Raw genomic sequence first — 55,943 nt, 5'->3', positions numbered from 1 at the left:
CTCCGTCCGCCCGCGCTCCGTCCGCCCGTCCTCCGTCCGCCCGTCCTCCGTCCGCCCGTGCTCCGTCATCCGGCACCTCCCGGTCCCACCGTATGTCCCGCCACCGGTCCCATATTCACCCCGGACTTTCGTCCTAAGCCCTAGGGGGCACTCGCGAAATCACGCTTCTCACCGAGTAATGTCGCACCTGAGAAGACGATCACGAGGAAGGACAGCTCCATGCTTTCCCGCCTGTTTGCCCCGAAGGTGAAGGTCAGCGCCCACTGCGACCTCCCCTGCGGTGTGTACGACCCCGCCCAGGCCCGCATCGAGGCCGAGTCGGTCAAGGCCGTCCAGGAAAAGATGCAGGGCAACGACGACGCCCACTTCCAGGCGCGCGCGACGGTCATCAAGGAGCAGCGCGCCGAGCTCGCCAAGCACCATGTCTCGGTGCTCTGGAGCGACTACTTCAAGCCCCCGCACTTCGAGAAGTACCCCCAGCTCCACCAGCTCGTCAACGACACCCTCAAGGCGCTCTCCGCCGCGAAGGCGTCGACCGACCCGAAGACGGGCGAGAAGGCGCTGGAGCTCATCGCCGAAATCGACCGCATCTTCTGGGAGACGAAGAAGGCTTGATCTTTTGATCAGCCCTTCCGACCTGTGGTTACCACCCCCACAGCGTCCACCCGACCGCACCCGGCGCCCCCAACGGCCCGGGTGCGGTCACCTTTCCGGGCCCGCGGCCTCACCTTGGGTCTCTCAGCGGTGACAGATGAGAATGCCGCCGAGACAGGTGATCTCGAACGCCCCGTGCCGGGTGATGTGGTCGACAAGGATGGAGCGGGCCCGGTCGATGGTCGCGTCGAAGGGCACGTCGTGCTGGTCCGCCCACGCCCGGTAGGAGGCCAAGTGCGCGATGGCCGGCTCGGGGTCGCGGACGGTGACGGTGCCGGGCAGTTCGATCGTCTCCACGCGGCTGAACTCCTCGCCGAGGAAGGCCGGTGCCTTCTCCAGGGTGAAGCGCGCGCCGAGCGAGATGCGGGCCGGGCCGCGTCCGGTGCCGAGGACATCGCCTGCGGCCCGTTGCCACAGGTCGTCGAGTTCGGCCTTGTCCCGTTCTCTGTTGGTGGAGGCGACCACCAGCCCGTCACGGGCGACGACGCGGGACAGCTCCCGCACTGCCTGGGGGATGTCGGGGACGTGGTAGAGCATGTGCAGCGCCAGGGCGGCGTCGACGCTCGCCGTGGCCAACGGCAGGCGAGTGGCGTCCGCCACTGCGACGGGGCCAGGCACGCTGGCGAGGATGCCGGGAGCAATGTCCAAGCCGAGCAGGGCCAGATCGGGCCGGTCCTCGCGAAGCCGCTGGATGAACTTGCCGTTGCCGCAGCCGACATCGACCACGCGCCCGTCCCCGCGCACGCCGCTCAGCTTCTCGGCGACGATGCCTGGCAGGTCGTAACGGGGCGTCTGCCACTGGTAGAGCGACTGTCGGGCGGCCAGGTCCCGGTCGCTGCTGTAGGCGCTCCCGGCGAGGCGACGCCGGTCGGTGACGGCGGCGTCGTGTGCGGCGGAGAGGTTGGTCACGTCGGCGGCTCCGGAGGACGGGCGGCGGGTGAGGCCGCGAGTACACATTTGACCGCGCTGGTTCCGGCGCGCAGGTTCTTCAGTTCGTCCATCGCCTGGGCGGCTTCCTTCGTCGCGCCGATTCGGCTGGCCAGTGCGAAGGCCGCCTCCAGGTGCTCCGCGGCGGAACCGAGGTCACCGAGACGGTGCTCGGCCGTGCCCAGGCCTCTTTGGGCTTGGGCCTCTTCATGTGCCGCGCCGATGCTTCTGGCCAGGTCGAGAGCTCGTCGGTGGTGTGCCGCCGCTTCGACGGTTCTGTCGGCCGTGTGATAGGCGACGCCCATCCGGTAGAGAGTGATGGAGGCGTTGCGTCGGTCTCCGAGACGCTGAAACGTGAGCAGGGCCTCGCCGTACAGTTCCAGCGCCGCATTCGTCTCGTCGGCCGTGTCCATGGTGTTGGCCAGATTGACCTGTGCGATTGCGTGCGCCGATGGCATTCCTGCGGTGGCGATGAGTTCGAGGGATTCTCCCAGGATGCGACGGGCGGAATCCCTGTCCCCTGTTTCTATCCGCAGGTCCGCGAGATTGTTCAGAACATGAGACTCTCTGCGGGTGTCTCCGGCTTCCCGGAATCCGGCAAGGGCCGCTCGGAAGGATTTCTCCGACTCCGAGTAATTTCCCAGGAAAAGATGGGTGATGCCCAAATTGTTGTGTGAGCGTGCGATCAACCAGGCGTCGCCGGAGTGTCTTCGCAGTGCCAGTGCGGCGTTCTGGAAGGAAAGAGCCTCCTCCAGCCGGCCGCGGTTCCAGCTCAGCAGGCCCAGAAGATGAACAGCCTCGGCCTTCGCCATGGCATCGCCCAGGGCGCTCGCCACGTCCAAGGCGCGCTGCGCCGAGGCGAGTGCCTGCTCGTAGTGGCCCGAGTGCGACAGGGCATCTCCCAGGTCGACCAGGGCGTACACCTCCGCCAGGCGGTTGCCCGTCTCGCGCCAGTAATCGGCGGCAGGTCCGTGCATCTGCCGGGCCACGCCCCAGTAGCCGTCGTCATCGAGGAATCCTCCCAGAGCGTGTGCGAGCAGCGCGGCCTGCCAAGGTCTGCCATGAGCGCGGGCATGGCTTTCGGCGGCGATGAGGCCCATGCGTTCCTGGGTGAGCCACTGCTTCGCGGCCTGGGCATCGCTCCATATGGGCAGCTGCGAAGGGAGGGAGTCGTGCGGAAGGTCGAGCCGGAGGCGCCGGGAATGGGTCAGTTGCGCCGCCGCGCGGGATGCCTGCACATAGAAATCTATGACTCGTCGAATCGCCGGATTGCGGTCCTCCGTCAGATCTTCGGTGGCGGTGAGTGTGCGGGCGTACTCCCCGACAAGATCGTGGAAGCGATACCGGTCCGGCGCCGGCTCCTGTAGCAGGTGCGCATCGAGGAGTGCGTCAAGAATTCTCTCCGCGGAATCCATGTGATAACCCATCAGGGCCGCTGCGGCGTGCGGTCCGAAATCAGGACCGAGATGAAGACTCAGCAGGCGGAATGCCGCCTGCTGATCTTCTGTGAGGGTGTAGTAGGACATGGCGAATGCTCGTGCGATTTCCCGGTAGCCATCCCTTATCTCGCCGATTCGTCCGGGCTCCCGGGACAGCTTCTGAATCAGATGGGACATTGTCCATGAAGGGCGTGAAGCCATGCGTCCGGCGGCCAGTTCAATGGCGAGAGGAAGGTGTCCGCACAAGCGGACGATCTCGAAGACCTCGGTTTGATCTTCAGTGCGTTCCTCGCCCACGAGCCGGCGGAACAGGGCGACGGCGTCCTCTGCGGGAAGGACGTCCAGAAAGAGCAGACGCACACCGGGCAGTCCGGTCAGCCGGCGCCGGCTGGTGATGATGATCAGAGACGGAGAGGCGCCGGGGAGAAGCGGGCGGAGCTGCTCGGCGTCGACCGCGTCGTCGAGGATAACGACCGCGCGACGGTTACCGAGCAGAGTGCGCCACAGCGCGCTCAGTTCACCTGGATCGTCGGGTATCGCTGATGCGGAGACACCGAAGATACGGAGCAGAGTGGAAAGGGCGGCCTGAGGGCTCAGTGGCTGCCGACGCGCAGAATGCGCGCCCAGATCCAAATGGACCAGCCCATCGGGAAAGAGTGGAGCCAGGCGCCGTGCGAGATGCAGGGCGAGAAGAGACTTTCCGACGCCGGCCATACCCGTGATCGTCTGCAATGCGATGACCGCACCGTCTGCCGGAGGCTTTTGGAGGATGCGCATCTCCCGCTGCCTGCCGATCAGATCACCGTGGCTCGGCAGAGTGTTCGGGACGCCCTTGGCCGGTGCCCGCCGACCGAGCAGATCTGTCACGGGAGCCTGATTCAGAATGAGCCCGTGCAGCCGGGAGAGGGACTGACCGGGACTGGCGCCGAGTTCCTCTCTCAGCCGTCGCCGTACGGCGTCGTACGTACGAAGGGCATCCGCCTGACGGCCATAGGCATAATTGGCGATCACGAGTTTACTCGCGATGTGTTCATCGGTGGGATGCTGTTCCAGCAGTGTGGTCAAGTCCGGTATCAGATCGGCGAAATGACCCATGCGCAATTCGATGTCGATCCGGGTCAGAGTCGCGGCAAGGCGCTTGTCCGCGAGATTGGTACGGACGCTCTCGGCCCATAGGCCCGGCAGGCCGGAGAGCGGATCACCGCGCCACAGTCCGTCCGCCTGCCTGAGGAGATCGAGCGCCTGAACGTCCTCACCACTGTCGGACAGCGAACGGGCAAGAGTGACCAGACGCTGGAAGCGATGTGCGTCCACCTTCTCAGGATGTACGTTCAGGGTGTAGGCATGCGCCTGTTGGGCCAGATAATCCTGGCCGGAGCCAATACGCAGTGTCCGTCTGATCCTCGCGGCGTACGCGTGAAGGCTCGCGCGCGGTTTGCCCGGCGGATTGTCGTCCCAGACCCGCTGGATCAACGTGTCAAGAGTGACCGGCCGACCCGCGTCAATCGCCAGCGCTGCAAGAACCAACCTCCCCTTGGCCGATCCGAGCAGATCACTGCGCCCGTCCACATGCAGTTCGACGGGCCCCAGGACGAGAATCTTGAAGGTCACCAGCGCCCCAATCGCCGGCCCACATTCGCTGGCCCGGTACTCAGGATGGCACGATGCCAACTTCGTGCAAAGGATGGCATCACCGGAGTGCTCAGCTTGGCTCAAATACTCTCTTCGCTGAACTCTTCGGCCTGTAGTGGCGTCGACGTGGGTAAATCTCAAGCCATCAGAGCAGTCGCGGCTCATCCCGCCTGGGGGCAACGGGGGAAGGTGGCGGAAATGGAACCGGTCACGGCTGCGGAACTGGCGAGTGTGCTGACCGCGGCAACGGGAAATCCGGAACTTTGGCGGGTACTCGCCGAGGCGGTGCGCAAGGCCATGGGTCCGATGTCGGAGAGGCTTCTCCAGGAATGGGCCGAGGCCGATGCAGAGCCGGGCACGGCGGATCGATTCCGGGCACTGGCCGAGGCGCTGGCCGGCCAGGCGGCCACCTCGCCGCAGCTCACACAGGATCTGCGGTGGTGGATCACGTCGGTCACCATGTCCATGAACGTGGACAACGCTGTCACGGAGGGCACGACGGTCAGCGGTTCCGTTGTCCAGGCCGGGCAGATTCTCGGAGGAGTGCACTTCCACGCCTCACCAGGACCGGAGGCAGCCATTCGGCCCGCTGTGGTGCCGCATCAACTTCTTCCGGTTTCACGGCATTTCATGGGCCGGACGACGGAACTCGCGGCCTTGGACGAACTCATGGGACGGTCCGGGAACAGTCCGGTATTGGCGGTGATAAGCGGACCGGCCGATGTCGGCAAGACGGCACTGGCATCTCGCTGGCTGGGCAGCCGGGCCGGAGAGTTTCCGGACGGGCAGTTGTTACGCGGACCTGCGCGGCTTCGCCGACATCGGCCGACCAGGGCTGGGACACCACCGTGTGGCAGCTCGCGGACGCGCTCTGGCCCTTGTTCCTCAGGCTGCGTCCCTACGCGTTGTGGATCGAGGCGTACGAGACCGGACTGGCCGCCGCGGAGCGGCTCGGGGACCGGCAGGCCGTGAGCCGGATGCTCACCTCCGGTGGTGCTGGTCTGCGTAACGCCGGGCGCTACGACGATGCCGCCCGGTGGTTCGCCCAGGCCAGGGACGGTGCCCGGCGGGACGGCGATACGGGTACCGAGGCTCAGGCCCTGCACGGTCTCGGCCAGACACACCGGCTCGCCGAACGGCTCACGGAGGCCGCGGACTTCTTCGGTCAGGCACTCGAACTGCGCGAAACGATCGGCCATCGGCGCGGTGCGGCACTGACCAGACTCTGCCTCGGTGATGTCGCTCTGGCCGCGGACCGTCCCGAGCGGGCCCTCACCTTCCTCGTCCGGGCACGCGCCGATCTGCTGGCCGAGGACGATGCCTACGATGCGGCACGGGCCCTGGCTTTCCTCGGTCGCGCCCGCGCCGGAAGTGGTGACCACGAACTGGCGGAGCGTCAGTTGATCCAGGCACGCGACGAGTTCGCGGCAGCCGGTTCGGTGCACTGGCAGGCGCGGGTGCTGGAGATGCTCGGAGAGAGTGCCGAGGAGCGCCGGGACACGGCGAGAGCCAGGGACTGGTACGAACAGTCCCTGGCCCGTTACACGCCGGTCAGCACGGCCGACGCGGCTCGTGTGGAGACCCGGCTGCGTCGGCTCGGCCGTCGGTCAGGGCCCTGATCACCTCCCGATGGAGAAGAGAGGCGAGTCGCGCACAACAGTGGTGGGGAGACGTGGCACGGATCGGGAGCGTCACTGCCCGGTCCCCGTCACGGATGGCGGCCCGGTAGTCCCCGTCGGTGCACCGTACGACGATCAGGAGACAGCCTGGGTAGTCCCTCAGCGTCCGAACGGCCAGCCGTTCCGCGTCGGCGGGCGGGCGCGGAAGACTGCCGTACAGCACGTCGGCGCACTGCCGCCACACTTCCGCCGCGCCGCCGTCCAGGTCGATGGTCAGATGCCCGTCGGCGAACACGCTCCCGCAGCCTCCTTCCGTACGCTCATGCTTCCGTACGCTCATGCCGATATCTCCGTCGCTCCGGCACCGGACTCAAGGCCCGATGGCATCGGCAGATGCTGGGTCACCGGCTGGAACGCGGGCTCGCCCAGTCCCAGAAGCCGGTAGATCAGCCGCCGCATCCGCCGGTTGAACCGTCCCGGCTCCGAGGAGATCCGCGCCGCGATCCGCGCGTACTCCTCGGCCGGACGCTCGGCCGCCGCGTACGCGAGCTGTTCCGGCAGCGGATGGGACGGCGAGAGCGAGGGAGCGATCCGCGCCAGTTCGGCTCCCGGGGAAGCCGTGTTGACATCCCGCTCCGGAAAGCGGGCCAGCAGGATGGCCGCCTCGGTCAGCGTGGCGTACAGGGTGACGGACCCGTGGTCGCCGATGACCCAGTCCGCCGCGATCAGCGGGGCGCGCCAGTCGGCTTCCGGAGGGATGACCGCCACACCGCGCCGCCGGAAGGCGGAGAGCCAGGCGCGTACCTGCCAGTCGCCGTGGCCGGCGGCGACATTGGGGTGCACCAGCACGGCGATACGGTAGCCCTTGCGCGGAAGCTCCGTCAGCAGCCTGGGCAGCAGGGTGTCCAGCCGGTTGAAGGACGAGCCGAGGCCCCAGGTGCAGGACACCAGGATCAGCTTCTGCCCGGGACGCACGCCCAGTGCCCTGCGGTACCGCTGACGCAGCGGCAGGCTCACCGCGATGCGGTCGTGGCAGGCATCACCGACCACCTCGGCCACGGGCAGGGCCTCCGGGCACCAGCGTTCCAGGGTGGTCAGATCGTCGCGGTGGGCCAGGGCGAGTGCCTTCGGTACTACCTTCCCGTCCCACATCAGGTACTGGCGCCCCATGCCACTGACGGTCCGTGACGCCTCCAGCGTTCGGTCGTCGGCCACCCGCGACAGCTTCATATGGCCGACTCCGTGCGGCATACGGATCAGTGGAGCACGGATCTGCTCCACTCCCTGGGATCCGGCGGCCAGTGCGAGATCGAACTCGGTCCTTACTGCCTCCTCCCAGGGCAGCAGGGTGTTCCCCATTTCACGCAGAGTCCGCGCGGCGCCCCCGTTGAACGCGTGCGGTGCGATGGTGAAGAACACCTGGATCCGCAGATCGGATTCCAGCAGCGGCAGCAGTTCCCGCAGCCGCTGCGCGTACACCTCGGTGTGCGCGACGATCAGCACTTTTCTGCATCCGGCCAGTGTCAGCCACTGGCTGGGCTCCGGCTGTGCGGGACCTATGGGTCCCTTCACATCAATCATTGCTTCCCCCGACGTTCCTTCTCGGACCTTTCGAGGCCGGGATGCCCGCCGAACCGGGTGGAAGTCTTGCCGGGCGCTTGCAGAATCCTTGCAGGGCCGGAGCGTGTCGGTCCGCTAATGTCGGTGTCTTCGAGAGGTCGCCTCTTGGGCGGACGGGCCTCTTGGGCGGACGGCGGGAGAGAGCCGGTGGGCTTTACGGACGAGGTCTGGCGCGTGGTGGCGCGCGAGGACGGGCGAACGGTCGGACACATCACCATCGAGGTGGCCGACTTCCCTTGGCTCAGCGGCCGGTTCACGCCCGGCCCGGCCTTCGAGTCGGTACGGCCGCTCTTCGACCACGAACTGGCGCTGCTCGACCGCATCGACGAGAACCAGGCCGCGTGGGAGGCGTCGTACGACGCCGTCGAGCGCGCGGTCTCCCTCCACTCGCCGACGGGCCCCGTCGCGGAGTTCCTCCTCCACATCAAGGGCGACCGAGCCTGGTTCCGCTGGAGCGACACCCCGTTCCCGGAGGACTGAGCCCGTGGACAGCGAAATCGCCGCGGGGTAGGACGGCAAACGAGGCTCCTGGTTGGAGCATCAGGTCTTGGTCGACAGCTCACGAGGCCATGAGTGCACGTCGGCGTCTTCGCGTATGCGTGCCTTGCGGAACACGGTCGGAGGTCGCCCCGCGCGATCGAGGGGCTTCCTTCGGGGAGCCGAAGGGCAGGGCCCATCCATCGTGTCGTTGCGCCCGCCCACCGTGGTCACCTGTCACACGTAGCGAGGACCGGGCGGCGACAACAGTCGCGATAGCACTGAGCGACGAATCCGCATGATCACGGAGCGTGAGCGGCAAGGTCAGCCGTCACCCGTGACCTTGCCCGACCAGCCCTGACCTGGCCTTTGGGGGCGCACAACGAGCGCGTGCGCCCCCTGTCTCAACCCGTTTGAGGGCGCGTGACGGCGCCGGGCGGTGATCTAGGGCTGGATCCTCCCCTAGACTGCAAACCCCGCCAAGTGTTTGTCCCAGACATGTGTGCGGCAGGCCACTCCTGCGGGGCATTCGGCGCACTGATTCACGTTCACGACAGCTAGGACACAACGGAAATATGCGGACTCCGGTCAAGAAGGTCACGAAGGTCACACTCGTGGTGCTCATTTGCATTCCTACGTTTGCCACCTTGGGGCTGAAGATCGCGGACAATCTCGCTGAAGGTCGGCACAGCTCGACGTATATAGCGTCCGGTCTTCGATAAGCGTCTGGGCGCATCCGAATGGCTGCCGCGCACACCCTCGCGAGGTGCAGCCGCTTCCGTAGCGTCTGAATCGAAATCGCATGGCATGGCCCACACCCTCATGGATCCAGCCATGTACAACGACGGTCCGGCATCAACGGACCGTCGTTGTCGTTGTCCTTGTCGTTGTCGTTGTCCAAATCTCCTTCCTGTTGACTGTTGAGGGCGTGCTCAAAGCGCCGGGGCGTGCAGTAGTGGGCTTTTGTTGCGGGTGAGCCAGAGGCGGTAGTCGGTCGCTCCGAGGGCAGCTTCGCGGTAGGCCTCTTCCAGGTCCGGGTAGACCTGGGCGCCTATGGAGGTCTCCTCGGTCGTGGGGCCCGGGCGGGAGAAGAGCAGTAGGCGTACTGCCAGCGGGTCGTCTCTCAGTGGTCTGATCGCCATGTCCTCGCGTGGGCGTGAGGTGGGCTGGCAGGGTGCTACCGCCTCGCCGACCGCGATGAGTGACGCGGCCGTCAGGTAATCGCCGTGCAGTACGGGCGGGTTGAGGCCGGCCGCGCCTAGTACGCGGCGTAGGGCGTCCCATTCGCCGTCCACCGTGGGATCGACCATCCAGCGGTCGTCGGCGAGATCGGCGAGTTCCACCACCGGGCTGGCCGCCGCCGGGTGGTCGCGGGCCATGGAGATGAACTGCGGTTCCCGCTCGACCAGTACCCGCATCTCCAGTCCCTCCGGGACATGGAGCGGGCAGCCCTCCACCTCGTGCACGAAGGCCACATCGAGCTGGCCCGCCGCGACCGTCCGCAGCAGCGCGTTGGCCGAGACATCCATCTGGAGCGAGATGTCCGTGCCCGGCAGCCGCTGCCGGAGCCGACGCAGCCAGCCCACCAGCGCGCGGCTCGCGGTGGAGCCGATCCGCAGCCGCGGGCCGCCGGCCGCACCGGCCGCCGCCCGCGCCTCGGCGACCAGCGCGGCCAGCCCGGAGACCAGTGGCCGGGCCCGGCTCACCACGGAGCGGCCCAGCGGAGTGGGCCGGCAGCCGGTGCGTTCACGCGAGAACAGCTCGGCGCCCAGGGAGTTCTCGATACGCCGTAGCTGGGTCGTCAAGGACGGCTGGCTCACGCCCAATTGTCGTGCTGCCTTGTGCAGACTGCCGGTATCGGCGATGGCGCACAGGGCTCGCAAGTGCCTCACCTCCAGCTCCATGCCCCGAGAGTAGAGCCGCCTCATGAGCCGCACCAGGTGCCCAAATCGCAGTAATTAGCGGCGCATTCACTGAAAGTCGGCCAGGGTGATGCGCTGGTGCTATCGGGAATTGACATCATCCGCCGGGCGCCCGGCTCACCGAGACTCTCCCGTACCGAACCCGTTCACCGGTTCCGTTCACCGGACGAGTAGGGAGCCCCCCACATGAAGCACCCCAAGACGGCGATTTCCGCGATCTGCGGAATTGGTCTGGCATTCGCGACCGCGTTCAGTGTCGCACCCACGGCCACCGCCGCCGACACCGCCACCACCGCATCCGCGGGCGCCGGTTCGTACGCCGCCTACGCGGGCTCGAAGGCGGAGGCCGCCGCCAACAAGGCGTTCTTCGACGCCGTCCTCAAGTCGGTGGCCGAAAAGCGCGCCGCGAATCCGGGCGTGCAGGCCGTCACCGTGGTCTACAACGCGTCGAACGCGCCCAGCTTCGCCGGTCAGATAGCCAGCAGCACATCGATCTGGAACAGCGCGGTCACCAATGTGAAGCTCCAGGCCGGCAGCAATGCCGACTTCGCGTACTACGAGGGAAATGACTCGCGGGGCTCGTACGCGAGCACCGACGGTCATGGCCGGGGTTATATCTTCCTGGACTACCGGCAGAACCAGCAGTACAACTCCACCCGCGTCACCGCGCACGAGACCGGGCACGTGCTCGGCCTCCCGGATCACTACTCCGGTCCGTGCAGCGAGCTGATGTCGGGCGGCGGCCCCGGTACGTCCTGCCAGAACGCCCAGCCGAACGCGGCCGAGCGCTCCCGGGTGAACCAGCTCTGGGTGAACGGCCTCGCCGCCGCGATGGCGAAGGTGTCCTGACCTCACGCTCGACACCTCATGCTCGACAGGGGCGCCCCGAACCGCACCAAGGGGCGCCCCTTCCCTCGTTCCCCTTGGTAACGTCTCTCGGTGGACTTCAGTACGGACACCGGCGCGTCGCCGAACGAGTCGCCGAACGACGAGTTCGGCCGGGCCATCGAGGGCGATTTCGAAACGCATGTGACGGTACGGGCCGACCGGCCGGACACGATCGCGTCGCTCGGCGCATGGGCGGCGGCCCACGGCCTCAAACTCACCCATATCGTTCTGGACCGCGGTCGCACGCCCTCCCAGCCGATGCTCACCCTGCACGGCACGGGCAGCCTGGACGAGCAGCGCCGCGCGGCCGAGGAGTGCACGGAGCGCCTGGCGCGGGCCGGATTCACCGTCGTACGGACGAAGATAGAGGCGGCGCCCTGGAACGCGGGCGTACCGCAGACCGACGCCGAGGCCGCGACGCTCCCGGCGCACTGCCACTTCGAGCACCACATCAAGTTACGGCTGCCGATCCCGTACGACACCAAGCGGTTGACCGCGGTGGTCGAAGGGCACTCCGCGCATGTCTCGCGCAACGCCCGGCGTGTGCTGTCGGGCGGCGTCCAGGAACGCTTCGTCACCCAGCGCGCCCGCGGTGTCGGCCGCCCGACGGCACGCGCCCGGCTGGACGCGCTGCTCGACGGGCTCATCGCGGCCGGTTTTCAGCCGGTCGACATCGAGGAGGAGTTCGTCCTCCACGACGACAACCCGGCGGTGGACGGTGGCTGGATCGAGGAGTCGGCCACCTCGCCGAACGGCTGAGGCAGGCGGTGGCTCGGGCGTACGGGCTCGAAGGCCAGAGGGCCCGGACCGTCCGGGGCCAGGATCTCGGCTCCGGGCTCAGGCCCGGAGCATCGGGCGCCGCCTGGAGACGGTAGCGCTACGGGGCGGGCGAACCGGGTGTCCGGGCCGCGCCACGTGGCCGGTTCGCCCGGCCGGTTCGCCTGCGCTTCGGGCGTCATGACCTCACGCCATCAGGCCGCACCTACCAGCGACTTGCCGCCCAGCTCCATGCCGGGCGGAAGCTGGCGCCGGATACGGTCCAGGGCCTCCTCGAATCCGCCGCCGGCAATGCCCGACGCATAGGCCGCTCCGCCGAAGTGGAGCGTGAGGCTCAGCTCCGGTCCCCGGCCGCCCGAGGCCTCGGCGCCGCGCTCGCCGAGCGCCAGCAGACAGCTCAGCGTGGCCTGCTGGACCGTGCCTTCCGAGGCGACGGGCAGCGGGATGTCCCACTCCATGACGCACGACGACAGAGCCTCGCCCGCCCCTACCGCTTCCAGCGCGGCGAAATCCGCTCCTTCGTACTCAACTCCTCTTATTCGGGTGCGCACTTGCCGCCCACCCGCGGTGAGGGTGATCGCTTCCGCCCCCTGGCGGTCCCGGTACCAACCCGCCCATGTGTCCGTCGACTCCGCTGTCATGGCGCGGACTGTAGCGCTAGCGGATCTTCCCTCGCAGCACGGGTCACCGCTTCCTGTCGTACTTCCGGACAAGTACACCGTTCCCGAAACTCCGCGCCCTCCCCGACATGAGGGCATCGACGGCGAGAACCGGCCACCGGGCGCACCCCGGCACGCAGCGCGCGGCGCTCAGCCGTCCCGCGGCTCACGCCACATCGGCCACATGTGCGGCCCGTCCGGCAGATCGACCGTGGTGCCCATGAAGGCGAAGCCCAGCCGCTCGTACAGCCCTCGGCTGCGCTCGCTGCTCGCCTCCAGATAGGCCGCGACGCCGTCCCGGTCACAGCGCTCCAGCACCGGCTCGATCAGCGCCCGGCCCAGGCCGCGGCCCTGGTGCTCCGGGGACACCGCGATCATCATCAGATACTCGTGCGCCCGGTCGTGCGGATGGATCGCACCCGTCAACCGGCCGACCAGCTCGGTCCGTTCATTGTCCGGATCGGCCGTCTCCCGCATCAGGGCCGGAGTGTCGTCCTCGCCCTCGGGCGCGCCCGCCGGCACATGGAGCCAGAGGGCCATGGCCGTCTCGTCCTCCATGATGTCGACCCACCCGTGCGCGAGCGCGATATCGGCGAACACACCGAGGAAGAGGCCGTGCACCTTGTGCCGATGGGCCGCGTCGGGAAAGACCCAGCAGCTCACCGGATCGTCGTCAAAGGCCTCTTCGAGCAGCCGTACCAAGGTCGCCCGGTCGCTCAGCCCCGCCCGTCGGATCCGCGTACTCCCGTTGCTCCCGTTGCTCCTGGTGTTCCCGCTACTCCGGCTGCTCCCGTTACTCTCCGTGCTCCCTGCTCTCCCTACGCTCCCCGCGCCCATCACTCGGCCCTCCTCATGGATCGCCACCCAGGCCCTGTCCGGACCTCGCCGACCGTCAATCCGACGCTGCGATCTTAGAGTTGGGCCGCCCGGCGCAAGCTCAGCGGGTACGCCGCGTGACGAACTCCGCCAGGGCCAGCAGATCGCCCGCCGCCGTCAGATCAGGGACCGCCCGGGAGAGCTGGTGGACCGCCCGGGACATCCGGTCCGCTGCCTGGTGCTGTGCCCAGTCGCGCCCGCCCGCCCGCTCGACGGCGGACGTCGCGCGCCGGACCGCGTCGGCATCCATCGGCGCCCGGTACAGCTCGGCCAGTTCCTCGGCCGCCGGAGTGCCCGAGGACAGGGCCGCGACCACCGGCAGGGACTTCTTGTGGGCCACCAGATCGGCACCGGCCGGTTTGCCCGTACGGTCCGGATCGCCCCAGATCCCGATCAGATCGTCGATGAGCTGGAAGGCGAGGCCCGCCTCCCGGCCGAAGGTGTCGAGCGCGGCGACCTGCTCCTCCCCCGCGCCCGCGTACAGCGCACCCAGGGCACACGAAGTGCCCAGCAGGGCGCCCGTCTTGGCGGTCGCCATGGCGACACACTCGTCCAGCGAGACATCGTGCGGATCGCGCTGCTCGAAGGCGCAGTCCGCCTGCTGGCCCGCGCACAGCTCGATGACACAGGCCGCGAGCCGGGCCGCGGCGGCGCCCGACGCCGGGTGCGGGTCCTCGGCGACCAGCCGCAAGGCGAGGGCCATCATGGCGTCGCCCGCGACGATGGCGTCCGGTGTGCCGAAGACCTTCCAGGCGGTGGCGCGATGCCGTCTGGTCGGGTCCTCATCGATCACATCGTCGTGGAGCAAGGTGAAATTATGGGCCAGCTCCACGGCGACGGCCGCCCGTACGGCCTGCTCCGGATCGCCGCCCAGCGACCGGGCGGCGGCCAGGACGAGCGCCGGCCTGATCGACTTGCCGGCCCGCCCGGAGGCCGGTGTGCCGTCGGCGTGCTCCCAGCCGAAGTGGTACATCGCGATCCGGCGCAGGGAGACGGGCAACGACTCGACGGTGGAACGCAGTTCGGGATGGACGGCGGTGCGGGTGCGCTCCAGGAGGGCGACGGCCTCCTGGCCCTCGGCCGCGGCGTCGGCGCCGCTCTCGACGGCGGCATCCGTGGTGGTCATGGTCACTTCCTCTGCGGCATCTGTGGGACCGGGGCATGGGCAGAAGTGGGGCAATGCGGGCCTGAGGGATTGCCGGTCTGCCGGTCCGACGCATTACGGGACCGACGCATTACGGGACCGGGGCAATGTGGCGCCGGACCCGGGTGGGCCGGCCGTACGGCTCCGTACGCTCCCGTACGGTCCGTACCGCCGCCGACCCACCCGAAGCCCCGGAGCGGTCACCTCACCGCCGGCGCCTCACTTCCAGCGGCCCACTTCCACGTTCTCCAGCACTCCCAGGGCGTCCGGCACCAGAATCGCCGCTGAGTAGTACGCCGTGACCAGGTACGAGATGATCGCCTGCTCGTCGATACCCATGAAGCGGACCGACAGACTGGGCTCGATCTCGTCCGGGATACCGCTCTGCTGGAGCCCGACGACTCCCTGCTCGGCCTCGCCCGTACGCATACAGATGATCGAGGTCGTCCGGGCGTCGGAGATCGGGATCTTGTTCGACGGGAAGATCGGCACACCGCGCCACGCGGGCACATGGTGGCCCGCGACCTCCACACTGTCCGGATAGATCCCGCGCCTGTTGCACTCGCGCCCGAAGGCGGCGATGGCGCGCGGATGCGCCAGGAAGAGCTTCGAGCCCCGGCGGCGCGAGAGCAGCTCGTCCATGTCGTCCGGGCTCGGACCGCCGTCGTGCGGCTGGAGCCGCTGTCCGTAGTCGCAGTTGTTCAGCAGACCGAACTCGCGGTTGTTGATCAGCTCGTGCTCCTGGCGCTCGCGCAGCGCCTCGACCGTGAGCCGCAACTGCTGCTCGGTCTGGTTCATCGGCTGGTTGTAGAGATCGGCGACCCGGCTGTGGACCTTCAGCACCGTCTGCGCGACGCTCAGTTCGTACTCGCGCGGCGACGCGTCGTAGTCGACGAACGTATGCGGTACGACCGCCTCGCCGACATGGCCGGCGGACAGATCGATCTCGGCCTCGCCGTACTTGTTCGTCCGCTGGTGCGGTACGAAGGCCAGCGACGCCAGATGGCCGCTCAGGGACTCCGCGCGCTCCGCGAGGTTCAGTACATCGCTCCTGCTCAGCACCAGTACGGTGCACGCGGTCGCCGCGCGCGCCGTGTATCCCCAGGTGGCCTCCCCGTCCACCAGGGCCTGGTCGCCCAAGTACGCGCCGTCGGCGAGCACTTCGAGGACCGCCTCGTCCCCGTACGGGCCCGTGCCCACCTTCTCGACCCGGCCGTGCGCCAGGAGATAGACCCGGTCCGCCGGGTCGCCGGCGGCGGCCAGGACCTCGCCCGCCGCGAACTCCCGCTGCTCGCACCGGCGTGCCAGCTCCGTGAGCACCTCTTCGTCGCCGTACTCGCGCAGCGCCGGCAACTCCCCCAGCTCGGCGGGAATGACCGTCACCCGGTCTCCGGTCTGCACGAAGGTCACTCGCCCGTCACCGACGGCATAGCTGAGCCGGCGGTTGACCCGATAGGTGCCGCCCTGCACCTGGACCCACGGCAGCATCCGCAACAGCCACCGCGAGGTGATCTCCTGCATCTGCGGTACCGATTTGGTGGTGGTCGCCAGGTTCCGGGCGGCGGCCGTTCCCAGACTCTGCTGGGGCGGCGACTGCACTGCGCGGACCTCGTCACCAACCGACATGAAGTCTCCCTCTCGATCATGTGCTGACCTGCAAGCAGAAAGCTTCCAGCACAGGGAGTGCGTGCGCCATTACACAAACGAGTGGGACTGGATCACGCTGTACGGGGCAGAACACACCGAATTTCATCCTGTCGGCCCAATCCGCCGGGCCGTCAGCCCGACCCGCCGGGCCCTCGGCTCCCGCCATGTCCGGATCGGCTCGCACACCGTCCGAACGGCTCGTGACACCGTGCGCCTCCGGGTAGCAAGCCGCGGTACGAGACATTCCGCCGCCGGCCGGAAGCTCGCCCACCCGAAGGGAGTCGGCCATGGCCCGACCCATGTCCGCGGGACGTTTTCTCGACGCGCTCACGAGCGAGGGCCTCACGGTCGTCGAAGTCGGCGACTGGCGTACCCACAACCGGGACCACAAGGGCCCTTGGGGCCCGGTCCACGGTGTGATGATCCATCACACCGTCACGCGCGGCACCGACGCCACCGTACGGCTGTGCAAGAACGGCCACTCCGCCCTGCCGGGACCGCTCTGCCACGGTGTGATCGCGAAGGACGGCTCGGTCCATCTCGTCGGCTACGGCCGCGTCAATCACGCCGGACTCGGCGATGTCGAGGTGCTGCGGGCCGTGATCGCGGAGAAGCGGCTGCCGCCCGACAACGAGGCCAACACCGACGGCAACCGCTACTTCTACGGCTTCGAGTGCGAGAACCTCGGTGACGGCGAGGATCCGTGGCCCGACGCGCAGTTGGAGGCCGTCGAGAGGGCCGCGGCGGCCGTCTGCCGGCACCACGGCTGGACCGCCGCGTCGGTGATCGGGCATCTGGAGTGGCAGCCCGGGAAGGTCGATCCCCGGGGCTTCACGATGGCGTCCCTGCGCGCCCGCGTCCAGGACCGCCTCAAGTGAGGCCCGCGTCTCATGTGTGCGCCGCGTCTCACATACGGACCGCGTCTCACGTACGGCCCGCACCTCACATACGGCCCGATCCGACGGCGGGCCCGACAATGGCGAGGTGACCTCCTACGAAGCGCTCGATCCCGGAGCCCTGCGGCCACGGCTCCCGTCGCCGCTGCGGCCGGCCGAGGACGAGCGCTTCGCCCGGCACGGCGTACGGCTGCTCCTCAAGCGCGACGATCTGATCCATCCCGAGCTGATCGGCAACAAGTGGCGCAAGCTGATGCCGAATCTGCGGGCCGCCGCCGCGGCCGGCCGGCGGACTCTCGTCACCTTCGGCGGCGCGTACTCCAACCATCTGCGCGCGACGGCGGCGGCCGGACGGCTGCTGGGCTTCGGCACCGTGGGGATCGTACGCGGCGAGGAACTGGCCGGCCGGCCACTGAACCCGTCACTCGCCCGGTGCGCGGCCGACGGGATGCGGCTGTGCTTCCTGGACCGCGCGGCCTACCGCCGCAAGGCCGAGCCTCCGGTCGTCGGCGCCCTTCTCGCGCGCGAGGGCCTCGATCCCGGCGCGGTGTACGTCGTGCCCGAGGGCGGCAGCAACGAGCTCGCCGTACGCGGATGTGCGGAACTCGGCCGGGAGCTGCGCGGTACGGCCGAGACCGTCGCCGTCGCCTGCGGTACGGGCGGAACGCTGGCCGGACTCGCGGCCGGGCTCGGTGCCGGACAGCGGGCGCTGGGCTTTCCGGTCCTCAGAGGCGGCTTTCTGGACCGGGAGATACGGGACCTCCAGCGCGCCGCGTTCGGCGGCCCGGCCGGAGAGTGGAGTCTGGACGACCGCTTCCACTTCGGCGGCTTCGCCCGTGTCCCCGGAGAGCTCGACGCATTCGCCGAGGACTTCGAGGAGCGGCACGGGCTCGCGGTGGAACGTCTCTATGTCGCCAAAATGCTGTATGGACTTACGGTCCTGGCGGAGGAGGGCCTCTTCACACCCGGCACGACGGTGGCCGCCGTCATCACCGGCGGCCCGGAGCCACACGAGCCGCCGGAACGCTAGCGCGCGGAAGCGGAAGCGGAAGCAGACGCGGGCGCGGGCGCGGACGCCGGAGCGCCGAAGCGCAGGCCGTCGATGATCAGATCGAGCAGCCGCGCGGCGCGCGCCTCGCCCTCCTCGCCAGGGCTGATCCGCCAGAGGAAGCCCAGCACCAGCAGCACATCGTCCGGATCGGTGTCCGGCCTGATGGCGCCGACGTCCTCGCAGGCGCGCAGCAGCAGCGTGAGGGCCCCGGTGACCAGTTCGTAGGTCTCACCGGCGAGGGCCTCGTCGGTGAGGGCGTGCAGAACGTCCGACAGGCCGTGCTTGACGCGCCCGTAGTGCGCCAGCCGGTCGAGCCACAGCCGCAGGGACTCCATCGGCGTGTGCTCCGCCAGCAGTTCGGGAGCGTACGCGCCGAGCCGCTCCACCTCGTGGCGGTAGACCGCCATGATCAGCGCCTCGCGCGTGGGGAAATGGCGGTAGAGCGTTCCCGGGCCCACGCCCGCCTGCTTGGCGATGGAGTTCAGCGACGCGTCGTTCGAGGCGGCGAACGCGTCCCGCGCGACCTCGATGATGCGGGCGCGGTTCTGCCGCGCGTCCGACCGCACGGGCTCGTTCCGCTGCTCGGTCATGCCGTCCTTCCGCCCTCTCATCAGGGACCGTACCGGTCCGTCCGTCTACCGGAGACCTCTCCGGTCAAGCTTAGAGCACACCCCACACACGCATGGGATGCGCGGATCCGGCAGGCAGTCCACCGGCCCGGACAGGTCGGCACGGGCCGGCACAGGCCGACGCAGGCCGTCCCGGCAGGCGCCAAACCGCCCCAGCCGCACCGGAGTTCCGGACCGCCACCGGCCCCCGCCACCGGCCCGCGCCCGCTCACGGCGCACCGTCCTCCCGGTACGCCGCCGCCTCCTCCAAGTCCAGTCTGCGCAGCAGCGTCCGCATCATCTCGTCGTCGATCCGCCGCCTGTCCCGCAGCTCCACGAAGACCGCGCGCTCCGCCTCGATCATCTCGCCCGACAGCCGCCTGTAGGTCTCGTCCGCCGACTCGCCCGTCACCTCGTTGACCGCCCCGAGCCGTTCCCACACCGCGTTACGGCGGCGCGCCAGGACCGCGCGCAGCCGCTCGGCCAGCGGCTCGGGCAGCGCGTTGCGCTCGTCGGCCAGCAGTTCGTCCAGCCGCCGCTCCGCCGCCGCGGACGCCTCGCTCTGCGCCTGCGCCTCGGCCAGCGTCTCGGCCTGGCGGTCGCGGCCCGGCAGCTTCAGCATCCGGATCAGCATCGGCAGCGTGAGCCCTTGTACGACCAGGGTGCCGATCACCGTCGTAAACGTGAGGAACAGCACCAGATTGCGCCCGGGAAACGGCCGGTGGTCCTCCAGTGTCAGCGGAATGGAGAACGCGATCGCCAGCGACACCACTCCGCGCATACCCGCCCAGCCGACGATCAACGGCGCGGTCCAGGTGGTCTCCGGCTCGCGCTCCCTGATCCGCCGGAACATCGCGCGCGGCAGGAAGGTCGCCGGATAGACCCAGACGAACCGGACCACCACCACCGCCACGAACACACCGACGGCATAGAGCAGCGACTCGCCGACGCCGTACTCCCCGAGCCCTTCCAGCACCACCGGCAACTGGAGCCCGATCAGGGCGAAGACCGCCGACTCCAGGATGAACGCGACCATCTTCCACACCGCGTGCTCCTGGAGCCTGGTCGCGAAGTCCACCTGCCAGGAGCGGTGTCCCAGATAGAGCGCGACCACCACGACGGCGAGCACGCCCGACGCGCCCACCTGCTCGGCCAGCGCGTAGGCGACGAACGGGATCAGCAGCGAGAGGGTGTTCTGGAGCAGGGCCTCCTTGAGATGCGTACGCAGCCAGTGCAGCGGCACCATCAGCAGCAGACCGACACCGATGCCGCCGAGCGACGCCAGCGCGAACTCCCGCAGTCCGCCCGCCCAGGTCGCGCCCGCGCCGACCGCCGCGGCCAGCGCCACCTTGAACGCGGTGATCGCGGTGGCGTCGTTCACCAGCGACTCGCCCTGGAGGATGGTGGTGATCCGGCTCGGCAGCCGGAGTCTGCGGGCGATGGCCGTGGCCGCCACGGCGTCCGGCGGCGCGATGACCGCGCCCAGCACCAGGGCCGCGGTCAGCGGCAGATCGGGCACCAGCAGATAGGCAAGCCAGCCCACCACGACCGTGGCGAAGAGGACATAGCCGACCGAGAGCAGGGCGACGGGCCGGATGTTCGCCCGCAGATCGAGATACGAACTGTCCACCGCGGCCGTGTACAGCAAGGGCGGCAGCAGCAGTGGCAGCACGATGTGCGGATCGAGTGTGTAGGTGGGCACGCCCGGCACGTACGAGGCGATCAGTCCCGCCGCCACCAGCAGCAGCGGTGCCGCCACGGGTGTCCTGCGCGCGGCACCGGCGATCGCCGCGCTCGCCGCCACCAGCGCCACCAGGGGCAATACGTCCATCCCACCGTCCTCACACGCGTCGTAACCTGGTCATCATGAGTGAGTGCCCCCATGTTGCGGAACTTCCGCGTCCCGAGCCCGCCCCACGGGGTGAGACCTGCGTGGAGTGTCTCGCGGTCGGCGGCCACCCGGTCCAGCTGCGGCTCTGTCTCGTCTGCGGACAGGTCGGATGCTGTGACTCCTCCCCGTACCAGCACGCCACAGCACACTTCAAGGAAACGGGCCACGCGGTGATGCGGAGCTTCGAACCCGGCGAGAGCTGGCGTTGGTGCTATGCCGACGGTTCGATCGTCTGAGCCGAGGGTTCGATGACGATTCGATCGTGTCCGGGCCGACGGTTCGATCGTTCGAGGGCTGGGTACGTCAACCCTCCCCCGGTTGCTCGTAATTGAGCATCGCAGACCTCTAGCCACTTTCTGTGTTCATGTGCTTACCATGAGTGACAGTCGTCGGACGGGGGTCCCCGGCGACACGGCACCACGGAATCGCGATAGCGTCGCCAGTCCAGACCGGCTACGTACCGACTACGTACCGCGAGGCTTCGGGACATCCCCCGTCCCGGAGCCCTGAAGAGCTTGTGCCACCTTGGAGGTGAGGGTGTCCCAGATCGCAGGCGAGCCCGGGACCCAGGACTTCGTGGAAGTCCGGCTGCCCGCTGCGGGTGCCTACCTGTCCGTGCTGCGTACGGCCACGGCCGGCCTCGCGGCGCGCTTGGACTTCACCCTCGACGAGATCGAGGACCTGCGTATCGCGGTGGACGAGGCCTGCGCGATCCTGCTTCAGCAGGCCGTACCGGGCTCCGTTCTGAGCTGTGTCTTCCGCCTTGTGGAGGACGCGCTCGAAGTGACCGTCTCGGCTCCCACCACGGACGGGCGCGCGCCGGAGCGCGACACCTTCGCCTGGACGGTGCTCTCGGCGCTGGCCGGCAAGGTCGACTCGACGGTGGCGGAGGACCGTACGGTCACCATCAGCCTCTACAAACAGCGCGGCGCGGGACCCGGGCCGGCGTGACGAACGAGGAACGGGGACGGTCCGGTGCGTGACGAGGGGCGCATCCCACGGGAACCGCGGGGAGGGCACGAAGCTCCCGAGGAGCTGGTGCTCGCCCCCGCGGGCATCCCGGAGCAGCAGGCCCGTCCCCACCCGGAGGACGGACTTGACGGCCACACGGCCGCGGCGGAGCAGGCGCAGGCAGAGCGGGCGGCCTTTATGAGCGAGCAGCACAACGAGAAGCACCACGATCCACATGACCGCAGCGGTGCGCGGGCGATGTTCGTCGAGCTGCGCAAGCTGCCCGACGGCTCGCCCGAGCGGGCCGCCCTCAGAAACCAGCTGGTGCGGATGCATCTGCCGCTGGTCGAGCATCTGGCGAGACGGTTCCGCAACCGCGGCGAGCCGCTGGACGATCTGACACAGGTCGCGACGATCGGCCTGATCAAGTCGGTGGACCGGTTCGATCCGGAGCGCGGTGTCGAGTTCTCGACATACGCGACACCGACGGTGGTCGGCGAGATCAAGCGGCACTTCCGGGACAAGGGCTGGGCGGTGCGGGTGCCGCGCCGGCTCCAGGAGCTCCGGCTCTCCCTGACGACGGCCACGGCCGAACTCTCCCAGCAGCACGGCCGTTCGCCCACGGTCCATGAGCTGGCGGAGCGGCTCGGTATCTCGGAGGAAGAGGTCCTGGAAGGTCTGGAGTCCGCCAACGCGTACTCCACACTGTCGCTGGACGTCCCGGACACGGACGACGAGTCACCGGCGGTGGCGGACACACTGGGCGCGGAGGACGAGGCGCTGGAAGGTGTCGAGTACCGCGAGTCGCTCAAGCCGCTGCTGGAGGATCTGCCGCCGAGAGAGAAGCGGATTCTGCTGCTCCGCTTCTTCGGCAATATGACCCAGTCGCAGATCGCGCAGGAGGTCGGTATCTCGCAGATGCATGTCTCGCGTCTGCTGGCCCGCACTCTGGCGCAGCTCCGTGAGCGGCTGCTGGTGGAGGAGTAGGAAGGGCGTTACGGAGCGCAGAGAAGCGTTACGTCACCGGGGTTACGTCAAGGGCCCGGCCGTACGGGACGTGCTTGCTCAGACGTCGCGGGCCGGGCTGCGGATCAGGCGTCGGTTACGCATCAGGCGTCGCGGGCCGGGCCACGGATGCCGAGGGCTTCCGTGGTCGTCGGGTTGACGATCAGCACCAGACCGGTCACCGCGACCACCGCGAGCGCGATCCCGGCCGGGATCAGTCCGCCCGAGGCGCGCAGCAGCGTCCAGGCGACGGGCAGCGCCATGATCTGGGTGATCAGCGCCGGGCCGCGGCTCCAGCCACGGCGCAGCAGCAGTCCCCGGGCGGCGAGCAGCGGGATGACACCGAGCACGATCAGCGTGATGCCGCCCATCTCCGCCTGCTGAGGGCTGTCGGGCCGCCCGAGCACACCCATCACCAGCAGATACACACCGCCGACGACCAGCGCCAGGGCTTCGAGCCCGCAGACGGCGGCGGCTGCGGTCAGTCGCGCGGGACGCGACGAGGGCGCGGGGACGGTGGTCTCTTCACTGCTGCTCACCCTTGCAGGGTAACCACAGCCCGTAGGCGAGACTCCTGGCAGGCCTGTACGCGAGGCCCTCCGCCAGGCCCGTACGGCACCCTCGGCAGGCCCGGCCCGTACCGCGATGGGCCCCGCCGTCCCGGAGACGACCCTTCCGCGCCCGGCCGGTAATCTGCTGGGCATGCGCGCACTCCTTGTGGTCAATCCGGCAGCAACCACCACCAGTGCACGCACCCGCGACGTCCTCATGCACGCGCTCGCCAGCGAGATGAAGCTGGAAGCGGTGACCACGGAATACCGTGGGCACGCCCGTGACCTGGGCAGACGCGCCGCGGACTCGGACGATATCGAGCTGGTCGTCGCGCTCGGCGGCGACGGCACCGTCAACGAGGTCGTCAACGGTCTGCTCCACAACGGCCCGGATCCGGACCGGCTGCCACGGCTCGCGGTGGTGCCCGGCGGCTCGACCAATGTCTTCGCCCGCGCGCTCGGGCTGCCCAATGACGCGGTGGAGGCGACGGGCGCGATCCTGGACGCGCTGGCCTTGCGGAGCGAACGTACGGTCGGTCTGGGACTGGCGGCCGGTACGCCCGGGACCGAGGACGAGGCGGTGCCGTCCCGCTGGTTCACCTTCTGCGCCGGCTTCGGTTTTGACGCCGGTGTGATCGGCCGGGTCGAACAGCAGCGGGAGCGCGGAAAGCGTTCCACACACGCTCTTTATGTGCGGCAGGTCGTACGGCAGTTCCTGGAGGAGCCGCACCGCAGACAGGGCCTCATCACACTGGAGCGTCCCGGCGCGGATCCGGTCGAGGATCTTGTGCTGTCCATAGTCTGCAACACCGCGCCCTGGACCTACCTGGGCAATCGTCCGCTGTACGCCTCTCCCGAGGCGTCCTTCGACGCGGCCCTGGACATCCTCGGGCTGACCAGATTGTCGACAACCGCGGTGGCCAGATATGCCACGCAACTGCTCACATCGAGCCCCGAGCGGGGCCCTCATGGACGGCACGCGGTGTCTCTTCATGATCTGACCGACTTCACCTTGCATTCCAAGGCACCCCTCCCTCTACAGATGGACGGAGACCACCTCGGACTGCGTACGAGCGTGACGTTCACAGGCGTACGCCGTGCACTGCGTGTGATTGTGTGAGTGGAAGGGGCCAAAGTCCTTTCACTCGAACGTTTAGGCTGGGATCCACCCCATGGAAGTACGGCTGTGACCTAGTCGACACCGAGGAATCAAAAAAAACTTTTCAGAAGGGGTTGTATCCGCCGCCGAGGTTTGCGAATCTCTACTTGGCGATCGGGACGGCCCGCAACATCGGCCTCCCTGAGAACCGGAACCCCTCCTCATTCCAAGGACCACACCAGTCCATCTGGCGGTCGGCCCTTCCCTTGTCGAGGGATTCGTGAAAGCGTTCACATTCACAAGCAATCTGCACGTAATACCAAGAGAGGTAGCAGCCATGGACTGGCGTCACAACGCCGTTTGCCGCGAGGAAGACCCCGAGCTGTTCTTCCCCATCGGCAACACCGGTCCTGCGCTGCTGCAGATCGAGGAAGCCAAGGCCGTCTGCCGTCGCTGCCCCGTCATGGAGCAGTGTCTGCAGTGGGCGCTCGAGTCCGGCCAGGACTCGGGTGTCTGGGGTGGCCTCAGCGAGGACGAGCGCCGCGCTATGAAGCGCCGCGCCGCTCGCAACCGGGCGCGTAACGCGACCGCCTGAAGCACCCTGCACGAGCCTCAGCCCGGCGGAGCGTACAGCGTGTACGCATAGCCCCGCCCCCGAACCGCAGCGCGCAGTACCCCCCGATGCGCATCGCCCAGTGAGCTTCGAGCCGAGCCCCGGACCGTCACCACGGCCCGGGGCTCGCTGCTGTTCGCTGTTCCTGCCGGGCGCCCGACCGACCGGCTGCCTGTCTGTGTCAACTCGCCGCCGCGTACACCATCCGTACGGCTACTTCTCTTACGGCTGCTTCCCGTACGGCTATTTCTGCGGCTCCACCGGAATGTCCAGTACGACGCGCGTACCGCGCACCGGCGCCGGCACCATGTCGAAGCCGCCGCCCAACTCGCCCTCCACCAGCGTCCGTACGATCTGGAGCCCCAGATTGCCGGCCCGCCGCGGATCGAATCCCTCGGGCAGACCGCGTCCGTCGTCCTGGACGGTGATCAGCAGCCGGCCGTCCGAACGAGGGCCGTCGCCACGCTTCTTGGCCAGTTCACCGCCGCGGGCGCCGCTGCGGACCACCGAGACATCGACCCGGCCCTGCTCGCCCGGCGCGAAGGCATGTTCCAGGGCGTTCTGGAGAATCTCGGTGAGCACCATCGAGAGCGGAGTGGCGACTTCGGCGTCGAGGATGCCGAACCGGCCAGTGCGGCGGCAGACGACCGTGCCCGGTGAGATCTCGGCGACCATCGCCAGCACCCGGTCGGCGATCTCGTCGAACTCCACCCGCTCGTCCAGATTCTGGGACAGCGTCTCATGCACGATCGCGATCGAACCGACGCGCCGTACAGCCTCGTCCAGGGCCTCCCGGCCCTGTGGTGAATCCATTCGCCGGGCCTGGAGACGGAGCAGCGCTGCGACGGTCTGGAGATTGTTCTTCACCCGGTGATGGATCTCCCGGATGGTGGCGTCCTTGGTGATCAACTCACGCTCGCGGCGCCGGAGTTCCGTGACGTCCCGGAGCAGCACCAGCGAGCCGATCCGGGTGCCCTTGGGCTTGAGCGGGATCGCGCGGAGCTGGATGACACCGCCGCTGCCCTCGACCTCGGTCTCCCTGGGCGCGTAGCCGCTGGCGAGTTTGACGATCGCCTCGTCCACCGGGCCACGGGCCGGGGCCAGTTCATCGGTGGTCCTGCCGAGGTGATGGCCGACCAGATCGGAGGCGAGTCCCAGCCGGTGGTACGCGGAGAGGGCATTGGGGCTCGCGTACTGGACGACTCCCTCGGCGTCGAGCCGGATCAGTCCGTCGCCCACGCGCGGTGAGGCGTCCATGTCGACCTGCTGGCCCGGGAAGGGAAAGGATCCTGCGGCGATCATCTGGGCCAGATCGGAGGCGGACTGGAGATAGGTCAGCTCCAGCCGGCTGGGCGTGCGGACGGTGAGCAGATTCGTATTGCGCGCGATGACTCCGAGGACGCGGCCCTCACGCCGTACGGGAATGGACTCGACCCGTACCGGCACCTCCTCGCGCCACTCGGGATCGCCCTCCCTGACGATGCGTCCCTCGTCCAGCGCCGCGTCCAGCAGCGGTCTGCGGCCCCTGGGCACGAGATGGCCGACCATGTCGTCCTGGTAGGAGGTGGGACCGGTGTTGGGACGCATCTGGGCGACGGACACATAGCGGGTGCCGTCCCGGGTGGGCACCCAGAGGACGAGATCGGCGAAGGAGAGATCGGAGAGGAGCTGCCACTCCGAGACCAGCAGATGCAGCCACTCGAGGTCAGACTCACTGAGGGCTGTGTGCTGTCGTACGAGGTCGTTCATGGAGGGCACACAGGCGAGCGTACCCGCGCGGCAACAACCGGCACGAACTGTGGTCTGTCGCGAACGGCCGCGGGGAAATAGGCTCGGCACACGCATGGACAGCGAAGAATGGTCTAGTCCACAATGACGCTATAGAGCCTCCACTCTCCCCGCACAGGAGGGTGGACCGAGGTGCCGGCGCTCTCTGCCCTGACTGCGGCGGAACCTCTCCCACGGCCGAACGGGACCGCACACCCGTCGGCCGAGCAACTCCGGGCTGCGGTGCCGGACGGGTTGAGGGTCCCGTCGCGGCGCCGCGGCCCGCGGGTGAGCAGCCCGCCGATGCCGTCCGTACCGTCGGCGCCATCAGTGCCGTCAGCGCTGTCAGTGTCTTCAACGGGTCTCCGTGACCTTCGCGAGGGCCCTGGGAGCGTCCGGGTCCTGGCCTCTGGCGATGGTCACCTCGTACGCCAGAAGCTGGAGCGGCAGAATCTCCAGGACCGGCTGGAGCTCCTCGGGAACGCCGTCCGTAGGGAGCGCGAAGCCCGCCGACGCCGTCTCCACCTCCGCCGCCGGGCCGACCACGAACAGATCGGCGCCCCGGCCGCGCAGCCGTTCCAGCACCGGCCGCAGGGCCTCGCCGCCCTTGCCGTCGGGGACGACGGCGATCACCGGCGAGATGTTGTCGACCATCGCCAGCGGGCCGTGCAGCAGATCCGCGCCGGAGTACGCGAGCGCCGGGATATAGCTGGTCTCCATCAGCTTCAGGGCCGCCTCCTTGGCCGTCGGATAGCCGTAGCCACGGGAGGTGATGACCATCCGTTCGGCGAAGCGGTAGCGGGAGGCGAGCGTCCGTACCTCGTCCCGGCGCGCGAGGATCCGCTCGGCGAGATCCGGCAGGACACCGGCCGCCGCGCCGTCACCGCCGCCGAGTCCCTCGACAAAGAGATAAAGCGCGAGCAGCGAGGCCGTGTACGTCTTGGTGGCGGGAAGCGCACGCTCCGGGCCCGCCAGGATGTCGACATGGAACTCGGACACGGCGGCCAGCGGTGAGTCCGGGCTGTTGGTGACCGCGAGCGTGACCGCGCCGGCGTCCCGGGCCGCCCGGGTGGAGGCCACCAGATCCGGCGAGCCGCCCGACTGGCTGACGGTGACGACCAGCACATCGGTGAGGTCCGGCTTGGCGCCGTACGCCGTCGTGGTGGACATGGAGGCCAGACCGCAGGGCAGGCCGAGCCGGATCTCCAGCAGATACTTCGCGTAGAGCGCCGCGTTGTCCGACGTACCGCGGGCGGTGAGCAGTACGAAACGCGGGCTCCGCGCCGCGATCGCCGCCGCCACCTCGCGGATCCGGGGCGCGCCGTCGCGCAGGACGCGCCGGAGCACCGCGGGCTGCTCCGCGATCTCGCCGGACATGATCCGGCCCGGCGGCTCGCCCTCGTCCGGCTCCTGAGGCTCCTGAGGCGAAAACACGGCCGACATGGTGGTTTCTCCCCTTCTCCTCGAAGGCTTCCGCCAGCCCAGTCGACCACGGAGGTCCGAGGCCACGCCAGCCGACATGAACGGCCAGGACCTGTTCCGGAGGCTCTTCGTCCGGCAGGGCGCCTCTGCTAGATTGGTCTATACCACATCGGACACACCATCAGATCGGCAGGCCCAGCGTGGAAGTTGTCATCGTCCAGGACGCGACGGCAGGCGGCGAACTCATCGCGGAGAGCATCGCCGCCCTGCTGCGCCGCAAGCGCGACGCCCTGCTGGGCGTGGCCACCGGTTCGAGCCCGCTGCCCATCTATCAGGCCCTGACGGCCAAGGTCCGCTCCGGCGCCGTGGACGCCTCGGCCGCGCGGATCGCCCAGCTCGACGAGTACGTGGGACTGCCCGCCGGCCATCCCGAGTCGTACCGCTCGGTCGTGCTGCGCGAGGTGGTGGAGCCGCTGGGCCTGCCGGAGAGCGCCTTCATGGGCCCGGACGGCAGCGCCGAGGACGTCCAGGCGGCGTGCGAGGCGTACGACCGCGCGCTCGCCGAGGCCGGCGGCGTGGATCTCCAGCTCCTCGGTATCGGCACGGACGGGCACATAGGCTTCAACGAGCCCTGCTCCTCGCTCGTCTCGCGCACCCGGATCAAGACGCTCACGCGCCAGACGAGGGCGGACAACGCGCGCTTCTTCGACAGTCCCGAGGAGGTGCCGCACCATGTCATCACCCAGGGCATCGGCACGATCCTGGAGGCCCGCCATCTGGTGCTGCTCGCCACCGGCGAGGGCAAGGCCGAGGCGGTGGCGCAGGCCGTCGAGGGCCCGCTCGCCGCGGTGGTACCGGCCTCGGCGCTCCAGCTCCATCCGCACGCGACGGTCGTCGTGGACGAGGCCGCCGCGTCGAAGCTGAAGCTGGCCGACTACTTCCGTGACACCTTCGCCGCGAAGCCGAGCTGGCAGGGCATCTGACCTCGCGGTGTCCTCAGGCGCCGGACGGGCTGATTCGCAGCCCGTCCGGCGTCTGAGGACAGAACACAGCGCCCGTCCGGCGCCTGAGGCACAGCACCAGGACCGAGTACAGCGCTAGCGTCCCGCGATGACCTCCGCGGCGGCCTGTCCGCACACCCGCGCGGCCCCGTAGGTCGCGATATGCAGGGCTCCTCTGGGCTCCGCCTCGTTCAGGCCCATCTCCACCACGACCGTCTCGGGACGGGCGGCGAGCAGGGCGTCCAGGGCGTCCGCCATCCAGGCGTGCCGGTGGACATCGCGTACGACGGCGACGACCGTACGGTCACCCGCCGCCGCGAGCACCCGTGCGACCAGCGCGTCCGTGCCCGTGCCCGCGATACCGGCGCCGCTGTACGAGACCGTCTCCGTACCGGGAAGCAGCCGTCCCAGCTCCGCCGCGACACCCCACGGCGTCTCGTCCCCGACGGCGATGTTCGCGACGGGAGTGAAGGCCGCGACGAACGGCGCGGTGTCGAGCGGCTTCGCCGTCCCGGTCACCCGCAGCGCGCGCCGGGCCGCCACCAGACCGATCGCGGTGCCGGGCGCGGTCCCCTCCTGTGAATCCGCGCCCGGCTCCGAAGCCCCCCGAGCCCCCCTGGCCCGCAGTGTCCAGTCGGCGAGACCGCGCACACGCGCGGCAGCGTCGGCCAGTCGCTCCTCGGGCAGATCACCGCTCCGTACCGCCGCGACCAGGGCGTCGCGCAGCCGCAGTACGGTGTCCTCGTCCGCCAGGCCGCCGCCGACACAGATGGCGTCGGCGCCCGCGGCGATCGCGAGGACAGAGCCGCGCTCGATTCCGTACGTCGCGGCGATGGCCTGCATCTCCATGCCGTCGGTGACGATCAGGCCCTCGAAGCCCAGCTCCTCGCGCAGCAGTCCGGTGAGGATCTGCGGGCTGAGAGTCGCCGGGCGGTTCGGGTCGAGCGCGGGAAGCAGGATATGCGCGCTCATGACGCATTTGGAACCCGCGGCGATCGCCGCCCGGAAAGGCAGCAGGTCACGGGCGTGCACTGTGTCCAGGTCCACATCGATACGCGGCATCGCGTGGTGCGAGTCGACGGCGGTGTCGCCATGGCCGGGGAAGTGCTTGGTGCAGGCGGCGACGCCGGCGCTCTGGAGGCCCTCGACATACGCGGCGGTGTGCCGGGCCACCAGCGCCGGATCTGCGCCGAAGGACCGTACACCGATCACCGGATTGTCACGGTTGGAGTTGACGTCCGCGGAAGGAGCCCAGTTGAGGTTCACACCGCATTCGGCGAGCCTGTGGCCCAGCTCCTGGGCGACGGCCCGGGTCAGCCCGGTGTCGTCCACCGCGCCGAGTGCGTGGTTGCCCGGGAAGGAGGAGCCGTGCCTGACCTCCAGCCGGGTGACATCGCCGCCCTCCTCGTCGATCGCGACGAGGACGTCGTCCCGTACCGCCCGGAGCTGCGCGGTGAGCGCGGCGAGCTGGTCCGGCGAGGAGATGTTGCGGCCGAAGAGACCGACGGAGGTGAGGCCCTCGCCGATGTGCCGCAGCAGCCATGCCGGAGCGGTGGTGCCGAGGAATCCGGGCTGGAGGACGGCGAGGGCGTCGCGGGTGAGGGTGTCCGTACCGCTTACGAGTGTGGTCATCGGCGGATCAACCCTTCACTGCGCCGGAGGTGAGGCCGGTCGCCATGTACTTCTGCACGAGAAGGAAGAAGGCCACGACCGGAATGGCGATCAGCGTCGAGGCGGCCATCAGGGCTCCGTAGTCGACACCGCGTGAGGTGGTGAAGTTCATCAGCCACACGTTGAGCGTGTACTTCTCGTTGTCCTGGAGGACGACATAGGCGAGCAGGTACTCGTTCCACGCCGTGATCAGAGAGAAGATCGCCGCGGCGGCGAGACCGGGCGCGAGCAGCGGGAATGTCACCCGCCAGAAGGCGCCGGTCCGGCTGCATCCGTCCACCATCGCGGACTCCTCCAGCTCCGGCGGGATATTGATGACGAAGCCGCGGATCATCCAGGTCGCGAAGGGCAGTGTCGTGACGAGATAGACGACGATGACGCCCCAGTACTCGTTCAGCCCGCCCAGATCGTTGAGCTGGATGTAAAGAGGGATCAGCATGGCCGTCGGCGGTACGAGCTGGACGGTCAGCAGCACGATCATGAAGAACTTACGGCCGCGGAACCGGAACCGGGCGATGGAGAAGGCGGCGATGGTGGCAAGCAGCATGCCTCCGAGGACCGCGACACCGCAGATGATGAGGCTGGACTGGATGGCGGTGGCGAAGTTCGGCTGGTTCACCGCCCGCTGGAAGTTGTCGAGGGTGAGCGACGAGGGCCAGAGCGTCTGGTCGTAGCTGCGGATCTCATGGTTGGGCCGCAGCGAGCTGATGACCAGCCAGTAGACCGGGAAGGCCATGACGACGAAGACGGCCAGACCGACGATGTTGTAGCCGAGCCGGTTCTTCTTACGGTCCGGGCGCAGGACCTGGGTCCGGTCCTGCGGGCGGGCCTGCGAGCCGGCCTTTGCGGTGGCCTGGGAGTCGGCCTGGGTGGTGGAGGCGCTCATTCGACCTCTCCGATCTTGAGCAGCTGGCGCAGGTAGTACACAGCGACGCCGGAGAGCAGCAGGACCGTGATCAGGGAGATGGCCGCGCCCTGGCTGAACGAGTTGGACTCGAATGCCTTCTCGAACGAGTAGATGCCGAGGACCGTGTACTCCGGCTCCGGCTTGTTGCCGCGGATCAGGAAGATCTGGCCGAAGACATTGAAGTCCCACAGTACGGACAGGGTGCCCACCATCTGGAAGACCGGCTTGATGACCGGCCAGGTGACATAGCGGAAGACTCCCGCCACACCGGCTCCGTCGAGCGCCGCCGCCTCCTCCAGCTCCTTGGGGACCTGGGTCAGCGCCGCGTAGAGCGTGACGGCGACGAACGGGATGGCGCCCCAGACGACGACCGCGCCGATGATCAGAAAGCCCTGTACCGGATCGAGGAACCAGTTGTGGCCCTGGGCGTCCACTCCGAGGTACTTGGTGAGCACCATGTTCAGTACGCCGTAGTCGGAGTCGGCGAACCAGCGGAAGATGGAGGTCGTCACCAGCAGCGGCATCGACCAGGCGGCGATCAGCGCGGCGGTGAGGAGCAGCCGTACCCAGGTGTCCATGCGCTGCATCAGCATGGAGATACCGAGGCCGATGACCATGGTGGCCAGCACACAGACGACCATGAAGATGACGGTCCGCCAGACGACGGCCCAGAACTCGCCGTCGCCGAGGATATTGGTGAACTGCTCGAAGCCCACCCAGGGAGCGGCCTCCCCGGTCCACAGTTCGCGCCGGCCGACATCCTGGAAGGACATGATGACCGTCTTGACCAGCGGCCAGGCGAAGACGGCGGCGATCGCGACGAACGCGGGTGCTATCAGAAGGTACGGCAGCAGCGCGCCCGCCTTGCGGCGCGTTCTGCGCGGCACGCCCTTGGGCGGCTGAGCGCCGCTGCCTTCGGTGACCCGCGCTACGGTTACCGGCGGATCGGCTGCTTTCATGTCGGCGGCACTCACTGTGCTTGCCTTCCGTTCGGACCTGGTACCGGAGGACGGGGGGCGACGAGCCCTTTCGGGCCCGCCACCCCCCGTAGGCGATCAACTGAGTCTCGGTCTCAACCGGTTCGGTGGTCCGGAGAGTTCGGACTCAGGGAGTCCGGGATCAGGACTCTTCGTTGATCAGCTGGTCGATCTCCGCGTCGGCCGCCTTCGTGGCCTCCGCTACCGACTTGCCCTTGATGATGTCGAGCAGCATGACCTCGAGAGTTTCCTTCTTCTCGATGGCCGTCCAGCCCGGGGCGATCGGCGTGAACCACGCGTCCGGAACGGCGTTGGCGATCGGTGCGGTCTCCGGCTTCGCCTTCAGCGGCTCAAGCTGCTTGGTGTTGTTCGGCAGGATGTTCTTGGAGGCCAGGACCTCCTGCGACTTGGCGCTGGTGAAGGCCGCGATCCACTCCTCACCGAGGTCCAGGACCTTGGACTTGGATATGGTCGCGAGGTCGGAGCCGCCGATGAAGGACGGCAGGGCCTTGCCGTCGGGACCGGGCATACCGGCCGTACCGATCTTGTCCTTCAGCTTCGGGTTGCCGTTCGCCGCCGGGTCCACGACGCTGCCGGCCTCCCAGCCGTTGCCGTAGAGAAGCGCGGTCTTCTCGTTGGCCATGACGTTGGCGTGGTCCGCCTCGTCCTTGGTCTTGTCGCCGTTGTTGTACTTGTTCACCAGGTCGACGAAGTGCTGGATGCCCTTCTGGGCCTCGGGCGTGGAGAGGCTCGCCTTCCACTCCTTCGCGCTCTCGTCGTACGTGGCCACCTTGCCGCCGTACGCCGCGACGTACGACATCGCCGCGTACCAGTAACGGCCCGGCAGATACAGCGGCGAGAACGCCTTGTCCTTGCCGTACTTGGCGCCGACCTTGTCGAGGGCCTTGGTCAGGTCCGCCTCGGTGGTGGGCAGCACGTCCGAGCCGGTGGCGGCCTTGAACATGTCCTTGTTGTAGATCGCCACACGGGCGCCCGCGTAGTAGGGGACACAGAACTGCTTGCCCTCGAAGGTGCAGGTGTCCTTCAGACCCTTGATCCAGGTGTCCGAGTTCTCGTACTTCGCCGGGTCGATCTCACCGAGAGCGCCGTTGAGGATGTACGTCATCGTCTCGGTGTTGCCCAGCTCGACCACGTCCGGGAACTTGTCGCCCGCGAGCGCCGCGTCGAGCTTCTTGGCCTTGTCCGCCCACTGCTGGTACTGGACCTTGACCGTGACGTTCGGGTACTTCGCCTTGAACTGGTCGTTGACGTCCTTGACCAGCTCCGGCCAGGTGCTCTGCGCGTCCGACATGAGCCAGACGGTCAGCGTCTCCTTACGGTCCTTGGGATCCTTCGACGCCGTGCTGTCGTCCGAGCCACACGCGGCCATACCGACCATCATGCCTGCGACGCCGACCGTCGCGATGAGCTTGCGCTTCACGCCACCCTCCTCAGGGATGCCTGCAACCCCTGCCCACCGCGAAGACCGCAAAGACTTACGACGAGTACTGCTGGGGCTGGGACCTGGTCTTTAATGGTTTAGACCAGTACGGGGAGCTTGGCCTAGACCTTTAGGGGTGTCAAGGGTGTATAAGAAGGGCAGTCGTGTCCGTTATCGGACCGACACCTGAGGGAGGGCGACGACCCGTGGCCGGACCGTGCCACCATGTGAGCCGCGACAGACGGAGGAGCCGGTGACGGCAGCAGCGCAGGAGTCGGGAAGGCAGGCCATGGCCGCGGACGGGGGCGGGAGCGGGAACGTCACGGAGACCGACAACGGAGTCCCCACCCGTACGGCACGCGTGCCTAAGTATTACCGCCTGAAGCGGCACTTGCTCGATATGACGGAAACTCTTCCGCCCGGCACGCCGGTGCCTCCGGAGCGCACGCTCGCCGCCGAGTTCGACACCTCACGCACCACCGTGCGCCAGGCGCTCCAGGAGCTGGTGGTCGAGGGCAGGCTCGAACGGATCCAGGGCAAGGGCACCTTTGTCGCCAAGCCCAAGGTCTCCCAGGCCCTTCAGCTCACCTCGTACACCGAGGACATGCGGGCCCAGGGCCTGGAGCCGACGTCCCAGCTGCTGGACATCGGCTATGTCACCGCCGATGACACGCTCGCCGGACTGCTCGACATCACCACGGGCGGACGCGTCCTGCGTATCGAGCGGCTGCGGCTGGCCAGCGGTGAGCCGATGGCCATCGAGACCACGCATCTGTCGGCCAAGCGCTTCCCCGCCCTGCGCCGCTCACTCGTCAAGTACACCTCTCTTTACACGGCGTTGGCCGAGGTGTACGACGTCCATCTCGCCGAGGCCGAGGAGACGATCGAGACCTCGCTGGCCACACCGCGCGAGGCCGGGCTGCTCGGCACGGATGTAGGTCTGCCGATGCTGATGCTCTCGCGGCACTCACTGGACGCCGCCGGCGAGCCGGTGGAGTGGGTGCGCTCGGTCTACCGCGGCGACCGCTACAAGTTCGTGGCACGGCTGAAGCGCCCGGCCCGCTGAGAAGTGGTGCACGACCGGACGTACGGTCAGGAACCGGGCCCACGGGCCCGGTTCCGCCGCGTTCACCTCCCAGTCCTTCACAGTTCCGGGCCTACCCGCCGCTGATGCCATTGCCGTAGATTTCCTGCGCACTCGTCAATGGCGATCAGTGAGGGGACAGATCCGCTGTGTCAGAAGTCCAGGAAGAGAAGCCGCCCACGACACGACCTCCGGCTCCGACGGTCACTCCCTTACGGGTGGTGATAGCGCTCTGTCTCCTCGCGCCCTTCGTGGCCCTGCTCTGGGTGAGCTCCTACGCGAAGACCGATCCGGCCTTCATCGGCATCCCGTTCTTCTACTGGTACCAGATGGCCTGGGTGCTGATCTCGACAGCGCTGACCATGATCGCCTACCAACTCTGGCAGCGTGACCAGCGCGCCCGCGGCGCCGGCAGTGCCCGCAAGGGAGGTGCGTCGCGATGACCGACGGCGTGAACGGTGTCGCGCTCACCGTCTTCATCTTCTTCTTCCTGGCCGTCACGGTCATGGGCTTCCTCGCCACCCGCTGGCGCAAGGCCGAGAACGAGCACAGCCTGGACGAATGGGGCCTCGGCGGCCGGTCGTTCGGCACCTGGGTCACCTGGTTCCTGCTCGGCGGCGACCTCTATACGGCGTACACCTTCGTGGCCGTCCCGGCGGCGATCTACGCGGCGGGCGCGGCCGGCTTCTTCGCCGTGCCGTACACCATTCTCATCTATCCGCTGATCTTCACCTTCCTGCCGCGGCTCTGGTCGGTGTCGCACAAGCACGGATACGTCACCACCTCGGACTTCGTCCGGGGACGCTTCGGTTCCAAGGGCCTCTCGCTGGCGGTCGCCGTCACCGGCATCCTCGCCACGATGCCGTATATCGCGCTCCAACTCGTGGGTATCCAGGCGGTGCTGGATGTCATGGGCGTCGGGGGCGGTGAGGGCACCCACTGGTTCATCAAGGACCTCCCGCTGCTCATCGCCTTCGGTGTGCTCGCTGCGTACACCTACTCGTCCGGACTGCGCGCGCCCGCGCTGATCGCCTTCGTCAAGGACACGCTGATCTATCTGGTGATCGTGGTGGCGATCATCTACATCCCGATCAAGCTGGGCGGCTTCGACGACATCTTCGCCAAGGCGGGCGAGGCGTTCGCACAGCCCAATGAGGTGACCGGCGCGCCGCGCGGCGCGCTCGTACCGGGCGACGCCGGGCAGTGGGGCTACGCCACGCTGGCGCTCGGTTCCGCGCTCGCGCTCTTCATGTATCCGCACTCCATCACGGCGACGCTCTCCAGCAGGAGCCGCGATGTGATCCGCCGCAACACCACGATCCTGCCGCTGTATTCGCTGATGCTGGGTCTGCTGGCGCTGCTCGGCTTCATGGCGATCGCCGCCGGCATCAAGGTCGACAACGGACAGCTCGCGATCCCGCAGCTCTTCGAGACCATGTTCCCCGACTGGTTCGCGGGCGTCGCCTTCGCCGCCATCGGTATCGGCGCGCTGGTGCCGGCCGCGATCATGTCCATCGCGGCGGCCAATCTCTTCACCCGCAATATCTACAAGGACTTCATCAAGCCGGACGCGACACCGGCGCAGGAGACCAAGGTCTCGAAAATCGTCTCGCTGCTGGTGAAGGTGGGCGCGCTGGTCTTCGTCCTCTCCATGGACAAGACGGTGGCGATCAACTTCCAGCTCCTGGGCGGGATCTGGATCCTCCAGACGATGCCGGCCCTGGTCGGCGGGCTCTTCACCCGCTGGTTCCACCGCTGGGCGCTGCTCGTGGGCTGGGGCGTCGGCATGGTGTACGGCACGGCCGCGGCGTACGGCGTCGCGAGCCCCACGCAGAAGCACTTCGGCGGCTCGTCGGCGGAGATCCCGGGACTCGGCGAGATCGGCTACATCGGCCTCACCGCGTTTGTGCTGAATGTGGTGGTGACGGTGGTGCTGACCTTCGTCATGCGGGCGCTCAAGGCGCCCGAGGGCGTGGACGAGACCAGCCCGTCCGACTACACGGCGGACGCGGGCGATTCGGACGACGTACGGGTGGAACTGCCGACGGCGACGTCGGGCGAAGCGGTGCGCTGACTTCCCAAGGTCAGGTCGCGAACGGGCCGCTGTGGCTTCGGGCCGCTGTGGCTTCGGGCCGCTGTGGCTTCGGGCCGCTGTGGCTTCCTTGCTGGTGAGGAGGCCGCGGCGGCCCGTTGTCGTACCCATGGCGCACACTCGGTTCATGGACTTCACGATCAGGGAGGCCGAGCCCGGCGAGTACGAGCGGCTCGGCGAGATCACCGCGCAAGCGTATCTGGTGGACGGGCACCTGGACTTCGGCGAGGACGACCCGTATCTGCCCACGCTGCGGGATGTGGCCACGCGTGCCGCCGAGGCGGAGGTGCTGGCCGCCGTGGACCCGGACGGCACGGTGCTGGGCGGAGTCACCTATGTCCCGGCCGGCGGGCCGTGGGCGGACATAGCGCGGGACGGCGAGACCGAGTTCCGGATGCTGGCGGTCGACCGGGCGGCCCGGGGCAGAGGCGTGGGCGAGGCGCTCGTCCGCGCCTGTGTGGCACGCGCGCAGGAGACGGAGGGCTGTATACGGATCGTCCTGTCGACGCAGCCGACCATGCGGCGGGCCCACCGGATCTATGAGCGCCTGGGCTTTGTCAGAAGCCCCGAGCGGGACTGGGAACCGCTCCCGGGACTCCCACTGCTCGCGTACGCCCTGGAACTCGACGGCGTCACCGACGGCGGTATACCCAGAGGCGACTGACCGCGCAGGACACTACATCTGGGGGGTGGCACGGCGAGCGGCCACCAGATGTATGCTCGACCTCGCTGTCGACGCAGGGGAATCCGGTGCGAATCCGGAACTGTCCCGCAACGGTGTGCTGTGGCGTGCTTTGTCATGTCCAGGAGTCCGAACACCTGCCGACGGTGCGTCCGGTTCGACCGATCCGGGCGCCGAGACGTCCGGGCCTCGCGGATGGGCCGGTGGACGCCGTGCTCCGCGCTGCCCTGGAAAGGGCCGTACGGCTGTGCGCGCCCCCGTATCCCTCGCGACAGGCCCGGAGCCGAGCGAGGGAGAGCACCACGTGACCATCGCGCCAGCCGAACCGGCTTCAGCCGCCTCCGGGACCTCCGGACCGGCGGACAGCCCCGGGCAGACGGACGGCACCAGGTCGACGGACGGCACCGGGACCGCTTTGCTGCGGACCTTGACGGAGCTGACCGCCGATCTGCCCGACACCGATCCCGGCAGAGTCGCCGCCGCCGCGCTGCGCGGCCGTAACGCCTCGTCGGACGAGGCCGAGCTGCGCGGGCTCGCCACCGAGGCGGCGGCAGGGCTGATCTCCGAGGACCCGGCGTACTCCCGGCTCGCCGCCCGGCTGCTCACCCGCGCCATCGCCGACGAGGCCGCGGGCCAGGGCGCGGTGTCGTTCTCGGCGTCGGTCGCGACCGGCCTCCGCGAGGGCCTGATCGCCGACCGTACGGCCGCGTTCGTCACGCGCCACGCCGACCGCCTCGACCGGCTGATCGATCTGGCCGCCGACGACCGCTTCGGCTACTTCGGGCTCCGTACGCTCCACAGCCGCTATCTGCTCCGCCATCCGCTGACCCGTCAGGTGATCGAGACTCCGCAGCACTTCCTGCTGCGCGTGGCGTCCGGCCTCGCCGAGGACGAGAGCGTGCGCGCGCTGGAGGAGGTCGCCGCGCTGTACCGGCTGATGAGCCGGCTGGAGTATCTGCCGTCCTCGCCGACGCTCTTCAACTCCGGCACCCGCCATCCTCAGATGTCCTCCTGCTATCTGCTGGACTCGCCGCGCGACGAGCTGGACTCCATCTACGACCGCTACCACCAGGTGGCCAGGCTCTCCAAGCACGCGGGCGGCATCGGCCTCTCGTACTCCCGTATCCGCTCGCGCGGTTCACTGATCCGCGGCACCAACGGGCACTCCAACGGCATCGTCCCGTTCCTGCGCACGCTCGACTCCTCGGTGGCCGCGGTCAACCAGGGCGGCCGGCGCAAGGGCGCGGCCTGTGTCTATCTGGAGACCTGGCACGCGGATCTGGAGGAGTTCCTCGAACTGCGCGACAACACCGGTGAGGACGCCCGGCGTACGCACAATCTGAATCTCGCGCACTGGATTCCGGACGAGTTCATGCGCCGCGTCGAGGCGGACGGCGAGTGGTCGCTCTTCTCGCCCGTCGACGTACCGGAACTGGTCGATCTCTGGGGCGACGAGTTCGACGCGGCGTACCGGGCCGCGGAGGCGGCGGGCCTGGCCCGCAGAAGCCTCCCGGCGCGGGAGCTGTACGGCAGGATGATGCGTACGCTCGCCCAGACCGGCAACGGCTGGATGACCTTCAAGGACGCCTCGAACCGTACGGCCAACCAGACCGCCGAGCCCGGCGCGGTCGTCCACTCCTCCAATCTCTGTACGGAGATCCTGGAGGTGACCGACGACGGCGAGACGGCGGTGTGCAATCTGGGCTCGGTCAACCTGGCGGCGTTCGTGCGGGAGCCGGGCGGGACCGACGGCGGGACCGACGGTGAGTCCCACAGCGGGATCGGCGCCGGGATCGACTGGGAGCGGCTCGACGAGACCGTCCGTACGGCCGTGACCTTCCTCGACCGGGTGGTGGACATCAACTACTACCCGACCGAGCAGGCCGCGAACTCGAACGCGAAATGGCGTCCGGTGGGCCTGGGCGTGATGGGCCTCCAGGACGTCTTCTTCAAGATGCGGCTGCCCTTCGACTCGCCCGAGGCCGCCGCGCTCTCCACCAGGATCGCCGAACGCATCATGCTCGCCGCGTACGAGGCGTCCTGCGACCTCGCTGAGCGCAACGGCCCGCTGCCCGCCTGGTCCCGTACGCGCGCGGCCCGTGGCGTACTGCACCCGGACCACTACGGCATCGAGCCGGCCTGGCCGGAGCGCTGGGCGGCACTGCGTGCCCGTATCGCCGCGACCGGGATGCGGAACTCCCTGCTCCTGGCGATCGCGCCGACGGCGACCATCGCCTCGATCGCCGGTGTGTACGAGTGCATCGAGCCGCAGGTCTCCAATCTCTTCAAGCGCGAGACGCTGTCGGGTGAGTTCCTCCAGGTCAACTCGTATCTGGTGGCGGATCTGAAGCGGCTGGGCGTCTGGGACGCGCGCTCGCGCGAGGCGCTGCGCGAGTCCAACGGCTCGGTGGCGGGCTTCGGCTGGATCCCGGCGGAGGTCCGCGATCTGTACCGCACGGCGTGGGAGATCCCGCAGCGCGGACTGATCGACATGGCGGCGGCGCGTACGCCGTTCCTGGACCAGAGCCAGTCGCTCAACCTGTTCCTGGAGACGCCGACCATCGGCAAGCTGAGCTCGATGTACGCGTACGCCTGGAAGAAGGGCCTCAAGACGACGTACTACCTGCGCTCGCGCCCGGCGACAAGGATCGCGCGGGCGGCGGGCCACGCTCCCGTACCCGTACCTGTACCCGTACAGGCGCCACCGCCGGACGCCGTCGCCTGCTCCCTGGAGAATCCCGAGTCCTGCGAGGCGTGCCAGTGATGACTGCCCGGACGAAGAACCTCCTGGACCCGGGCTTCGAGCTGACGCTGAGGCCCATGCGCTACCCGGACTTCTACGAGCGCTACCGCGACGCGATCAAGAACACCTGGACGGTGGAGGAGGTCGATCTGCACTCCGATGTCGCCGATCTCGCCAAGCTCTCGCCCGCCGAGCAGCACATGATCGGCCGGCTGGTCGCGTTCTTCGCGACGGGCGACTCGATCGTGGCGAACAATCTGGTGCTGACGCTCTACCGGCACATCAACTCGCCCGAGGCCAGGCTCTATCTCTCGCGCCAGCTCTTCGAGGAGGCCGTGCACGTCCAGTTCTATCTGACGCTGCTCGACACCTATCTCCCCGATCCGGCCGACCGCGCGGCGGCCTTCGCGGCGGTGGAGAACATCCCGTCGATCCGTGAGAAGGCGCAGTTCTGCTTCCGCTGGATGGACTCGGTCGAGACGGTCGACCGGCTGGAGTCCCGCTCCGACCGCCGGCGCTTCCTGCTCAATCTGATCTGCTTCGCGGCCTGTATCGAGGGACTGTTCTTCTACGGCGCGTTCGCCTACGTCTACTGGTTCCGCTCCCGAGGCCTGCTGCATGGTCTGGCCACCGGCACCAACTGGGTGTTCCGCGACGAAACGATGCATATGAACTTCGCCTTCGAGGTCGTGGACACGGTCCGCAAGGAGGAGCCGGAGCTGTTCGACGACGACCTCCAGCGGCAGGTCACGGACATGCTGAAGGAGGCCGTGGAGGCGGAGCTGCAATTCGGCCGCGACCTGTGCGGCGAGGGACTGCCGGGCATGAACACCGAGTCGATGCGCGAGTACCTGCGATGCGTAGCCGACCAGCGCCTCCAACGCCTGGGCTTCGCACCGGTGTACGGCGCGCAGAACCCGTTCTCCTTCATGGAACTCCAGGGCGTCCAGGAACTGACCAACTTCTTCGAACGCCGCCCGTCGGCGTACCAGGTCGCGGTGGAAGGCACGGTCGCCTTCGACGACGACTTCTGACCGGGCAGCTCAGCGGTCCACCTCGGCCCAGACGGTCTTGGTGTAAGCGTCTCTGACGGCCCAGCCCCACCGGTCGGCGTAGCCCGCGACCAGCAGCAGCCCTCGTCCCCCGGTCGACTCATCCACGACCGGGCCGACGGGGGCGGGGGCCGGGGCCTGCGGGACACGGTCCGGCCGCGTATCAACAACCTCGACCCGGACACAGACATCCGTCAGCGCGAGCCGCACCTCGAAGTCCCGCCCAGGACTACGCCCATGGGTAACGGCGTTCGCCGCCAGTTCGGCGACAACGGCAAGAACGGCGGACGCGGTGCCGGTGGTCTGCGGGATGCCCCACTCGTCGAGCTGCTGACCACAGAGCAACCGCGCGAGGCGCGCGCCGCGATGGCTGGAACTGAGTCTGATCCGGGCGGGCGGAAGCAGTGGCGCGGACGAGGGCGGGGTGGCGGCCTGAGCGGCGATTTCCGACTTCATAGTGTCACCGTCCCGTCACTCAACTAACCTGACCAGGACAGACGTCCGTACCAGTACGGGCAGTACGGACAGGCCGTGCGGTTGTACGGGTCACAGCCCGTGACTTCGGCGCCGGGATGCCTGTTGGATCCTCAACCGCATTCGCGTATTGGCACGTTGGGATGTGAGGCGTATGACGAGCACCCGCCAGAAGAAACAACGGGCACGGGACGACGACCGACCGGCCATCTGGGTCGGCTACGGCAAGCTGGTCAAACTCTTCCGCGAACGATCCGGACTGACCCGGCAGGAACTGGCGGACGCGGTGGGCTACTCGTACGAACAGGTCGCCTCGATCGAACAGGGCCGCAGACCGGCAAAGACCGCGTTCACAGCGGCGGCGGAGACAACGCTGAGCGCGGGCGGGACGCTGTCGGTCTTGCAGGACGATGTGGATCTTGCCAAACTCCCGGCCTTCTTCCAGGACTTCGCCTCGATCGAGACAGAGGCAGTCAGCAGGTACGACTTCGATCCCCTCCTGATCCCCGGCCTGCTCCAGACCGAGGACTACGCGCAGGCGCTGTTCTCAGCGCACTGCCCTTCGCTCTCCGAGGAGACCGTCGAGCAGCATCTCGAAGCCCGGCTCAGCCGACAGAAGTTGCTGACGCGGACGCCCCTGGTAGAGACATGCTTCATCATCGGCGAATCGGCCCTGACCAGCACGGTGGGCAATGCCGATGTGATGAAGGCGCAGCTTCAGCACCTGCTGCGACTGGGGCTCATGCGCAACGTCGAGATCCAGATCATGCCCTCGGACCGAGGTTTCCACCCAGGGCTCAACGGACCTATGGTGATTCTGGAGACCTTGGAACATCGGCGGATCGGCTACATCGAATCCCAGGATGTGGGAGTGGTGATCACCGACGCCGCAAGTGTCAGTGCGTTCGGACTGCGCTATGGCAAGCTGCGCACGCAGGCGCTGAACGTAGAGGAGTCTGCACGTCTCATCGAGCGTGTGGCAGGAGAGGCATGAGTACGGAACAGGTTGCGGTCGGAACCGCCCAACTGCACTGGTTCAAGAGCAGCTACAGCGGATCGGGCGGCGGCAACTGCGTAGAAGTGGCCTGGATCAAGAGCAGCTACAGCGGAACCAGCGGTGGAGAGTGCGTGGAGGTAGCAACCACCCGCGCCACCACGCACCTGCGCGACTCCAAGAACCCCCAAGGCCCCATACTCCGCTTCCCCGCCGACCAATGGGCCACCTTCATCTCGTACGCCACTACCCAAATCTGCAAGTCCCTGCAAGCTCGTTGAACCCAACCTCACCGAACTCCTACCGTCGACAGCCTCACCCACGTGAAGTGAGGTCACTATGGCTTTACGGTTCATCGGCATCGATCCCAACACCGGGGGCAACGGTTCGCCGACCGTCTGGGTCGACCCGGACACCGCCGATCTGGTCATTCAGGGCTGGCGGGCCGACGTACAGACCGAGCGGGAGTGTGCCGAGTTCGAGATCCCGGGCCATGCGACGGGGATTCCGACGAACGAGACGGTGATCCGGATCCCGGCTCGCCTGGTACCGGTGCTGAGGGAGGCGTGTGATGTCGCAGAGCGTGGAGAGCTTCGCTGAAATCATGGCGGGGGTGCAGCGCTCCGCCGTTCATCTGGAGCTGCGTGACTCGTACGGCGTGGACAACGAGGCCGACAACTTCGCGGCGTTCCGGCGCGGGGAGTGGAGCGAGCAGCGGGAGCGTGCCGACCGGCAGTCCTGGCTCGACCTGGTGAACGAGGCCACATCTCGTGGCGTCGTTGTCCGCCGTGCCCGGGTCGTGTCGGTGACGGTGTCCGAGTACATCCGCTACGAGCATGCGGGCACCCAGATGAACATCGATGCGGGAGAGCAGGTGCGCTGGTTGCCAAGAGACCGGGCTTCGGATCTCGCTCTCCCCGGAAATGACCTCTGGATCTTTGACGAGCGGCTGGTCCAGTTCAATATCTTCGACGGTCCGGGACAGTGGATTCGTACGGACTTCACCGAAGACGCGAATTTGGTCAAATTCTGTGTCTCCTCATTCGAGTCGGTGTGGGAACGCGGCGTCCCTCACGCGGAATTCACGGTTTAACCCAGAGGAACACCAAACGAGGAACACCGAACGCCTGGTAGCGCTTTCATGTCACTGTCTCCACTCTCCACGGCCCAGGCCGCACGCAAAGCCCTGGCCGAGCGTCTGGGCGAACTACGTAAGGACGCCGAGCTCACCGGGCGTGAACTCGGCGTGCGGTGCGGCTGGAGCGAGTCCAAGTCCTCGCGAATCGAGGGCGCCAGGACCGCTCCGTCCGACGCCGACATCCGGGCCTGGTGCGCCGCTTGCGGTGCCGCCGATCAGGCTCCGGACCTGGTGGCCGCCAATCGGACTGCCGAGTCGATGTATATCCAGTGGAAGCGCCGGCACCGAACAGGAATGCGCAGGGCCCAGGCCGAGCTTCTGCCGTTGTACGAGCGGACACGGACTTTTCGGATCTACTGCTCGAATGTCGTTCCCGGACTCTTACAGACGCCGCCGTATGCAACTGCGCTCATGAGGATGATCACGGAGTTCCAGGACACGCCCGACGATCTGGCTGAGGCCGTGGCAACACGTATGGAGCGGGCGCGTGTGCTGCACCAGGGCGAGCACACCTTCGCGGTCCTGCTTGAGGAAGCGGTCCTGCGCCACCGCTTGGGAAACGCCGAGGTGATGGCCGGCCAACTCGGCCACCTGCTCTCGGTCTTGTCGCTGCCCGCTCTCTCCCTCGGGATCATTCCGGCCGCTGCCGAACGCACGATATGGCCCCTGGAGGCGTTCTATCTCTTCGACGACCGACTGGTGAGCGTCGAGACGCTGACGGCCGAGGTCAACGTAACCGCTCCGAGTGAGGCGCACGACTACATCAGGGCGTTCGCGGAGTTGAGCAAGTCCGCCGTTTTCGGCACCCCGGCGCGCACGCTCATCAACGACGCCATGCGCGCGTTCCGCTGATCCAGCTGCAATGCACTGCAAGTTCGTTGGGGACGAACTCGTCGCTCGCCTACCGTCATTGCAGATGGAGCATGTCAGCAGGAAACGGAGAGTCATGCCAACTGTCGAGTACGAAGCGAAATATCTGAACGTGGATCCTGCCGCGATGGCCGCGCGGATCGCGGACGCGGGTGGTGAGCATGTGGCCGAGCGGCTTATGCGCCGCTACGTCTACGACACCGTTCCCGCGGTGGCCGGACGATGGATTCGGCTTCGCGACACCGGTGGTGATGTGACCCTGTGCGTGAAGGAAATCATCTCTGACGCCATCGATGGAACACGTGAAACCGAGACACCCGTCGGGGATTTCGAGACCACACACATTCTTCTGGGCCGTATGGGAATCCCGCCGAGATCCTATCAGGAGAACCGCCGGGACTCCTGGCTCCTGAACGGCGTACGGCTGGAGATCGACTCCTGGCCGCTCATCCCGCCGTACCTGGAGATCGAAGGTGACGACGCGGAACAGGTGTGGGCCGCCGCGAAGCGTCTGTCCATCCCGAAGGAGGAACTGACGAGCGAGAACACCGTCAAGGTGTTCACCCGGTACGGGATCGACCTCGAATCGATCACTGATCTGCGGTTCTGATCCGGAGGTGGCACGGTGGCATACGAAGCGGGACACACACCCGTCACGGTGGTGCCTGATCGCACCCTCCGCGTCAAGATCATCGACGACTGCGGGCTGGCATGCACCTTCTGCCACAACGAGGGCACCCCCGTAGCGACGGACAACCGGGGCCGTCAGATCGGGGAGTTCACAGGTGCACCCGGCCGGACCGGCCGGGTGTCCATCTATCTGCGTACCAACGGGGCCGACTTCCTACCGGAGAGGATCAAACCGGACGCCGATTTCGCCCTCGCCCTGGCCGCCGTTCGGGGAAGTCTGCCGACGAACGAAGTCCACTTCACCGGAGGTGAGCCCACCCTGCACCCCGATCTGCCCGGTCTGATCAGGATCGCGCGCCGTCTCGGCCTGACCGTCGGACTTACCTCCAACGGCGAGAACGGAGCAGCGGTCCTGCCGGAGTGCGCGGCGGCCGGGCTGGACCGCATCAACCTCAGCGTCTTCGGGACGACACCCGAAGAACTGGCCGCGGTGCAAGCACCACGCCTGGCGTCGCCCAGGCTCGCCGCGCGGAAACTCGCCGCGCTCGGCGCGACCATCGAAGCCGCGTCCAGGCACGGAGTGAAAGTCTCGGCCAACATCGTGATCCCTGACAGCTCCCATGTGGAACGAGTCCTGCGCATCATCGAGGAGCACGGACGGACCGTGGTGGTACGCATGCTGGTCTCGCTCGAAGACGACGGCGCGTCGCTCGCCGCCATGCGGAACGTCGTGGATCACCTGGGCGCGGTTCCCGTTCAGCGCACCATCACCGCCGGCGCCTCCGACCAGCGCACCCGCTACCGCCTGCCGGACGGCCGCACCCTGTACGCGAAAAGCATCCGTCAGGTACGTCTGCCGACGACCTGCGCGGACTGCCGCTTCAACAACGAGCGGGACTGCCAGGAGGGCTACTACGGCGTGCGCATGTACCGCGCCCAGGACGGCCCGTTCATGATCGGTGTATGCATTCAGCGCATGGACCTGTGTGTTTCTCTCGGTGAATTCGTCATGAGCCGGATGTGCCACGAGGTCGCGGCCTTCCGCGAGGATGAAACGGCCCGTCTCACCGGACTGCACCGTGCCGCTACGCCCGCGTAGCGCCCGAGCGGGTGTGGAGGGAGCGGGCTACTTTGGGGCCCAGCCAGCGCTTCAGTTTGCGCAAGGGTTCCAGCTGTTCGGCCGCTCTGTCGATGCGGTAGTAGAGCTGGGGCGGGATGTGCGGGAGCAGAGGTGAGTGGCGCTGGCCGAGGAGGGCGAACATATGGGCCGGGGCCAGGTTGATGTAGCGAGGGAGGTTCTCGTACCACTGGGCGCTGTAGCGGGCGGCGCTCTGGACCGGGAGGAGGGCGGACTTGCGTTCGCGTTCGTAGTGGGCGAGGGCGGGACGGAGGTCCGTGTGGGCGCGCAGGGCGCCGGCGAGGGCGATGGCGTCCTCCAGCGCGAGGGTGGTGCCCGCGCCGATGGAGTAGTGCGTGGTGTGCGCGGCGTCGCCGAGCAGGACCAGATTGCCCCGGTACCAGGTCCGGTTGGTGAGCGTACGGAAGTTGAGCCACTGCGCGGCGCCGTCGGTGTGCGACCGGCCGATCAGCCGGTGCCCGTCCAGCGGTCCGGCGAAGAGCCGCTCCAGCAGGGCCAGGCCCTCGGCCTCGCTCGCCCGGTGGAGGCCGAGCCCCTGCCAGGTGGCCGGTGAGCACTCGACGATGCAGGTGCTGTGCTCCGCGCTGAACCCGTAGCCGTAGCACCAGATCCAGCCGTGCTCGGTCTCCACGAAGGCGAAGGTGAAGGAGTCGAAGACCTTGGTGGTGCCGAGCCAGATGTACATGTTCCGGCCGGCCGAGGACTCGGTGCCGAAGTGGTCGGCGTGGCGCTCGCGCAGCCCGCTGCCGACGCCGTCGCAAGCGACGACCAGATCGGCCTCGGGCGGCTCGGCCGCGCCGTCGACCGTGTGCTCGAACTCCAGCCGTACGCCGAGCGATCCGGCCCGGTCGGCGAGGAGGTCGAGCAGCCCGCGGCGGCCGATGCCGAAGCCCTCGTCGCCGTGGTGCACGGTCGTACGGTCCCGGACATGCGCGGTCCCGTCGCTCCAGCGGACCGAGCTCTCGCTGATGGCGCGCGCGGACTCGGGATCGTTACGGCGGAGCTTCTCGATGAGGCCGCCCCAGTAGGTCACGCCCCAGCCGTATGTCGACCCGGCCGGGTTCCGCTCGTAGACGGTGATGTCATGGGACGGGTCCTGCCGCTTCATCAGGATCGAGAAGTACAGGCCGGCGGGCCCGCCACCGACGCAGGCGACCTTCACACGCACTCCCTCAGTGACGCAAAGTGATGGATTCGCGACGAAGGGTAGCAGTCGACGCGTGCGGTCGGGTATGTTCCCCGCCCGCCGGGCTGTCGAGGGCCTCCGCGATCCGCTCCCGTTCAGCCCGGCGTAGCTGGCGGTCGATCGCGCGGTCCTTGAGGTACCAGACCAGGGACGGCAGGGCGAGCAGAACAAAGAGGGTGATAAGGGCGAGAACCGTGAGGAAGATGTCCATGTCCTCACTCTCGCCGTTCCGTCCGAGGAGGAGCAGTGGCAGGACTGTCATCAACCATCGAATTGCTGCCACACTGGATCCATGCTGAACAATGTGGCAGCGGTTCTGCTGGACGGTGTGCATCCCTTCGAACTCGGCGTCGTCTGCGAGATCTTCGGCCTCGACCGCAGCGACGAGGGCCTGCCCGTCCATGACTTCGCCGTGGTCTCGGCGGAAGGGCCCGTGCTGCGGACCCACGCCGGGTTCACGCTCAGCGGTATGCACGGCCTCGACCGGCTGGAGGAGGCCGATCTGATCGCCGTACCCGCCGGAGACTCCTACGTCAGCCGCGCGTATCCACCGGAGCTGCTCGCGGCTCTGCGCCGCGCCGTGGACCGTGGCTCGCGGGTGCTGAGCGTCTGCTCCGGTGTCTTCGTGCTCGCCGCCGCCGGGCTGCTGGACGGCCGCCGCTGCGCGGCCCACTGGCGGCACGCGACGGAGCTGGCCCGTACGTATCCACGGGCGGTTGTCGAGCCGGATGTGCTGTACGTGGACGAGGGCCCGGTCATCACCTCGGCGGGCACGGCCGCCGGGATCGACGCCTGCCTCCATCTCGTACGGGAGGAGCACGGGCCCGAGGTCGCCAACGCGATCGCCCGCCGCATGGTGGTGCCGCCGCACCGGGACGGCGGGCAGGCCCAGTTCATCAAGCGCCCGCTGCCGAGGACTCCCTGTGACACGGTCGGCGAGGTCCTCGGGTGGATGGAGCGCCATCTCGACCGTGAGATGACCGTCGAGCAGTTGGCCGCGCGGGCCCATATGTCACCGCGCACCTTCGCCCGCCGCTTCCAGCAGGAGACGGGGACGACTCCGTACCGCTGGCTGCTGCGCCAACGGGTGCTGCTGGCACAGGAGTTGCTGGAGGCGACGGACGAGACGGTGGACAGCGTGGCGGGACGGTCCGGTTTCGGGAACGCGGCGGGACTGCGCCATCACTTCCTGCGGACGCTCGGGACGACGCCGAACGCCTACCGGCGTACGTTCCGGGGCCCCACGCACGCCGCGTGACGCACGCCGCGTGAGGCCCCGTACCGCTCATGCCCGGACTGCCGGACTGTCCTCAGATGCCGCAGCTCGGCGCCGACCAGAAGCGGCTCGGCCGGTGGTCGACATGGGCGTGGTCGTTGTGGTCCGGGTAGCCCGGGCCGAGGATCCCGTTGAAGCCGTGGTTACGGGCGTTCTGGGCCAAGGTGCACAGGGAGTGCGGTCCCGAGCCGAGGTCGGCGGCGTCACCGTAGAGATGGCGGCTGCTCGACGCTCCGCCGACCGAGCTGTTGCAGGCCTGGGAGCGGAAGCCGCTGGTGACCCGGATGGGCTGGTCGCCGAGCGCGTGCCGGAGCGCCTCCAGCTTCCACATGGTGCGCAGGGCGTTCGACTTGGCGGTGGCCGCGTCCACCGCGCCGCCCGCCCAGGTGCTGTTGCAGGTGTTCAGCTCGGCATAGCTGAAGTGGATCGGCGTGCAGTCGTCGTCCTGGAGGGAGTAGATCTTGCTGAAGGTGGCAGGGCCCGCGACTCCGTCGGCCGCCAGCCCGTACGCCGACTGGAAGCGCGTGACGGCCGCGGCGGTCGCCGGTCCGAACTCACCGTCGATGGCCAGTACGCCACCGCTGCCCGGGTAGCCGGCGACCCGGATCTGGAGCTGGGTGACATCGGCGCCGGAGGTTCCCTGGGAGAGGGTGCGGGACCAGGTGTAACAGCCGTCGGCGTGCGCCGTACCGGCCGTGACGAGCGAACCGGCCCAGGCGAAAGACATGGCCATGACAAAGCTGAGCAGAAGTCTCGCCGTACGTCGGAGCATTGGGTCTCCTCGTGAGAGCGGGGGTCGGGCTGTGATGTACGGAGAGACTGGCGCACGGGTCGACGCGCGTCAACCGGGCTTCCACAGAACGCGATCGGAGCGGTCGGCGCCCGGTTCATGGGCATCAGACCCGAACTGAGCACCGCCGTCACGATGTTCCGTACGAAGCCCGAAGCCCGAAGCCCGGCACTGCGCGCCGGGCTCGCCGACGGCACCCCGGCGCGCTCGCCGGGGAAGAGGACGAAGGGCAGAGGACGAAGGGCAAGAGGCGAAGGGCAGGACGCCTCAGTCGTTCGGCACGATCTCGTAGCGCGGCGTGTTCTCCGCCATCTGCCGCAACGCGTCCTTGCGGTCGCGCTTCGAGAGCCGGTCGATGTACAGGCGGCCGTAGAGATGGTCCGTCTCGTGCTGGAGGCAGCGCGCGAAATAACCCGTGCCGCGCACCTTGATCGGCTTGCCCTGGGCGTCCTGGCCGCGCACCACCGCGTAGTCGGGGCGCGCGAGCGACGCGTACGCCGTCGGCACGGACAGGCAGCCCTCGTTGGAGTCGTCCAGATGCCGCTCCTCCGGCGGCAGTTCCTCCAGCACCGGGTTGCAGACGGCGCCGACATGCCGTACGCCGTCGTCGTCCGGGCAGTCGTAGATGAAGACCTTGAGGTCCACCCCGATCTGGTTCGCGGCGAGGCCCACGCCCTCGGCCGTGCGCTGGCTCGCGAACATGTCGTCGATCAGCGCGGCGAGCGAGTCGTCGAACTCCGTGACGTCCCGGCACTCCCGGTGCAGCACGGGATTGCCCACGACGGTGATCGGACGGGACGTACCGCGCTCGCGGTGCGCCAGCTCACGCGCCTCGGCGTCCTCCGTGTCCACGACGAACCCGTCCTCCTGCTCCGCCACGGAGGCCCCACTGTCGATCCGCTGGTCCGTCTCCTGCTGCGCCATGTCCGCAGTACGCCTTCCTCGGTACCCGATGCTGCCCGCACGATCCGCGCGCTGTGCGCGATGTGCCCGTACAGCCTAAGGGCACCTTTCCCCGGACATCGGCGCTCTGTGGACATCCGCCGTCCATGAACATCCAAGCCTGTGGACATCCGCCCACCCGCCCACGGAACGCCGTATCATGCCCGGCGCTTTCCGCCGCGCCCTGCCCACCGCGCCCTGCCCAGCGCTCCCGGCCCGGCTCCCACCAGACTCAGCAGACCTCTTCGAGATCGCGCCACTCACGCGTGTCCGGGCTGTCGGCGACCCAGCCGTCGAGCAGCCCGCGCACCAGTCCCGGCGGCGCCGCGATCCCGCACTCGCGCTCCGGCGCCCACAGCTCGCCCGCCGTACGGTGGCCCAGCGGTCCCGGATGGCCCGGCTCGCTGTGGTCGTGCGGATCGAGATGTTCACCGTCGCCCTCGGCGCTCGGCATCCGGCTCTCCGAACAGGCCCGGCAGAGCAGCCGTACCGAGGACGACCAGTCCTCGGCGGCGAATCCGGCGTCGGCGGCCAGCCGCTCCAGGGCGTCCCTGTCGTCCTCGGTCGCCGCCTCCAGCAGCACCACCCAGGTCGGCACGGGCGAGGGCGCCCACAGCTCGATCTCGTCGAAGACCGGGTACGCGCGGGTGGCGCCGTCCGGGCCCGCGGCCGTCGTGCGCTCGCCGTTCGGTACGCCGTCGTGCAGCACGACCTCGCCCCAGCGGCGGCCCGACGAGGGCAGCGGGATGGACAGCACCTCGATCCTGGCCGGGTCGAGCCTGCGGCCCCAGACGACCTCGGCCTCGCCCTCGGGCGAGAGCCGGACGGCCGCGCTGCCGAGCTCCATGCCCTCCGGCTCGCCGTTGGCCTCGACGCTGTGCGGATTGCCGGGCACCTTCAGCCCGTACGCCTGCCAGGCCCGGCGGGCCAGCGGCCAGTCCTGGAGCGCGGTGGCGGCGATCCCGACGTTCCACCAGTCGGGCGCGCCGGTCTCCTTGTCCAGCAGGGCGACGGCGCGCAGCCCGGCGGCGCGCGCCTGCTCCCAGTCGTGCCGGAACTTGTGCAGCAGCGCCAGATTGAACCAGGACTCCGAGAGCCAGGGCTCCAGGTCCGCCGCGCGCGTGAGCAGCGCGCCCGCGTCCTCGTACCGGCCGTCACCGATCAGCGTGAACGCGCGGTCGGTGGCCTGCCGCCACGAGGCGGAGGGCCGATGCCGTACCTTCCCGAAGATCCTCACGATTCCCGCCTGCCGGTCGCTCGGGTCAGTGCCCCCGGACACCTTCTTCTTCGACACCCTCTTCTTCGCATCCAACCATGCCCGGTCGGACGCCCGCTCATTACCCATGGGTTACCCGGCCCCACCTGCGGCCGGGCCGCCCCTGGACAGCACACGCGCCAGGGATTCCACCACCTCGGGCTGGTAGTCGTACGCCGTCCCGAGCCGCAGCCGCTCCAGCGCGCTGAGCGGACCGCTCGCACTGGCACATTCCCCGGCCAGGTCGTCGTACGCATTGACGGCGCGGACAATCCGGGCGGGCAGCGGCTGTTCCCGGTACGGATCGGCCTGCCGCTCCACCACCACGGCGACGGCGGCGGGCACTCCGGTCTGACGGACCACCGCGCCGCCGAGCAGGGCGATGCGCCGCTGTTCGGCCACCGGCAGCAGGGCGGTGGCGCCCTCGGGCACGGGATCGACGAGGGAGAGCTGTCCGATGTCGTGCATGAGGGCCGCGTACTCCAGAACGGTCAGTTCGGATCCGGAGAGTCCCAGCTCACGGCCGACGGCGCGGCTCAGCTCGGCGACTCTGCGGGCATGTCCGTGACGTGTGTATCCGGCGATCTCGGTGGCCCGCGCGAGGGAGGCGATCGTCTGCCGGTAGGTCGTCCGTACGGAGGCGTACCGCCGGAAGGAGAGCTGGGTCAGCAGCAGCGGCACACAGAACACCGGCAGCGCCCAGAGTCCCGCGACGCCGACACCGAGCGCGATGACCGCGCCGGTGGCGCACACGGCGGAGCCGATGTGGAGCAGCGCGCGCAACTCGTCGCGGAGCAGAGGGCCGAAGGGATGGCGGGTACGGGCGCGCACCATCAGGGCGGCCAGTACGGCGTCGCAGAGCGCGGTGAGACCGAGCAGCAGAAGCAGCAGCAGCGCGTAGGCGGGACCGGGACCGAACCATTCCCGCAGCTCACCGGCCGCGTAGAGCGGCTGGAAGCAGACCGCGGCGAAGCCCACGGTCAGGACTCGTCTGGCCAGATGGCCGAGTCCGGGACCGCATCCTCTCGCGACATGCGGTACGGCGCCGGTGAGGCCCGCCGCGACGACCACGCCGACGGTCTGGAGCACACCGTGGGTGACCGGCCGTCCGGCGTTCTCGCCGAGCAGGGCGTACGCGAGGGCCCCGGCGGCGCCCAGCGGTGCGGGCTCGCGCTCACCGGGCAGCGCGCCCCAGCGGGCCAGTTCGCCGACGGCGATGAGTACGCCGAAGGCGAGGGCGATCCTGGGCTCGGCGAGGCCGTACCAGAGCGCCCGGCCGAGCGCGGCGGCCGTGAGCAGACCGGCGGCGCCGTAGAGACCGACGAGAGTGAGGGAGACGGTGTGTCCGGCGCCGGGCATCGCGCGCAGAGCGGCGGTCGTGGTCATCTGCGGCCCCGGTGGGAGGTGGGCGCGGTCGCGGGCGCAGAGGGCGCGGAGGGCGCGCGATCGGCGGCGGGCGTACGGCTGGAAGGGACGTTTCCGCGTGGCTCGGAGGCGGCCTCGGGAGCCCGGCCCCGACCGGCCTGCTCGGCGGGCCCGCCCGCGGTCGGCCCGCCCGCGGAGGCAGAGGTGGCGGACGCCGACGCGGCGGCGGCCGAGGAGCCGGACGCGGCTTTCCCGGCCGCCGTCCGGCCGGCCGCCGTCCGCCCGGCGGTCGTCCGGCCAGCCGCCGAGCCCGCGCCGCCCTGCGTGGGCACCGCGCCCGGTGGAGGCGGCGGCAGCACGTCCTCCTCGTCCGCCGTGACCGCCGTCCGCCAGCCGTGCCGGTCCAGCGCCTTCGCCAGCGCCCGTACCATCTCCGGATCGAACTGCGTACCCGCGCACCGCTCCAGCTCCGCCAGCGCCATGGGCACCGGCCGCCCGCGCCGGTACGACCGCGTCGAGGTCATCGCGTCGAAGGCGTCGGCCACGGCCACCACCCGGGCGAACTCGGGAATCTCCTGCCCGGCCAGACCGTACGGATAGCCCGTGCCGTCGAGCCGCTCATGGTGGTGGAGGATCGCCGTCCGCGCCTCGCCGAGGAAGCCGATGCCGCGCACCATTTCATGCCCGTACTCGGGATGCAGCTCGATCACCCGGCGCTCCTCCGGTGTCAGCGGACCGTCCTTGCGCAGCACGCGCGTCGGGACGCCGAGCTTGCCGACGTCGTGCAGGATCCCGGCGAACCGGAGCATCTCGATCCGGGCCGGCTCCATGCCCAGCTCATGGGCGATCAGTACGGAGGCGTGCCCGACGCGCTCGCTGTGCCCGCGCGTGTAGGTGTCCTTGATGTCGACCGCCTGGACGAGCGCCCTGATGGTGGCCTGATGGGCGGCGCGCTCACGGTGGTACTGGGCGAAGACCCAGCACGAGATGTACATCGGCAGCAGGACGAAGAGCGCGGAGAGCGGCCCGTAGGGACTGCGCCACAGGACCGCCATCATCAGACCTGCGAGCCCGTGGGCGGCGTGCGGAGCGAGCGAGCGCAGGAACAGACCGCGCCATGCCGTACGCAGCGGAAGCCGCTCGGCGGTGGCGAGGATGCCGCCGTCCAGCACGGCCAGCACGAGGCAGAAGGCGAGAGTCGCCACCGCAGCGGGCAGCAGGACGTACGGGAAGTCGGGCCGCGTCAGTCCGTATCCGCCGCCGCCGAGCGCGACGGGACCGCCGAAGAGCATCTGGGCGCGGGCAGCCGCCCAGGTGGCGAGGGAGAGCTGTGCGGCCCGCCAGATCCGCCGGGCGCCTCGGGGACGCCGCTCGATCCGTCCGCACAGCGCGCCGGGCACCGCGACCAGCGCGGCGGCGGAGGGCGGCAGCAGAAAGGCCGCGGCGAGCAGGACAGGGAAGAAGGAACCGGCCGCGACGGGCAGGGCGCCGTTCGGCGAGCGTCCCAGAAAGCGGCAGCGCGCGGGCAGCTCGCAGACGACATAGAGCAGCGCGAGCATGGCGAACGCCGGCCAGGGAGTCTCGGAGCGCAGAGCGGGACGGACACACGCGGCGGCGCAGAGCACGGTGCCCAGAATGTACGCGCGCGCCGCACCCGGTATGGCCCTCACGCGTTCTCGCCCCTCCTCGTCCCGGCCCGAACAGACGGTCAGGCTAGCGAGCGGGGCGGCGAAGGGCGGCCGGAGAGCGGCGATTAGCACCTTTGGGTGACAACAGCCGCCATAAGGGCGACATCACACCGATCTTGTGCTCTATGTGCACACACCAGTTCGTTCCATGCGCACAGACGAATCCGTGCGCACAGAGCAGTGCATGGGAGCTGCATATGGGGCTACGTGGGCCTGTCGAAGCGCCTGTGACGTACTCGGCGACGTACTCGGCGCGCGGGGCTTACTCGGCGGCGGCGCCCGGCAGATCCGCGCCCGTACGCGTGGGCACGTCATGCTCCGGTACGGCCTGTCCCGACCTGATCAGATCGATCCGTCCCATGACCTTGGCGCGCAGATCGCTCGGTACGTCGTCCTGTCCGCAGCACCGTTT

53 protein-coding genes, 1 pseudogene and 1 riboswitch (2 of these 55 running past the window's edge) are annotated in these 55,943 nt (G+C 68.6%); of the genes and pseudogenes, 27 read left to right on the top strand and 27 right to left on the bottom strand.

What is annotated here, in order from left to right; genetic code table 11:
- Positions 1 to 69 carry the 5' portion of a nickel-type superoxide dismutase maturation protease gene (gene sodX / locus ACFV6H_RS00515; RefSeq protein ID WP_385536766.1) on the bottom strand. Its footprint begins 426 nt before the window's first position, so the window shows 69 of its 495 coding nt (coding positions 1-69); the start codon lies at positions 67 to 69; the stop codon falls past the left edge of the window.
- Positions 70 to 219: 150 nt separating this feature from the next.
- Here sodX and sodN point away from each other — a divergent pair, with 150 nt between their 5' ends.
- Positions 220 to 615, top strand: a complete 396-nt coding sequence (gene sodN, locus ACFV6H_RS00510) for a superoxide dismutase, Ni (protein WP_066955106.1) — start codon at positions 220 to 222, stop codon at positions 613 to 615.
- Between the two features lie 123 nt (positions 616 to 738).
- Here the strand turns inward: sodN and ACFV6H_RS00505 are convergent, their stop codons facing one another.
- Positions 739 to 1,563, bottom strand: a complete 825-nt coding sequence (locus ACFV6H_RS00505) for a class I SAM-dependent methyltransferase (protein WP_385536761.1) — start codon at positions 1,561 to 1,563, stop codon at positions 739 to 741.
- A complete protein-coding gene (locus ACFV6H_RS00500) occupies positions 1,560 to 4,736 on the bottom strand; it encodes a BTAD domain-containing putative transcriptional regulator (RefSeq protein ID WP_385536758.1) in 3,177 nt (1,058 codons plus the stop codon). Before ACFV6H_RS00500 ends, ACFV6H_RS00505 begins: the two co-directional genes overlap by 4 nt.
- A gap of 764 nt (positions 4,737 to 5,500) precedes the next feature.
- Here ACFV6H_RS00500 and ACFV6H_RS00495 point away from each other — a divergent pair.
- Positions 5,501 to 6,271, top strand: a complete 771-nt coding sequence (locus tag ACFV6H_RS00495; RefSeq protein ID WP_385536755.1) for a tetratricopeptide repeat protein — start codon at positions 5,501 to 5,503, stop codon at positions 6,269 to 6,271.
- Between the two features lie 336 nt (positions 6,272 to 6,607).
- Here the strand turns inward: ACFV6H_RS00495 and ACFV6H_RS00490 are convergent, their stop codons facing one another.
- The gene (locus ACFV6H_RS00490) at positions 6,608 to 7,852 is read right to left on the bottom strand and encodes a hypothetical protein (protein ID WP_385536752.1); all 1,245 of its coding nucleotides are present in this window, start codon (positions 7,850 to 7,852) and stop codon (positions 6,608 to 6,610) included.
- Positions 7,853 to 8,038: 186 nt separating this feature from the next.
- Between ACFV6H_RS00490 and ACFV6H_RS00485 the strand changes: the two genes are divergently transcribed.
- Entirely contained in the window at positions 8,039 to 8,371 is a 333-nt protein-coding gene (locus ACFV6H_RS00485) for a hypothetical protein (RefSeq protein WP_384976176.1), read from the top strand.
- 929 nt (positions 8,372 to 9,300) lie between these two features.
- On the opposite strand, the gene ACFV6H_RS00480 is transcribed toward ACFV6H_RS00485, so the two are convergent.
- Positions 9,301 to 10,272: a LysR family transcriptional regulator gene (locus ACFV6H_RS00480; protein ID WP_385536748.1), complete on the bottom strand. Its 972-nt coding sequence runs from the start codon at positions 10,270 to 10,272 to the stop codon at positions 9,301 to 9,303.
- 204 nt (positions 10,273 to 10,476) lie between these two features.
- Between ACFV6H_RS00480 and snpA the strand changes: the two genes are divergently transcribed.
- Both snpA and ACFV6H_RS00470 read left to right on the top strand, forming a co-directional pair.
- Entirely contained in the window at positions 10,477 to 11,139 is a 663-nt protein-coding gene (gene snpA / locus ACFV6H_RS00475) for a snapalysin (RefSeq protein ID WP_384976179.1), read from the top strand.
- Positions 11,140 to 11,229: 90 nt separating this feature from the next.
- The gene (locus ACFV6H_RS00470; RefSeq protein ID WP_384976181.1) at positions 11,230 to 11,937 is read left to right on the top strand and encodes a hypothetical protein; all 708 of its coding nucleotides are present in this window, start codon (positions 11,230 to 11,232) and stop codon (positions 11,935 to 11,937) included.
- A gap of 212 nt (positions 11,938 to 12,149) precedes the next feature.
- Here ACFV6H_RS00470 and ACFV6H_RS00465 read toward each other — a convergent pair whose 3' ends face one another.
- The 4 genes from ACFV6H_RS00465 to ACFV6H_RS00450 all read right to left on the bottom strand — a co-directional run bounded on the left by ACFV6H_RS00465 (position 12,150) and on the right by ACFV6H_RS00450 (position 16,260).
- Complete coding sequence (locus tag ACFV6H_RS00465) at positions 12,150 to 12,596, bottom strand: DUF6304 family protein (protein WP_384784080.1); 447 nt, start codon at positions 12,594 to 12,596, stop codon at positions 12,150 to 12,152.
- Between the two features lie 168 nt (positions 12,597 to 12,764).
- Positions 12,765 to 13,316, bottom strand: a complete 552-nt coding sequence (locus ACFV6H_RS00460) for a GNAT family N-acetyltransferase (protein ID WP_385536743.1) — start codon at positions 13,314 to 13,316, stop codon at positions 12,765 to 12,767.
- A 235-nt stretch (positions 13,317 to 13,551) separates the two neighbouring features.
- The gene (locus ACFV6H_RS00455) at positions 13,552 to 14,616 is read right to left on the bottom strand and encodes a family 2 encapsulin nanocompartment cargo protein polyprenyl transferase (protein ID WP_385536740.1); all 1,065 of its coding nucleotides are present in this window, start codon (positions 14,614 to 14,616) and stop codon (positions 13,552 to 13,554) included.
- 237 nt (positions 14,617 to 14,853) lie between these two features.
- Positions 14,854 to 16,260 carry a family 2B encapsulin nanocompartment shell protein gene (locus tag ACFV6H_RS00450; RefSeq protein WP_385536737.1) on the bottom strand — a complete coding sequence of 469 codons (1,407 nt, stop codon included), beginning with the start codon at positions 16,258 to 16,260 and terminating at the stop codon, positions 14,854 to 14,856.
- A gap of 308 nt (positions 16,261 to 16,568) precedes the next feature.
- Here ACFV6H_RS00450 and ACFV6H_RS00445 point away from each other — a divergent pair, with 308 nt between their 5' ends.
- Both ACFV6H_RS00445 and ACFV6H_RS00440 read left to right on the top strand, forming a co-directional pair.
- Positions 16,569 to 17,159 carry an N-acetylmuramoyl-L-alanine amidase gene (locus ACFV6H_RS00445; RefSeq protein WP_093597667.1) on the top strand — a complete coding sequence of 197 codons (591 nt, stop codon included), beginning with the start codon at positions 16,569 to 16,571 and terminating at the stop codon, positions 17,157 to 17,159.
- A 106-nt stretch (positions 17,160 to 17,265) separates the two neighbouring features.
- Positions 17,266 to 18,207, top strand: a complete 942-nt coding sequence (locus tag ACFV6H_RS00440) for a 1-aminocyclopropane-1-carboxylate deaminase/D-cysteine desulfhydrase (RefSeq protein WP_385536734.1) — start codon at positions 17,266 to 17,268, stop codon at positions 18,205 to 18,207.
- Here the strand turns inward: ACFV6H_RS00440 and ACFV6H_RS00435 are convergent.
- Positions 18,204 to 18,818, bottom strand: coding sequence for a TetR/AcrR family transcriptional regulator (locus tag ACFV6H_RS00435; protein WP_385536731.1), 615 nt, complete (start codon positions 18,816 to 18,818; stop codon positions 18,204 to 18,206). The genes ACFV6H_RS00440 and ACFV6H_RS00435 overlap by 4 nt on opposite strands.
- A 247-nt stretch (positions 18,819 to 19,065) precedes the next feature.
- Entirely contained in the window at positions 19,066 to 20,667 is a 1,602-nt protein-coding gene (locus ACFV6H_RS00430) for a Na+/H+ antiporter (RefSeq protein ID WP_385536728.1), read from the bottom strand.
- A gap of 35 nt (positions 20,668 to 20,702) precedes the next feature.
- On the opposite strand from ACFV6H_RS00430, the gene ACFV6H_RS00425 reads away from it, so the two are divergent.
- The 3 genes from ACFV6H_RS00425 to ACFV6H_RS00415 all read left to right on the top strand — a co-directional run bounded on the left by ACFV6H_RS00425 (position 20,703) and on the right by ACFV6H_RS00415 (position 22,665).
- Positions 20,703 to 20,963, top strand: coding sequence for a UBP-type zinc finger domain-containing protein (locus ACFV6H_RS00425; protein ID WP_384784064.1), 261 nt, complete (start codon positions 20,703 to 20,705; stop codon positions 20,961 to 20,963).
- Positions 20,964 to 21,264: 301 nt separating this feature from the next.
- Entirely contained in the window at positions 21,265 to 21,678 is a 414-nt protein-coding gene (locus ACFV6H_RS00420; protein WP_066950067.1) for an anti-sigma regulatory factor, read from the top strand.
- A gap of 42 nt (positions 21,679 to 21,720) precedes the next feature.
- Positions 21,721 to 22,665, top strand: coding sequence for an RNA polymerase sigma factor SigF (locus ACFV6H_RS00415; protein ID WP_093597613.1), 945 nt, complete (start codon positions 21,721 to 21,723; stop codon positions 22,663 to 22,665).
- 122 nt (positions 22,666 to 22,787) lie between these two features.
- Here the strand turns inward: ACFV6H_RS00415 and ACFV6H_RS00410 are convergent, their stop codons facing one another.
- Positions 22,788 to 23,222 carry a hypothetical protein gene (locus ACFV6H_RS00410; RefSeq protein WP_384976195.1) on the bottom strand — a complete coding sequence of 145 codons (435 nt, stop codon included), beginning with the start codon at positions 23,220 to 23,222 and terminating at the stop codon, positions 22,788 to 22,790.
- 163 nt (positions 23,223 to 23,385) lie between these two features.
- On the opposite strand from ACFV6H_RS00410, the gene ACFV6H_RS00405 reads away from it, so the two are divergent.
- Positions 23,386 to 24,354, top strand: coding sequence for a diacylglycerol/lipid kinase family protein (locus ACFV6H_RS00405; protein ID WP_385536724.1), 969 nt, complete (start codon positions 23,386 to 23,388; stop codon positions 24,352 to 24,354).
- A 316-nt stretch (positions 24,355 to 24,670) separates the two neighbouring features.
- The gene (locus ACFV6H_RS00400; protein ID WP_004937597.1) at positions 24,671 to 24,928 is read left to right on the top strand and encodes a WhiB family transcriptional regulator; all 258 of its coding nucleotides are present in this window, start codon (positions 24,671 to 24,673) and stop codon (positions 24,926 to 24,928) included.
- 261 nt (positions 24,929 to 25,189) lie between these two features.
- Here ACFV6H_RS00400 and ACFV6H_RS00395 read toward each other — a convergent pair whose 3' ends face one another.
- Positions 25,190 to 26,695: a PAS domain-containing sensor histidine kinase gene (locus ACFV6H_RS00395; protein WP_385537878.1), complete on the bottom strand. Its 1,506-nt coding sequence runs from the start codon at positions 26,693 to 26,695 to the stop codon at positions 25,190 to 25,192.
- A gap of 372 nt (positions 26,696 to 27,067) precedes the next feature.
- Positions 27,068 to 28,156, bottom strand: coding sequence for an SIS domain-containing protein (locus ACFV6H_RS00390; RefSeq protein WP_385536720.1), 1,089 nt, complete (start codon positions 28,154 to 28,156; stop codon positions 27,068 to 27,070).
- Between the two features lie 179 nt (positions 28,157 to 28,335).
- On the opposite strand from ACFV6H_RS00390, the gene nagB reads away from it, so the two are divergent.
- Positions 28,336 to 29,118, top strand: coding sequence for a glucosamine-6-phosphate deaminase (nagB, locus tag ACFV6H_RS00385; RefSeq protein ID WP_093597594.1), 783 nt, complete (start codon positions 28,336 to 28,338; stop codon positions 29,116 to 29,118).
- A 114-nt stretch (positions 29,119 to 29,232) separates the two neighbouring features.
- On the opposite strand, the gene ACFV6H_RS00380 is transcribed toward nagB, so the two are convergent.
- The 4 genes from ACFV6H_RS00380 to ACFV6H_RS00365 all read right to left on the bottom strand — a co-directional run bounded on the left by ACFV6H_RS00380 (position 29,233) and on the right by ACFV6H_RS00365 (position 34,132).
- Positions 29,233 to 30,768, bottom strand: coding sequence for a glycoside hydrolase family 3 protein (locus tag ACFV6H_RS00380; protein ID WP_385536716.1), 1,536 nt, complete (start codon positions 30,766 to 30,768; stop codon positions 29,233 to 29,235).
- A gap of 7 nt (positions 30,769 to 30,775) precedes the next feature.
- Complete coding sequence (locus ACFV6H_RS00375; RefSeq protein ID WP_385536713.1) at positions 30,776 to 31,693, bottom strand: carbohydrate ABC transporter permease; 918 nt, start codon at positions 31,691 to 31,693, stop codon at positions 30,776 to 30,778.
- Positions 31,690 to 32,688 carry a carbohydrate ABC transporter permease gene (locus tag ACFV6H_RS00370; protein ID WP_385536710.1) on the bottom strand — a complete coding sequence of 333 codons (999 nt, stop codon included), beginning with the start codon at positions 32,686 to 32,688 and terminating at the stop codon, positions 31,690 to 31,692. Before ACFV6H_RS00370 ends, ACFV6H_RS00375 begins: the two co-directional genes overlap by 4 nt.
- Before the next feature lie 145 nt (positions 32,689 to 32,833).
- Positions 32,834 to 34,132 carry a sugar ABC transporter substrate-binding protein gene (locus ACFV6H_RS00365; protein ID WP_093597060.1) on the bottom strand — a complete coding sequence of 433 codons (1,299 nt, stop codon included), beginning with the start codon at positions 34,130 to 34,132 and terminating at the stop codon, positions 32,834 to 32,836.
- Positions 34,133 to 34,421: 289 nt separating this feature from the next.
- On the opposite strand from ACFV6H_RS00365, the gene ACFV6H_RS00360 reads away from it, so the two are divergent.
- The 6 genes from ACFV6H_RS00360 (at position 34,422) to ACFV6H_RS00335 (ending at position 41,767) form a co-directional block, all read left to right on the top strand.
- Positions 34,422 to 35,198, top strand: coding sequence for a GntR family transcriptional regulator (locus tag ACFV6H_RS00360; RefSeq protein WP_384976282.1), 777 nt, complete (start codon positions 34,422 to 34,424; stop codon positions 35,196 to 35,198).
- Positions 35,199 to 35,365: 167 nt separating this feature from the next.
- Positions 35,366 to 35,659 (top strand): DUF3311 domain-containing protein, encoded by a 294-nt coding sequence (locus ACFV6H_RS00355; protein ID WP_384976204.1) that lies wholly within the window; start codon positions 35,366 to 35,368, stop codon positions 35,657 to 35,659.
- Complete coding sequence (mctP, locus tag ACFV6H_RS00350) at positions 35,656 to 37,290, top strand: monocarboxylate uptake permease MctP (protein ID WP_385536706.1); 1,635 nt, start codon at positions 35,656 to 35,658, stop codon at positions 37,288 to 37,290. The genes ACFV6H_RS00355 and mctP overlap by 4 nt, the downstream gene beginning before the upstream one ends.
- Positions 37,291 to 37,435: 145 nt before the next feature.
- Complete coding sequence (locus ACFV6H_RS00345; RefSeq protein WP_385536703.1) at positions 37,436 to 37,972, top strand: GNAT family N-acetyltransferase; 537 nt, start codon at positions 37,436 to 37,438, stop codon at positions 37,970 to 37,972.
- 35 nt (positions 37,973 to 38,007) lie between these two features.
- A riboswitch (cobalamin riboswitch) is annotated at positions 38,008 to 38,150 on the top strand.
- A gap of 144 nt (positions 38,151 to 38,294) precedes the next feature.
- Positions 38,295 to 40,754, top strand: a complete 2,460-nt coding sequence (locus ACFV6H_RS00340) for a ribonucleoside-diphosphate reductase subunit alpha (RefSeq protein WP_385536700.1) — start codon at positions 38,295 to 38,297, stop codon at positions 40,752 to 40,754.
- The gene (locus tag ACFV6H_RS00335; protein WP_385536696.1) at positions 40,754 to 41,767 is read left to right on the top strand and encodes a ribonucleotide-diphosphate reductase subunit beta; all 1,014 of its coding nucleotides are present in this window, start codon (positions 40,754 to 40,756) and stop codon (positions 41,765 to 41,767) included. The genes ACFV6H_RS00340 and ACFV6H_RS00335 overlap by 1 nt, the downstream gene beginning before the upstream one ends.
- Before the next feature lie 9 nt (positions 41,768 to 41,776).
- Here ACFV6H_RS00335 and ACFV6H_RS00330 read toward each other — a convergent pair whose 3' ends face one another.
- Entirely contained in the window at positions 41,777 to 42,241 is a 465-nt protein-coding gene (locus ACFV6H_RS00330) for an ATP-binding protein (protein ID WP_385536694.1), read from the bottom strand.
- 172 nt (positions 42,242 to 42,413) lie between these two features.
- Between ACFV6H_RS00330 and ACFV6H_RS00325 the strand changes: the two genes are divergently transcribed.
- From ACFV6H_RS00325 to ACFV6H_RS00295, 7 genes are all read left to right on the top strand, one after another.
- Positions 42,414 to 43,253, top strand: coding sequence for a Scr1 family TA system antitoxin-like transcriptional regulator (locus ACFV6H_RS00325; protein WP_385536690.1), 840 nt, complete (start codon positions 42,414 to 42,416; stop codon positions 43,251 to 43,253).
- Positions 43,250 to 43,534 carry a DUF397 domain-containing protein gene (locus ACFV6H_RS00320; protein ID WP_385536687.1) on the top strand — a complete coding sequence of 95 codons (285 nt, stop codon included), beginning with the start codon at positions 43,250 to 43,252 and terminating at the stop codon, positions 43,532 to 43,534. Before ACFV6H_RS00325 ends, ACFV6H_RS00320 begins: the two co-directional genes overlap by 4 nt.
- A gap of 58 nt (positions 43,535 to 43,592) precedes the next feature.
- Positions 43,593 to 43,853, top strand: coding sequence for a hypothetical protein (locus tag ACFV6H_RS00315; RefSeq protein ID WP_385536684.1), 261 nt, complete (start codon positions 43,593 to 43,595; stop codon positions 43,851 to 43,853).
- Complete coding sequence (locus ACFV6H_RS00310; protein ID WP_385536681.1) at positions 43,825 to 44,346, top strand: DUF6879 family protein; 522 nt, start codon at positions 43,825 to 43,827, stop codon at positions 44,344 to 44,346. The genes ACFV6H_RS00315 and ACFV6H_RS00310 overlap by 29 nt, the downstream gene beginning before the upstream one ends.
- A gap of 48 nt (positions 44,347 to 44,394) precedes the next feature.
- Positions 44,395 to 45,243 carry a helix-turn-helix domain-containing protein gene (locus tag ACFV6H_RS00305; protein ID WP_385536678.1) on the top strand — a complete coding sequence of 283 codons (849 nt, stop codon included), beginning with the start codon at positions 44,395 to 44,397 and terminating at the stop codon, positions 45,241 to 45,243.
- Positions 45,244 to 45,337: 94 nt separating this feature from the next.
- Entirely contained in the window at positions 45,338 to 45,871 is a 534-nt protein-coding gene (locus ACFV6H_RS00300) for a CYTH domain-containing protein (protein WP_385536676.1), read from the top strand.
- Between the two features lie 15 nt (positions 45,872 to 45,886).
- Positions 45,887 to 46,990, top strand: coding sequence for a radical SAM protein (locus ACFV6H_RS00295; protein ID WP_385536673.1), 1,104 nt, complete (start codon positions 45,887 to 45,889; stop codon positions 46,988 to 46,990).
- On the opposite strand, the gene ACFV6H_RS00290 is transcribed toward ACFV6H_RS00295, so the two are convergent.
- Together ACFV6H_RS00290 and ACFV6H_RS00285 are read right to left on the bottom strand one after the other, a co-directional pair.
- Positions 46,977 to 48,191 (bottom strand): FAD-dependent monooxygenase, encoded by a 1,215-nt coding sequence (locus ACFV6H_RS00290; protein ID WP_385536670.1) that lies wholly within the window; start codon positions 48,189 to 48,191, stop codon positions 46,977 to 46,979. The genes ACFV6H_RS00295 and ACFV6H_RS00290 overlap by 14 nt on opposite strands.
- Positions 48,192 to 48,201: 10 nt before the next feature.
- On the bottom strand, positions 48,202 to 48,426 hold the full coding sequence (locus ACFV6H_RS00285) for a hypothetical protein (RefSeq protein WP_385536667.1): 225 nt from the start codon (positions 48,424 to 48,426) through the stop codon (positions 48,202 to 48,204).
- Between the two features lie 81 nt (positions 48,427 to 48,507).
- Between ACFV6H_RS00285 and ACFV6H_RS00280 the strand changes: the two genes are divergently transcribed.
- The gene (locus ACFV6H_RS00280) at positions 48,508 to 49,473 is read left to right on the top strand and encodes a helix-turn-helix domain-containing protein (protein WP_384976228.1); all 966 of its coding nucleotides are present in this window, start codon (positions 48,508 to 48,510) and stop codon (positions 49,471 to 49,473) included.
- 52 nt (positions 49,474 to 49,525) lie between these two features.
- On the opposite strand, the gene ACFV6H_RS00275 is transcribed toward ACFV6H_RS00280, so the two are convergent.
- The 6 genes and pseudogenes from ACFV6H_RS00275 to rsrA form a co-directional block, all read right to left on the bottom strand.
- Entirely contained in the window at positions 49,526 to 50,263 is a 738-nt protein-coding gene (locus tag ACFV6H_RS00275) for a D-Ala-D-Ala carboxypeptidase family metallohydrolase (protein ID WP_384784023.1), read from the bottom strand.
- A 285-nt stretch (positions 50,264 to 50,548) separates the two neighbouring features.
- Entirely contained in the window at positions 50,549 to 51,205 is a 657-nt protein-coding gene (gene def, locus ACFV6H_RS00270; protein ID WP_385536663.1) for a peptide deformylase, read from the bottom strand.
- Positions 51,206 to 51,455: 250 nt separating this feature from the next.
- On the bottom strand, positions 51,456 to 52,460 hold the full coding sequence (locus tag ACFV6H_RS00265; protein WP_046499352.1) for a tetratricopeptide repeat domain-containing protein: 1,005 nt from the start codon (positions 52,458 to 52,460) through the stop codon (positions 51,456 to 51,458).
- A gap of 111 nt (positions 52,461 to 52,571) precedes the next feature.
- The gene (locus tag ACFV6H_RS00260) at positions 52,572 to 53,837 is read right to left on the bottom strand and encodes an HD-GYP domain-containing protein (protein ID WP_385537874.1); all 1,266 of its coding nucleotides are present in this window, start codon (positions 53,835 to 53,837) and stop codon (positions 52,572 to 52,574) included.
- Positions 53,838 to 54,127: 290 nt separating this feature from the next.
- A pseudogene (locus tag ACFV6H_RS00255) lies at positions 54,128 to 55,513 on the bottom strand (HD-GYP domain-containing protein); the annotation flags it as partial.
- Positions 55,514 to 55,793: 280 nt separating this feature from the next.
- On the bottom strand, positions 55,794 to 55,943 hold the final stretch of the coding sequence (rsrA, locus tag ACFV6H_RS00250) for a mycothiol system anti-sigma-R factor (protein ID WP_384784019.1). 174 nt of this gene lie beyond the right edge of the window; only the last 150 of its 324 coding nucleotides appear in the window; the start codon falls outside the window, past its right edge — the gene reads right to left on this strand; its stop codon occupies positions 55,794 to 55,796.

The organism is Streptomyces sp. NPDC059743 (assembly GCF_042732975.1).
Lineage (GTDB): Bacteria > Actinomycetota > Actinomycetes > Streptomycetales > Streptomycetaceae > Streptomyces.
This window is presented reverse-complemented; position numbering and strand designations above follow the sequence as displayed.

What these genes read in the sequence shown, in the direction of transcription:
- ACFV6H_RS00325 (WP_385536690.1), top strand. Translation starts at nt 42,414, where the DNA reads ATGACGAGCACCCGCCAGAAGAAACAACGGGCACGGGACGACGACCGA.
- ACFV6H_RS00330 (WP_385536694.1), bottom strand. Translation starts at nt 42,241, where the DNA reads ATGAAGTCGGAAATCGCCGCTCAGGCCGCCACCCCGCCCTCGTCCGCG.
- ACFV6H_RS00380 (WP_385536716.1), bottom strand. Translation starts at nt 30,768, where the DNA reads ATGACCACACTCGTAAGCGGTACGGACACCCTCACCCGCGACGCCCTC.
- ACFV6H_RS00400 (WP_004937597.1), top strand. Translation starts at nt 24,671, where the DNA reads ATGGACTGGCGTCACAACGCCGTTTGCCGCGAGGAAGACCCCGAGCTG.
- ACFV6H_RS00335 (WP_385536696.1), top strand. Translation starts at nt 40,754, where the DNA reads ATGACTGCCCGGACGAAGAACCTCCTGGACCCGGGCTTCGAGCTGACG.
- ACFV6H_RS00320 (WP_385536687.1), top strand. Translation starts at nt 43,250, where the DNA reads ATGAGTACGGAACAGGTTGCGGTCGGAACCGCCCAACTGCACTGGTTC.
- ACFV6H_RS00360 (WP_384976282.1), top strand. Translation starts at nt 34,422, where the DNA reads ATGGCCGCGGACGGGGGCGGGAGCGGGAACGTCACGGAGACCGACAAC.
- ACFV6H_RS00435 (WP_385536731.1), bottom strand. Translation starts at nt 18,818, where the DNA reads ATGACCGAGCAGCGGAACGAGCCCGTGCGGTCGGACGCGCGGCAGAAC.
- ACFV6H_RS00310 (WP_385536681.1), top strand. Translation starts at nt 43,825, where the DNA reads ATGTCGCAGAGCGTGGAGAGCTTCGCTGAAATCATGGCGGGGGTGCAG.
- ACFV6H_RS00480 (WP_385536748.1), bottom strand. Translation starts at nt 10,272, where the DNA reads ATGGAGCTGGAGGTGAGGCACTTGCGAGCCCTGTGCGCCATCGCCGAT.
- ACFV6H_RS00445 (WP_093597667.1), top strand. Translation starts at nt 16,569, where the DNA reads ATGGCCCGACCCATGTCCGCGGGACGTTTTCTCGACGCGCTCACGAGC.
- ACFV6H_RS00430 (WP_385536728.1), bottom strand. Translation starts at nt 20,667, where the DNA reads ATGGACGTATTGCCCCTGGTGGCGCTGGTGGCGGCGAGCGCGGCGATC.
- def (WP_385536663.1), bottom strand. Translation starts at nt 51,205, where the DNA reads ATGGCGCAGCAGGAGACGGACCAGCGGATCGACAGTGGGGCCTCCGTG.
- ACFV6H_RS00425 (WP_384784064.1), top strand. Translation starts at nt 20,703, where the DNA reads ATGAGTGAGTGCCCCCATGTTGCGGAACTTCCGCGTCCCGAGCCCGCC.
- ACFV6H_RS00395 (WP_385537878.1), bottom strand. Translation starts at nt 26,695, where the DNA reads ATGAACGACCTCGTACGACAGCACACAGCCCTCAGTGAGTCTGACCTC.
- ACFV6H_RS00275 (WP_384784023.1), bottom strand. Translation starts at nt 50,263, where the DNA reads ATGCTCCGACGTACGGCGAGACTTCTGCTCAGCTTTGTCATGGCCATG.
- ACFV6H_RS00405 (WP_385536724.1), top strand. Translation starts at nt 23,386, where the DNA reads ATGCGCGCACTCCTTGTGGTCAATCCGGCAGCAACCACCACCAGTGCA.
- snpA (WP_384976179.1), top strand. Translation starts at nt 10,477, where the DNA reads ATGAAGCACCCCAAGACGGCGATTTCCGCGATCTGCGGAATTGGTCTG.
- ACFV6H_RS00300 (WP_385536676.1), top strand. Translation starts at nt 45,338, where the DNA reads ATGCCAACTGTCGAGTACGAAGCGAAATATCTGAACGTGGATCCTGCC.
- ACFV6H_RS00315 (WP_385536684.1), top strand. Translation starts at nt 43,593, where the DNA reads ATGGCTTTACGGTTCATCGGCATCGATCCCAACACCGGGGGCAACGGT.
- ACFV6H_RS00390 (WP_385536720.1), bottom strand. Translation starts at nt 28,156, where the DNA reads ATGTCGGCCGTGTTTTCGCCTCAGGAGCCTCAGGAGCCGGACGAGGGC.
- ACFV6H_RS00280 (WP_384976228.1), top strand. Translation starts at nt 48,508, where the DNA reads ATGCTGAACAATGTGGCAGCGGTTCTGCTGGACGGTGTGCATCCCTTC.
- ACFV6H_RS00465 (WP_384784080.1), bottom strand. Translation starts at nt 12,596, where the DNA reads ATGACAGCGGAGTCGACGGACACATGGGCGGGTTGGTACCGGGACCGC.
- mctP (WP_385536706.1), top strand. Translation starts at nt 35,656, where the DNA reads ATGACCGACGGCGTGAACGGTGTCGCGCTCACCGTCTTCATCTTCTTC.
- ACFV6H_RS00305 (WP_385536678.1), top strand. Translation starts at nt 44,395, where the DNA reads ATGTCACTGTCTCCACTCTCCACGGCCCAGGCCGCACGCAAAGCCCTG.
- sodN (WP_066955106.1), top strand. Translation starts at nt 220, where the DNA reads ATGCTTTCCCGCCTGTTTGCCCCGAAGGTGAAGGTCAGCGCCCACTGC.
- ACFV6H_RS00345 (WP_385536703.1), top strand. Translation starts at nt 37,436, where the DNA reads ATGGACTTCACGATCAGGGAGGCCGAGCCCGGCGAGTACGAGCGGCTC.
- ACFV6H_RS00490 (WP_385536752.1), bottom strand. Translation starts at nt 7,852, where the DNA reads ATGATTGATGTGAAGGGACCCATAGGTCCCGCACAGCCGGAGCCCAGC.
- ACFV6H_RS00285 (WP_385536667.1), bottom strand. Translation starts at nt 48,426, where the DNA reads ATGGACATCTTCCTCACGGTTCTCGCCCTTATCACCCTCTTTGTTCTG.
- ACFV6H_RS00375 (WP_385536713.1), bottom strand. Translation starts at nt 31,693, where the DNA reads ATGAGCGCCTCCACCACCCAGGCCGACTCCCAGGCCACCGCAAAGGCC.
- ACFV6H_RS00450 (WP_385536737.1), bottom strand. Translation starts at nt 16,260, where the DNA reads ATGTCGGTTGGTGACGAGGTCCGCGCAGTGCAGTCGCCGCCCCAGCAG.
- ACFV6H_RS00260 (WP_385537874.1), bottom strand. Translation starts at nt 53,837, where the DNA reads ATGCCCGGCGCCGGACACACCGTCTCCCTCACTCTCGTCGGTCTCTAC.
- ACFV6H_RS00455 (WP_385536740.1), bottom strand. Translation starts at nt 14,616, where the DNA reads ATGACCACCACGGATGCCGCCGTCGAGAGCGGCGCCGACGCCGCGGCC.